General features: G+C 38.8%; 50 protein-coding genes (2 of these 50 cut by a window edge). 36 read left to right on the forward strand and 14 right to left on the reverse strand.

The window, feature by feature from the left end; translation table 11 throughout:
* On the forward strand, positions 1-1,100 hold the 3' portion of the coding sequence (locus DFO72_RS08840) for a phenylacetate--CoA ligase family protein (RefSeq protein ID WP_113881340.1). It extends 73 nt beyond the left edge of the window; only the last 1,100 of its 1,173 coding nucleotides appear in the window; the start codon falls outside the window, past its left edge; its stop codon occupies positions 1,098-1,100.
* A gap of 386 nt (positions 1,101-1,486) precedes the next feature.
* On the opposite strand, the gene DFO72_RS08845 is transcribed toward DFO72_RS08840, so the two are convergent.
* The 3 genes from DFO72_RS08845 to DFO72_RS08855 all read right to left on the reverse strand — a co-directional run bounded on the left by DFO72_RS08845 (position 1,487) and on the right by DFO72_RS08855 (position 4,735).
* On the reverse strand, positions 1,487-2,089 hold the full coding sequence (locus DFO72_RS08845) for a class I SAM-dependent methyltransferase (RefSeq protein WP_166672446.1): 603 nt from the start codon (positions 2,087-2,089) through the stop codon (positions 1,487-1,489).
* Between the two features lie 664 nt (positions 2,090-2,753).
* On the reverse strand, positions 2,754-3,776 hold the full coding sequence (locus DFO72_RS08850; RefSeq protein ID WP_113881343.1) for an IS1595 family transposase: 1,023 nt from the start codon (positions 3,774-3,776) through the stop codon (positions 2,754-2,756).
* Between the two features lie 158 nt (positions 3,777-3,934).
* Entirely contained in the window at positions 3,935-4,735 is an 801-nt protein-coding gene (locus tag DFO72_RS08855) for a DUF169 domain-containing protein (protein ID WP_113881344.1), read from the reverse strand.
* A 173-nt stretch (positions 4,736-4,908) separates the two neighbouring features.
* Here DFO72_RS08855 and DFO72_RS08860 point away from each other — a divergent pair, with 173 nt between their 5' ends.
* The 7 genes from DFO72_RS08860 (at position 4,909) to DFO72_RS08890 (ending at position 11,749) form a co-directional block, all read left to right on the forward strand.
* A complete protein-coding gene (locus DFO72_RS08860) occupies positions 4,909-5,325 on the forward strand; it encodes an SRPBCC family protein (RefSeq protein WP_113881345.1) in 417 nt (138 codons plus the stop codon).
* A complete protein-coding gene (locus DFO72_RS08865; RefSeq protein WP_113881346.1) occupies positions 5,325-5,651 on the forward strand; it encodes an ArsR/SmtB family transcription factor in 327 nt (108 codons plus the stop codon). The genes DFO72_RS08860 and DFO72_RS08865 overlap by 1 nt, the downstream gene beginning before the upstream one ends.
* A gap of 118 nt (positions 5,652-5,769) precedes the next feature.
* Positions 5,770-7,140, forward strand: a complete 1,371-nt coding sequence (locus DFO72_RS08870; RefSeq protein WP_113881347.1) for an MATE family efflux transporter — start codon at positions 5,770-5,772, stop codon at positions 7,138-7,140.
* Positions 7,141-7,274: 134 nt separating this feature from the next.
* Positions 7,275-8,288 carry a hypothetical protein gene (locus DFO72_RS08875; protein ID WP_113881348.1) on the forward strand — a complete coding sequence of 338 codons (1,014 nt, stop codon included), beginning with the start codon at positions 7,275-7,277 and terminating at the stop codon, positions 8,286-8,288.
* 71 nt (positions 8,289-8,359) lie between these two features.
* The gene (locus DFO72_RS08880; protein ID WP_113881349.1) at positions 8,360-9,046 is read left to right on the forward strand and encodes a response regulator transcription factor; all 687 of its coding nucleotides are present in this window, start codon (positions 8,360-8,362) and stop codon (positions 9,044-9,046) included.
* Positions 9,030-10,451, forward strand: coding sequence for a sensor histidine kinase (locus DFO72_RS08885; RefSeq protein WP_113881350.1), 1,422 nt, complete (start codon positions 9,030-9,032; stop codon positions 10,449-10,451). The genes DFO72_RS08880 and DFO72_RS08885 overlap by 17 nt, the downstream gene beginning before the upstream one ends.
* A 266-nt stretch (positions 10,452-10,717) precedes the next feature.
* Positions 10,718-11,749, forward strand: a complete 1,032-nt coding sequence (locus tag DFO72_RS08890) for an STAS domain-containing protein (protein ID WP_113881351.1) — start codon at positions 10,718-10,720, stop codon at positions 11,747-11,749.
* A gap of 57 nt (positions 11,750-11,806) precedes the next feature.
* Here the strand turns inward: DFO72_RS08890 and DFO72_RS08895 are convergent, their stop codons facing one another.
* On the reverse strand, positions 11,807-12,436 hold the full coding sequence (locus DFO72_RS08895) for a flavodoxin family protein (protein WP_113881352.1): 630 nt from the start codon (positions 12,434-12,436) through the stop codon (positions 11,807-11,809).
* 130 nt (positions 12,437-12,566) lie between these two features.
* Between DFO72_RS08895 and DFO72_RS08900 the strand changes: the two genes are divergently transcribed.
* The 12 genes from DFO72_RS08900 (at position 12,567) to DFO72_RS08950 (ending at position 20,725) form a co-directional block, all read left to right on the forward strand.
* A complete protein-coding gene (locus tag DFO72_RS08900; protein ID WP_113881353.1) occupies positions 12,567-12,968 on the forward strand; it encodes a VOC family protein in 402 nt (133 codons plus the stop codon).
* Positions 12,969-12,973: 5 nt separating this feature from the next.
* A complete protein-coding gene (locus DFO72_RS08905; RefSeq protein ID WP_113881354.1) occupies positions 12,974-13,813 on the forward strand; it encodes an alpha/beta fold hydrolase in 840 nt (279 codons plus the stop codon).
* 13 nt (positions 13,814-13,826) lie between these two features.
* Positions 13,827-14,300: a GNAT family N-acetyltransferase gene (locus DFO72_RS08910; RefSeq protein WP_113881355.1), complete on the forward strand. Its 474-nt coding sequence runs from the start codon at positions 13,827-13,829 to the stop codon at positions 14,298-14,300.
* A gap of 100 nt (positions 14,301-14,400) precedes the next feature.
* A complete protein-coding gene (locus DFO72_RS08915; protein ID WP_113881356.1) occupies positions 14,401-15,078 on the forward strand; it encodes an NAD(P)H-dependent oxidoreductase in 678 nt (225 codons plus the stop codon).
* Positions 15,079-15,189: 111 nt separating this feature from the next.
* A complete protein-coding gene (locus DFO72_RS08920; RefSeq protein ID WP_113881357.1) occupies positions 15,190-16,131 on the forward strand; it encodes a hypothetical protein in 942 nt (313 codons plus the stop codon).
* Positions 16,132-16,148: 17 nt separating this feature from the next.
* Positions 16,149-16,958, forward strand: a complete 810-nt coding sequence (locus DFO72_RS08925; protein WP_113881358.1) for a GNAT family N-acetyltransferase — start codon at positions 16,149-16,151, stop codon at positions 16,956-16,958.
* A gap of 27 nt (positions 16,959-16,985) precedes the next feature.
* Positions 16,986-17,429 (forward strand): GNAT family N-acetyltransferase, encoded by a 444-nt coding sequence (locus DFO72_RS08930; RefSeq protein WP_113881359.1) that lies wholly within the window; start codon positions 16,986-16,988, stop codon positions 17,427-17,429.
* Positions 17,430-17,817: 388 nt separating this feature from the next.
* Positions 17,818-18,774: a magnesium/cobalt transporter CorA gene (gene corA, locus DFO72_RS08935; protein WP_113881360.1), complete on the forward strand. Its 957-nt coding sequence runs from the start codon at positions 17,818-17,820 to the stop codon at positions 18,772-18,774.
* Between the two features lie 159 nt (positions 18,775-18,933).
* Complete coding sequence (locus DFO72_RS08940) at positions 18,934-19,461, forward strand: GNAT family N-acetyltransferase (protein ID WP_113881361.1); 528 nt, start codon at positions 18,934-18,936, stop codon at positions 19,459-19,461.
* An 84-nt stretch (positions 19,462-19,545) separates the two neighbouring features.
* On the forward strand, positions 19,546-19,683 hold the full coding sequence (locus DFO72_RS29405; RefSeq protein ID WP_166672447.1) for a hypothetical protein: 138 nt from the start codon (positions 19,546-19,548) through the stop codon (positions 19,681-19,683).
* Positions 19,680-20,348 (forward strand): molybdate ABC transporter permease subunit, encoded by a 669-nt coding sequence (gene modB / locus DFO72_RS08945; RefSeq protein ID WP_113881362.1) that lies wholly within the window; start codon positions 19,680-19,682, stop codon positions 20,346-20,348. Before DFO72_RS29405 ends, modB begins: the two co-directional genes overlap by 4 nt.
* Before the next feature lie 185 nt (positions 20,349-20,533).
* A complete protein-coding gene (locus tag DFO72_RS08950; protein WP_113881363.1) occupies positions 20,534-20,725 on the forward strand; it encodes a hypothetical protein in 192 nt (63 codons plus the stop codon).
* Positions 20,726-20,755: 30 nt separating this feature from the next.
* On the opposite strand, the gene DFO72_RS08955 is transcribed toward DFO72_RS08950, so the two are convergent.
* Positions 20,756-21,955, reverse strand: coding sequence for an iron-containing alcohol dehydrogenase (locus tag DFO72_RS08955; protein WP_113881364.1), 1,200 nt, complete (start codon positions 21,953-21,955; stop codon positions 20,756-20,758).
* A gap of 286 nt (positions 21,956-22,241) precedes the next feature.
* Between DFO72_RS08955 and DFO72_RS08960 the strand changes: the two genes are divergently transcribed.
* From DFO72_RS08960 to zupT, 8 genes are all read left to right on the forward strand, one after another.
* Positions 22,242-22,670 (forward strand): MarR family winged helix-turn-helix transcriptional regulator, encoded by a 429-nt coding sequence (locus DFO72_RS08960; protein ID WP_113881365.1) that lies wholly within the window; start codon positions 22,242-22,244, stop codon positions 22,668-22,670.
* A 108-nt stretch (positions 22,671-22,778) separates the two neighbouring features.
* Positions 22,779-23,696 (forward strand): ring-cleaving dioxygenase, encoded by a 918-nt coding sequence (locus DFO72_RS08965; RefSeq protein ID WP_113881366.1) that lies wholly within the window; start codon positions 22,779-22,781, stop codon positions 23,694-23,696.
* Positions 23,697-23,716: 20 nt separating this feature from the next.
* A complete protein-coding gene (locus tag DFO72_RS08970) occupies positions 23,717-24,319 on the forward strand; it encodes an alpha/beta hydrolase (RefSeq protein ID WP_113881367.1) in 603 nt (200 codons plus the stop codon).
* Between the two features lie 110 nt (positions 24,320-24,429).
* Positions 24,430-25,041 carry an NAD(P)H:quinone oxidoreductase gene (gene wrbA / locus DFO72_RS08975; protein ID WP_113881368.1) on the forward strand — a complete coding sequence of 204 codons (612 nt, stop codon included), beginning with the start codon at positions 24,430-24,432 and terminating at the stop codon, positions 25,039-25,041.
* Positions 25,042-25,101: 60 nt separating this feature from the next.
* Positions 25,102-25,947, forward strand: a complete 846-nt coding sequence (locus DFO72_RS08980; RefSeq protein ID WP_113881369.1) for a pirin family protein — start codon at positions 25,102-25,104, stop codon at positions 25,945-25,947.
* Positions 25,948-26,066: 119 nt separating this feature from the next.
* Positions 26,067-26,489 carry a DUF1801 domain-containing protein gene (locus DFO72_RS08985; RefSeq protein ID WP_113881370.1) on the forward strand — a complete coding sequence of 141 codons (423 nt, stop codon included), beginning with the start codon at positions 26,067-26,069 and terminating at the stop codon, positions 26,487-26,489.
* 143 nt (positions 26,490-26,632) lie between these two features.
* Positions 26,633-27,985 (forward strand): glycosyltransferase family 2 protein, encoded by a 1,353-nt coding sequence (locus tag DFO72_RS08990; protein ID WP_113881371.1) that lies wholly within the window; start codon positions 26,633-26,635, stop codon positions 27,983-27,985.
* Positions 27,986-28,247: 262 nt separating this feature from the next.
* Entirely contained in the window at positions 28,248-29,057 is an 810-nt protein-coding gene (gene zupT / locus DFO72_RS08995) for a zinc transporter ZupT (RefSeq protein WP_009333594.1), read from the forward strand.
* A 368-nt stretch (positions 29,058-29,425) separates the two neighbouring features.
* Here the strand turns inward: zupT and DFO72_RS09000 are convergent, their stop codons facing one another.
* The 4 genes from DFO72_RS09000 to DFO72_RS09015 all read right to left on the reverse strand — a co-directional run bounded on the left by DFO72_RS09000 (position 29,426) and on the right by DFO72_RS09015 (position 35,122).
* Positions 29,426-30,511 (reverse strand): Ger(x)C family spore germination protein, encoded by a 1,086-nt coding sequence (locus DFO72_RS09000; RefSeq protein WP_166672448.1) that lies wholly within the window; start codon positions 30,509-30,511, stop codon positions 29,426-29,428.
* A complete protein-coding gene (locus tag DFO72_RS09005) occupies positions 30,504-31,589 on the reverse strand; it encodes a GerAB/ArcD/ProY family transporter (protein WP_113881374.1) in 1,086 nt (361 codons plus the stop codon). The genes DFO72_RS09000 and DFO72_RS09005 overlap by 8 nt, the downstream gene beginning before the upstream one ends.
* 19 nt (positions 31,590-31,608) lie before the next feature.
* A complete protein-coding gene (locus DFO72_RS09010; RefSeq protein WP_113881375.1) occupies positions 31,609-33,105 on the reverse strand; it encodes a spore germination protein in 1,497 nt (498 codons plus the stop codon).
* Positions 33,106-33,202: 97 nt separating this feature from the next.
* Positions 33,203-35,122, reverse strand: coding sequence for an acyltransferase family protein (locus tag DFO72_RS09015; protein WP_113881376.1), 1,920 nt, complete (start codon positions 35,120-35,122; stop codon positions 33,203-33,205).
* Between the two features lie 366 nt (positions 35,123-35,488).
* On the opposite strand from DFO72_RS09015, the gene DFO72_RS09020 reads away from it, so the two are divergent.
* The 3 genes from DFO72_RS09020 to DFO72_RS09030 all read left to right on the forward strand — a co-directional run bounded on the left by DFO72_RS09020 (position 35,489) and on the right by DFO72_RS09030 (position 41,605).
* Complete coding sequence (locus DFO72_RS09020; RefSeq protein WP_113881377.1) at positions 35,489-35,983, forward strand: RNA polymerase sigma factor; 495 nt, start codon at positions 35,489-35,491, stop codon at positions 35,981-35,983.
* Positions 35,983-36,840: an RsiV family protein gene (locus DFO72_RS09025; RefSeq protein WP_113881378.1), complete on the forward strand. Its 858-nt coding sequence runs from the start codon at positions 35,983-35,985 to the stop codon at positions 36,838-36,840. The genes DFO72_RS09020 and DFO72_RS09025 overlap by 1 nt, the downstream gene beginning before the upstream one ends.
* A gap of 529 nt (positions 36,841-37,369) precedes the next feature.
* A complete protein-coding gene (locus DFO72_RS09030) occupies positions 37,370-41,605 on the forward strand; it encodes a S8 family serine peptidase (protein ID WP_113881379.1) in 4,236 nt (1,411 codons plus the stop codon).
* A 439-nt stretch (positions 41,606-42,044) separates the two neighbouring features.
* Here DFO72_RS09030 and DFO72_RS09035 read toward each other — a convergent pair whose 3' ends face one another.
* Positions 42,045-45,479, reverse strand: a complete 3,435-nt coding sequence (locus tag DFO72_RS09035) for a S8 family serine peptidase (RefSeq protein ID WP_113881380.1) — start codon at positions 45,477-45,479, stop codon at positions 42,045-42,047.
* 415 nt (positions 45,480-45,894) lie between these two features.
* Here DFO72_RS09035 and DFO72_RS09040 point away from each other — a divergent pair, with 415 nt between their 5' ends.
* The 4 genes from DFO72_RS09040 (at position 45,895) to DFO72_RS09055 (ending at position 49,117) form a co-directional block, all read left to right on the forward strand.
* Positions 45,895-46,971 (forward strand): AMP-binding protein, encoded by a 1,077-nt coding sequence (locus tag DFO72_RS09040; protein WP_166672449.1) that lies wholly within the window; start codon positions 45,895-45,897, stop codon positions 46,969-46,971.
* Positions 46,972-47,261: 290 nt separating this feature from the next.
* Complete coding sequence (locus DFO72_RS09045) at positions 47,262-47,729, forward strand: 2,4'-dihydroxyacetophenone dioxygenase family protein (RefSeq protein ID WP_113881382.1); 468 nt, start codon at positions 47,262-47,264, stop codon at positions 47,727-47,729.
* A gap of 78 nt (positions 47,730-47,807) precedes the next feature.
* Positions 47,808-48,236 (forward strand): SCP2 sterol-binding domain-containing protein, encoded by a 429-nt coding sequence (locus tag DFO72_RS09050; RefSeq protein ID WP_113881383.1) that lies wholly within the window; start codon positions 47,808-47,810, stop codon positions 48,234-48,236.
* 113 nt (positions 48,237-48,349) lie between these two features.
* The gene (locus tag DFO72_RS09055; protein WP_113881384.1) at positions 48,350-49,117 is read left to right on the forward strand and encodes an SDR family oxidoreductase; all 768 of its coding nucleotides are present in this window, start codon (positions 48,350-48,352) and stop codon (positions 49,115-49,117) included.
* Between the two features lie 199 nt (positions 49,118-49,316).
* Here DFO72_RS09055 and DFO72_RS09060 read toward each other — a convergent pair whose 3' ends face one another.
* From DFO72_RS09060 to DFO72_RS09075, 4 genes are all read right to left on the reverse strand, one after another.
* Complete coding sequence (locus DFO72_RS09060) at positions 49,317-52,172, reverse strand: BTAD domain-containing putative transcriptional regulator (protein WP_113881385.1); 2,856 nt, start codon at positions 52,170-52,172, stop codon at positions 49,317-49,319.
* A gap of 251 nt (positions 52,173-52,423) precedes the next feature.
* Positions 52,424-53,692, reverse strand: coding sequence for an MFS transporter (locus DFO72_RS09065; protein WP_166672450.1), 1,269 nt, complete (start codon positions 53,690-53,692; stop codon positions 52,424-52,426).
* Positions 53,693-53,792: 100 nt separating this feature from the next.
* The gene (locus tag DFO72_RS09070; RefSeq protein WP_166672451.1) at positions 53,793-55,913 is read right to left on the reverse strand and encodes an arylsulfatase; all 2,121 of its coding nucleotides are present in this window, start codon (positions 55,911-55,913) and stop codon (positions 53,793-53,795) included.
* 260 nt (positions 55,914-56,173) lie between these two features.
* The gene (locus DFO72_RS09075) at positions 56,174-57,073 is read right to left on the reverse strand and encodes a formylglycine-generating enzyme family protein (protein ID WP_243856123.1); all 900 of its coding nucleotides are present in this window, start codon (positions 57,071-57,073) and stop codon (positions 56,174-56,176) included.
* A 264-nt stretch (positions 57,074-57,337) separates the two neighbouring features.
* On the opposite strand from DFO72_RS09075, the gene DFO72_RS09080 reads away from it, so the two are divergent.
* Positions 57,338-57,671 carry the beginning of a fatty acid--CoA ligase family protein gene (locus DFO72_RS09080; protein WP_113881389.1) on the forward strand. 1,214 nt of this gene lie beyond the right edge of the window, so the window shows 334 of its 1,548 coding nt (coding positions 1-334); the start codon lies at positions 57,338-57,340; its stop codon lies off the right edge, out of view.

A 57,671-nucleotide genomic window follows, 5' to 3' on the forward strand; every position in this document is an offset into this window, starting at 1 on the left:
CACATATTTCTCCAAGTGACATTCTGTCACTAAAGGATCTACAAAAAATTCCTGTGCTTAAAAAAGATCGATTGCCGGAAGTGCAATCTGCAGACCAGCCCTTCGGAAGCCTTGCAGCTGTAAAGCCTAATGAGATGGCACGAATCTTTATGTCACCAGGACCAATCTATGATCCGCAAACCACCGAGAAGGATTTTTGGCGATTTTCAGAAGCTCTCAGGGCAGCTGGGTTTAACAGTAATGATATTGTACAGAATACATTTTCCTATCATCTTTCACCGGCAGGCTTTATGTTTGACTCGGCACTTCGTGAAATAGGAGCAACTGTCATCCCGGCCGGAACCGGGAATCGGGAACTGCAGATTCAGATCATGAAGGATGTCAGGGTAACCGGCTATGTGGGAACTCCCAGCTTCTTTAACCTTTTGCTTGATGCCATTGAAGAAAAGGGTTGGAAGATGGGAAATGATGTAGTCTTGAACAAAGCTTTCTTTACCGCAGAAATGCTGACTGAACAAATGCGGAAAAGGTGTGAAGACAATGGAATTTCCGTATATGAAGGCTATGGGACTGCGGATTGCGGATGTATTGCTTTTGAAGACAAGCAGGGCCCAGGGCTGAGAGTAACTGATTCTGCCATCGTTCAAATCTGTGACCCCCAGACTGGATGGGAGGTCTCAGATGGAGAAGGAGAAGTGGTTGTCACTCTATTTGATAAAAGCTACCCTCTCATCCGCTTTGGCACAGGCGACCTCTCCCGCTGGGGTAAAGGGTACGAGGGAAAAAGGATTGCAGGAGTGCTGGGGCGTGTTAGTGATGGAGTAAAGGTTAAAGGAATGTTTGTAAGGGAAAAACAGCTTGAACAAGTCTTGAATGAAGCAGGGTATTCGATCTTCCAGGCTGTTGTCACAAATAAGAACGGGCAGGATCAGCTTACCATTTTCATAGAGTCTGAGAAAGGGCTGGAACCCGAGCTTTCATCAAAAATTCAGGATGTGATCAGGGTTAAGCCAATCCTGGCATTAACAGCGGCATGCTCAATTAAAAAGGATGATAAGAAGCTGGTTGATAACCGGAATTACGAATTAAAAAAGGTGTAGTCAAAGGAGGCTGATTGAATCGGCCTTCTTTTTTGTGGAGAACTGAAAAGGATTTCAAGTTTTGAAATATGAATAAAGCCGAAAGTGGATCATGAATAAGAGAATGGGAGTTAATCTTTCACATTAACGCCGAAACTATGGTAGGGGAAGATAAAATGGTAGTTAATCAACTGGAATAACGCCGAGAATGTGGTAGGGATGATGAAAATGGTAGTTAAACAGCCGGATTAACAACGAAAATGTGGTTGTGAAAAGGAGAATGGTAGTTAATCAGAGCTAATAACGACGAAAAAGTTAAGAGGAAAAAAACGCAGCTACTCAGCTGCCAGCAACAAAAATAGAGTAGCAATCCCCAAATAATCACAAATGGTGCCGCTAATTAAAAATTAACGGCTGCCATCGTTATTCTCACACTCTATTACTAGAAACAATCCTTTATAATAGGAAGTTACGTTCGTAACCTTCATGCCGGATTCCTGAATAGCCAGAAGTGTATCACGGTTTAAGTGGCAGCCGTCACAAATTCGTTTCCATATAGGGTTTAAGGCCTCCTGTGCAAGTGCCAGAGCAGGCTGCTCCATTTTAACATGCTCAAAGAATAGTATTTTTGCCTTTGGCTTACAGACTCGTTTGATCTCCGCGAGTGCTTTGTCAGGATTTGGTATCGTACAGAAAACAAGAGTGGCAACTGCTGAATCAAATGTTTTGTCCGCAAATTCAAGATCTTCAGCTGACTGCCGGTGGATATGGATAGGTACTGCGGCCGAATTCTTGCGTGAAATAGATTTTTCAATCATTGCCTGGTTTGGTTCTATGGCATCGACCCGATCAGCATTTTTGTATAATGGGAAGTTAATGCCTGTGCCGGCACCAACTTCGAGTACCCGGCCGTCCGCCATGGAAAGAATTTCACTTCTGATTTTCCGGAATTTTCTTTTTTCAAGTGGCTGCATGGCCAAATCATATAGGGATGGGAATAAGCTGCTCAATAATTTCACTCTTTTCATAATAGCTGTCTTTTTTTTATTGGCTATGTTAAAGATAAAGGTTGATTATGATAAACAAAAACTCGCTAATCATAAGATAACGGGTTCGGTTTTGAAGTACAAAATTGCAATTTGCGGATAAATAATAAAATTATCTTTCGAATTAACAAGATACACAATAATTGGCATTAAAATTGCTCAGGGCATAAAAGCTCTAAGTGTTTATTATACATTGGCTTATTGAACTAACATCACGTAATCACTTATATATTGCCAGGATGGATAGAAAAATACATATTACTGCTGAAGTAAATAAGATGACAGAAGTTACAAGATTTCTCCTAAATTTAATAGCATATGCACAAAAAAATATTGCCGCAGCTAATTTGGAGCAGCTTTGAAAATAAGCATTATTAGAAAAAAATGAACTGCTAAAAATAATTGAAATAAGTAATGTTGCAGAAATTAGTATTTTAAACCACAAAGGCTCTTTTAGGAATTGTTTAATCATAAATTTTATCCACTGCATAACGGTATAACTCCCTTCAATACACTTTCATTTCTAATTAAACATATGATGTATTCTTGAAAAGTAATACTTACCTTTTGCAATGGTTGTAACATATGTATTAACAGCGTGATATGTAAAAATCAGGTACAAGAATTATCAAAATGCTATTTCTCGTAGTCTCAATGTTTTAGCAGTTTCCCACGTTCCGAAAACACTTGCTAAAATAAGCATTGATTTCTTCTTACTTAATTCACTTTCCATTTTTCTATTGTCAAGGAACTGGAACCAAACTAAATAAAGCTGCAAATACTTCGTTGATACACCATTGAAACGCTGTATCCATTTCTTTAATCTAGAGTCGTAATTGTTTATATTGTTCAAATGATAAATGCCTTTTTTTACGTATTCTTTCTTATTACCATTAATAACTACGTGTTCTAAAGCATTGTTGGCAGTGTAAGACTTGTACGAATTATGGGCATCAGAAATAATCACCGTATCTACTGGCAGATAGGGTGTAAGAGTTTCATCTATTTGTTCAGTTAAAATCCTTCCCGAACCTACTCTCTTAGATAAAGTGGTCTTATTTCGGTCTCGTGCTACTAAAACACATACTTGTTCATTAGATATGCCTCTTTTAGTAGCGGAGCCACCACGCTTCCTAGATTTACGATGTGAAATAACGTTCTGACCTTTAGAGCTTTCCAAAAAATAGGTCTCATCCACTTCAACAATACCTTCGAACGAATTAATATCTTCTTTCGCTAATGCCGATAACACCTTATGTCTCCAATAAAACGCCGTAACGTGAGTAATACCAACGATTTTAGCTGTTTTTCGTAAGGATAGACCTTTTAACATACACTCAATAAAGTTAATCCATTTGTCTGCTTTTTTAGTGCGAAACATAGGTGAATTAGTAAGGTCACTACTCAATTTTGAACAATCTTTGCATTTGTACCGTTGGCGACCATTTCTTTTGCCATATCTGACAATTGACAAACTTCCGCAATGACGACAATGAAATCCACTAGAAAATTTTCTTTCTCTTAATTCATTAATTAACGCACCTTGCTGAGAAACAGAAGGTGTAAAATATCGAGTCAGAAAATCTAGAATATATTCTTTGTCTTTGTCATTTAAAGTTGCAATATCAGATAGTATGTTTGCGATGGTCATTTGGAGGTACCCCTTTTGTATTTTATACGCTCAGGATACCACAATTAAAAAGTAATTATTCAAAATCAACCAAGAACTTTAACATAGCCTTTTTATTTTACCCTTTTCCCCAAATGAAACAAGCTGGTACCTCTCTTAGGGGCACCAGCATCAATAAATCAAGGGAGGGTGTCGAACATCTCGTTCAGCTTCTCATAGGTGTCCGGATACTTTGCCTCATACTGAAGGTAGGTTGGGACAGGGTAGCGCACACCGCCTTTGTGGGTTTGCTGTAATCCCTCAGCAAACTCATCTGCCATGGAAAAAGGAATGGTGAAGGCCATCTCGTGATCATGAGTCTGACCAAAAACACGGTCTCCATAGCATGGCAGGATCACCTGCGGCTTCCCTGTTTTAATCGTTTTAATAACGATATCGGCACAGTCAGCTCTAGCCGTAAAAGTGGATGTAATTTCACCGCCCGTATGATAAAGGGCAGCCGCAACCATTCTCATGACTTGGGCTGAATTCCCATAGACAGTGATTACTTCCGGTTTAAATGCTGCTCTCCCGAGCGGAGCCATTACTATAGTTCCGGCTTCCTCTTTTGAAAATTTAGGGACTGCCGCTTCGGTTAAGGCACCAAGGTCACAGGTTTTTGTATACATGCCATCTGTTAAGCTTCCTTTAGAGTAATAGTCCAGTTCCTCTTCAAATCCAAAAGCAATTTTGGCAATTGGGCATGATAAGTCTTCTTTGCCCATGGCAATGGACCAGCCATATCTTCTTGACATTGTCACACCCTGACAGATGCTGAAGGTTTTTCCAAAATCTCTGGCTGGACGCTTTACCCTATCAGGAAGTGCTTCTTCTTTTTTCAAAACTCTTATAGCAAGCGGAAAGGTGTCGGGACGCACATATGTAAGAATCGCCGTTTCCAGATCAGAAAGTTTTTGGGCATGGACCGTTTGCTGCATCATTATCCCTCCTTTAGATATAAATATATTTCTGTAAAATATATGGATTAACCTGCATATTTAGGCTTTAATTTAGGAAACATCATAATATTCCAGTTGACATGAAACCAAAAGGTTTTATATGATTGAAATGAAACCAAAAGGTTATATTTTATTCATAAAGGGGAGCAAGTAAAATGGAAACACTTCAGGATATTAAACAAACAGTCCTACTTAATGCGCCTATTGAAAAGGTTTGGAAGAAAGTCTCTACGGCAGAAGGAATTGAAGCCTGGTTTATGCCTAATGATTTTAAGGCTGAGCTGGGTTATGAGTTTCATATTCAGTCCCCATTTGGCCCGTCTCCCTGTAAGGTGACAGAACTGGATGAACCTAACCGCCTTTCTTTTAAATGGGATACAGATGGATGGTTTGTATCTTTCCTATTGAAAGATTTGGGCGGCAAAACTGAATTTACTCTTATACATGGCGGCTGGAAACAGTCAGATGAACTGGTTGAGAAAGCTCAAGCGGAGAGTGCGGTTATCCGTGAAAGAATGTCTCAGGGATGGACTGGAATTCTTGCGAAGCTTGGCAAGGTTGTTGAGGAATAATGGGTGTTTCTGCCAGGAAACATGATGTGTTTCAGGCAATCGCCGATCCAACGAGGAGAGAAGTGTTAAGGCTGTTGGCTGAAAAAGAACGCCCGATCTCAGAGATAAGTGCTCATTTTCCCATAAGCCGGACCGCCATATCAAAACATCTTCATATCCTTTCTGAAGCTGAATTAGTAAAAGGAAAAAAGGCAGGCAGAGAAAGAATCTATCATCTCCAGCCTGAGCCGCTGACAGAATTAAAGCAATGGCTGTCCTATTATGAACAATTCTGGAATAATAAGCTGCAAAAACTCAAATATATAGTTGAAGAAGAAAATGAGTGATGTCCTGGAAAAAGAGCTTCTGCAGCTCTTTTTTCTTTTGTATAAAAGGAAGGTCTTTATTCTTAAAGATATAATATAATGATATTTGTGTTTAATATTTTGTGAAGGAGTCTTTAGGATGTATCAGACGTTTACTTTAATGGAGAAGATCAGGCAAATCACCATCATGCTGATTCCTATTTTAATCACGCAGCTTGGCATGTTTGCAATGGTCTTTTTTAATACGATCATGTCGGGAAGATATAATGCTTCCGACCTTGCAGGCGTAGCGATAGGCTCCTCCATTTGGAATCCTGTTTTTACCGGGCTCAGCGGAATTTTAATGGCTGTATCTCCAATTGCGGCTCAAGCGTTAGGAGAGAAAAAGAACAAAGAAGTTACTTCTATCGTGAAAAATGGAATTTTTCTGGGCTTTGTTATTGCCTTTGCAGTCATCCTGTTAGGTTCTTTATTGCTTGACCCGCTGCTTGATAGCATGAATCTGACTAATGCTGTGGAAGCAACGGCTCGGGGCTATCTTGTGGGACTCAGCTTTGGGATCATTCCTTTATTTATATTTAATGTTTTAAGATCTTTCATCTATGCACTCGGCAAAACGAGAGTTGTAATGGTGATTTTGTTTTGTTCACTTCCAATCAATTTCTTCCTGAATTATGTCCTGATATTTGGCTATTGGGGATTTCCTGAATTGGGAGGAGCAGGAGGAGGGTATGCAACTTCTATTACGTATTGGTTCATCCTTATCATGACTGCTTTTATTATAAAAACGAAGGAGCCTTTTTCAAGCTATACGATATTCAGCGGTCTAAATGATTTTTCATGGGATAAATGCAAAGAAATCTTAAAGATTGGAGTACCCATGGGATTGTCAATCTTTTTTGAAACGAGTATGTTTGCAGTGGTGACCATCTTAATCAGTAAATTCAATGTGACAACTATTGCCGCGTATCAGTCTGCATTAAACATTGTTTCATTCCTGTATATGATTCCAATCAGCATCTCAATGGCGCAGACAGTGTTAGTCGGATTTGAAGTGGGTGCAGGCAGGTATAAGGATGCAAAGTCCTACAGCTGGCTCGGCATCTATTTAGCCGTATTGATTGCCTTGTTTACTGGGCTTCTGGTCGTATTTTTCCGCTATGAAGTCGCAGGTTTTTATTCCACTGACAGTGCCGTTATTGCGTTAACTGCCCATTTTCTAATTTACGCCCTGTTTTTCCAGGTTTCTGATGCCATCCAAGCTACTGCACAAGCTGCATTAAGAGGATATAAAGATGTGAATATTTCTTTTGTTATCACATTGATTGCCTATTGGCTGATCTGTCTGCCTGCTGGCTATGTTCTTGCACATTATACCAGCCTCGGGGCCACTGGATATTGGCTTGGCCTTACCTTCGGGCTTCTTGCTGCAGGTGTTTGTCTTTCAATGAGGCTCATCTTTATCCAGAAGAGGAGATTTATCAATGAAGAAGTTCGGGAAGCAGGCTAAAAACCGTCTGGCCGTTTATTGCGGCATTGACGGTTTTTTTTTTGTTTTTTTGACATCTTCCTGACATATTGCCCCGATATAGTAAAGTCGAGGTTAAGAATGCTTGGCCTTTAAAATAGTCAGGAGGTATAGTGATGAAAAAGACAATCATTGGTGTTAGCCTTGCAGGTTTAATACTGGCAGGAGGGTATGCAACAACATCTTTTGCAGCAGATACCGAAACTTCTGCAGAAAAAGGCGAGGTAAGCAGGAAATTTAAAAACAAGGGGTTTGGACATCATGGCAGGGGGGGGACTAATGACTCTGAATCTGTCCTTCAAAGAGCTGAAGAGCTCGGCATTAAAACAGAAGGAAAAGATGGCGAAACCTTAATTGGTGAAATCCGGGAAGCAGAAATTCTGAAAGAAGCGAAGGAGCTTGGGATTAAAACGGATGGGAAAGACGCTGAAGACCTTCTGGAGGAAGTAATGATTGCTAAGCTGAAAAAGGAAGCTGCAGAAATGGGCATCAAGACAGAAGGAAAAGATGCAGAAGCACTCCATGAAGAAATTGGTACAGCAAAGCTAAAAGAGGAGGCCAAAGAACTGGGAGTATCAACTGAAGACAAAGATTTGGTTACTCTTAAGAAAGAAATACAGGCTGCTTCATTAAACAAGAAGGCAAAAGAGCTGGGGATTTCTTCTGATGGAAAAGGTTTGCAGACCTTATCAGAAGAAATATACACAGCATCAGTAAAAAAAGAGGCTGAAAAACTAGGAATCTCCATAGAAGGCAAAGATATCAGGGAAGCTGCGAAAGAGGTCTTTTCCGTGAAGGTCAAAAAAGAAGCGAAGGAACTTGGCATATCAATAGATGGGAAATTTATTCAGCAAATTGCTCAAGAGGTTAGGGAGAAAAAAGTGGCTGATCTCGCTAAGGACTTGGGTATTTCCACCAATGATAAATCAACAGCAGACCTTATCGCGGAAATAGAAGAGAAGGACAGTGCTAAATTACAGGATGTAATTGGAGAAAATTTTATGGGTATTAAAGGGTTGGGCATGAAGGAAATGAGAGGCAGTCATGGACCTGGGAAAGATGGCAGCATGAGGCAGCGGGTATCAAAAGAAGATCTAACTGATACAAGTACAGATTCAGGCTCTTTGTAATAAGTATTAAAAATCCTCGTGTACAAATCCGGGGATTTTTCTGTATAGTTAACTTATTGGAGGAAAGTAAAATGAAAAAGATCCTTGTGGCAGAAGATGAATTGGCTATTTCCAGGGTTTTAAGCGCTTATTTGCAGCGAGAAGGGTTTGAAGTTCTAACAGCATATGATGGCACCGATGCCCTTGAGCAATTTTTCAGTCACACACCTCAGCTTGTGATCCTGGATATTATGATGCCCGGCATGGATGGATGGAGTGTACTTGAAAAAATTCGTGAAAAAAGTGCATGTCCTGTCATCATGCTTACAGCGCTGGGGGATATTGATTACAAGTTGAAGGGCCTGAATTCAGGTGCAGATGATTATATTTCAAAGCCTTTTATCGGGGATGAGGTAATTGCACGTGTGAATGCCGTATTACGGCGATCAGCAAATATGTACACGGATGAACATATAAAACAATATGGAAGCTTAACGATAAATTTTGATGCGCATATTATTTTCCTGAATGGCAAGGAAATAAGTTTGACCCCGCGGGATTTATCTTTGCTGCTGTTTTTGGCTGAAAGGCCTAACAGGACCTTCACCAGGGATCAGTTGATTGACCATGTCTGGGGAATGGATTATGACGGAAGTGACCGTGCTGTCGATTTGGCCGTAAAGAGGATACGGCAGGCATTAACGGACTGGCCGGAAACAGAAGGTGAAATAAGGACGCTCAGAGGAATGGGGTACCAATTCCATGTTTATGAAAAATAACAAAAGAACAACACTGCTCCGCTATTGGACAACCCGCTATCTTTTTACACTTGTCATCGGACTTATCATACTGGCAGCGGGATCTATGTGGTGGATCAGGCAGACAACTCTTGAAAACCGGTTGAACTTGCTGCAGTACGTTGCTGATGAAACTGCGGGGCGTGTCGTGCAGCAGGACGGCGGCATAGAATTTGACCCGTTTTTTAACAGAATGCTGGAGGAAAGAGCTAAGCTGCTGGAATTTAAGTTTGACCCCCAGGTTTTTATAAGCGATTTAAATGGCCAGATATTATATAAAAAATCTGGGCGTATGCAGAGAAATAACCAGGCTGGTCCCAATCTCGGAACTTTGCCTGCGGATTTGCTTGAGAACGAAAAGAACGTCCAAAAACTGGAGACACAGGATGGGCAGGCTGTGTATGCGGTCAAGTCGGTGATATCATTCGATAATAACCAGGTTGGATGGGTCGTGGTGGTCCAAAGCGCAGATGATTTGACGAACGTAAATCAGGAATATTCCTTGTTATTTATCATGCTCACAGGATTGGGTCTCCTCGGATGGAGTGTTATTTATTTTCTTTCAAGGAAAATTTCGAGGCCCATTCAGGAAGTAGCTCAAGCTGCCTCCAAAGTCAGCGAAGGTGACTATAAAATCGAACTGAATGCCAGAGCCAATGAGGAAGAGATTCATAATTTAATCATTTCGTTTAAAGAAATGACAGAGCGGCTTATGCACCTTGAAAGACTTCGGGCAGAATTGCTGGCTGGGGTCACACACGATTTGAAAACTCCTGTGACATCTATAAGCGGCCTAATTCAGGCAGTGCGTGATGATGTTGTAAGCGGGGAAGAAAAAGAGGAATTTCTTGATATTTCTTTAAAAGAAGTCAGCCGTTTGCAGAAAATGATTGAGGACTTGCTCGATTTCAATTCACTTTCGTCCGGTGCTTTTTCAATCAGGCCCGAAAACTGTGATATGAATAAGCTCGTGCAAGATATTGTAAGGCAATGGGCACTGGCACAGAAAGGCCATTTTCACTATCGTGTGGAAGTGCCCGCTGAAACCTTATGCAGATCAACAGACCCGTACCGTCTGCAGCAGATTATGATTAATTTATTGAATAATGCTTATCATGCCATTGATGAAGATGGCAGAATTACTGTTATTTTAAGCGAAAGATTTATTGAGGTTCATGATAATGGTTCAGGAATAGCGGAAGAGGAACAGCCTTATATTTTTGAGCGTTTCTACAGGGGTGAACAGAAGAAACTGAAAGTAAGAGGGCTCGGCTTGGGCCTTCCATTCAGCAAACTGCTGGCGGGTGCTTTGAACGCAAATTTATTTTTAAAAGAAAGTTCGGCAAAAGGCAGTATATTTACGATTAAGTGGGAAGAAGAAGGGTAGGTATAAGCGGGGAAGACTTGCTTGCCTATCTTTTTTTTGGAGGTGAATAAAAACTCTCCACAATGAGCTGCGGAAAGTTGCATGGATTATGGGCTCGCAGGCGGCAAATTTCAGCAGCTATTTTACATGACTATTTTTCATATTTAATAAGGGTTTAACGGAAGCATATACATTTTTGACTCTGAAATATTCTTGAGGGTAGAATAATAATGTTCTTTAAATAGATGACTAGATAGCAATCAATGTATAAAATGAGGGGGCATTCGATGGAGACTAACTCTTCCAAGTATGAAATAAATGTAAATGGATCTTTATTTGATTGGGATTTGGATGATGCAACGTTTAGATTTGAGAATGACGATGTGGTGGTATTTTGGGTAAACACAGCTTTCAAGACACTGCTGGACTCCATTGAAGAGATCTCTGGTGAAAAGTCGGCCAAGCTTGTCCTAGAGACAGCAGGGTATCGTACAGGGAAAATTGTCAGCAAATTTTATTTGGAATCGAATAGAGAAAAAGAAGACATTATCAATCATCTGCCCAATATTTATCTAACTGCTGGATGGGGAAAAACAGACATTGTTTCCTTCTGTCTCAAAGAAAAGAAAGCCGTTGTACGTGTTAACAGCGGCTGGGAATATAAGATTAATATTACTCAAAAGAAACAAACCGAAGGCACTTTTTTGCCTGGACATTGGGCAGGTGTGTTAAGCGGACTGTTTGAAACGAATATATGGTATAAAGTGAGGCAAAGCCAGGTCCAGGGTGATCAGTATTCCGAATACGAATTTTTCGAATCCGGCATTACACCCTCCCAGAATATTAGCGCATTGATAAAGGAGCGGACACAAAGCAACCAGAAAGAGCTGGAGAAGGAAATTGCTGAGCAGACCAGAGTATTGTCTGAAATCATTAAAGAGATTTCTTCTCCTATTATACCTGTGATCGACTCCATTTTGGTCATCCCTTTGGTTGGAAGATATGAAGAGCTGCGGGCAGAGGAATTGCTGAACAGAACATTACTGAATCTTCCCCGTTATAAAGCTGAGTATTTAATACTGGACTTAACTGGATTAAAGGGTGTAGATCAATATACTCTAGATTTTCTGAAGAAATTTGTGAAAGCCGCTTCTCTATTGGGCAGCAACTGTATATTTGTCGGGATTTCACCGGAGCTTAGCCTCCAAATAATAATGAGCGGAAATAAAGAAACGCAAATTCCATGTTTTTCTATTCTGCAGCAGGGAATTACCCACGCGCTAAATCAATTGGGGTTGGAGATTTCCCCCAAAAGATAGTGAGCAAAAAACCAGCATTTAGGGCTAATGCTGGTTTTTTACTGCATAATGATGCAACTATCCTTTGACGATATTTCCTTCTGCAGGTATCGGATGAGCTTTTAACATTCTAGCAAAATGGATTAAATTATAGGCCATTACTTTGGCATGCTGTCTTGTGAAGTCATTTTCATAGCCCTTTGCTTCAATGAAGGATGGGCCGGGACCAGCCTCTCCAACCCAATAGGTGTCAACGTTTGGCGGTATGGTGAATCCCATATGGCAGAGTGAATATAGCACAGAACGGGAAACTTGTTTGGCTCCATCTTCATTGCCAGTCACCACAACTCCGCCGACCTTGTTGTAATAAATATACTGGCCTTTTTCATTGGCCAGACTGCTTCCTCCATACAATCTTTCAATTACTTTAGTGGTGATGCTGCTCTGCTCGCCAAGCCAGATGGGAGAGCCAAGGATAAGGATATCTGACTCTTCAACCTTCTTAAAAATATCCGGCCATTCATCCTCCTGATCCACAGCTTCAGAAGTAATGCCATAACCAATCTTAAAGTCTGCAGCTGTAATGACCTCTGTTTCCACTTCCGTTTCATCAAAAAATTTAATAACCTCATCTATAAGTGCACCGGTATTGGAGGGTTCACTGCTCTTTTTTAGCGTACAGTTTAATACCAAAGCCTTAATTGTCATGTTTATTCAACTCCCTTTCTATTATCCAATACTCTTAATTCCCTTTACTTCCGTTCAAAAACAATAAAATAAAGGAAATGTGATGATTTTAGCGAATTACATAATTTGGTATGAGATTGGAGGGGCTGAAATGATCTATGAAATGACAGTTCAATTCCGGGTGCTGGATATGAAAACTGGACTGTGGTGGTATGAAACATTGCTTAATAAAAAACCTGATTTTATTCCGCATGAAGGATTTGCAGAGTGGGAACTCATCACAGGTTGCTGGCTTCAGATAGCTGAGGGATCCCCCAGTATAGGAAGCGGTCCAATTAGGCTGGGTGTGCCTGATCTAGAACAGGAACGTGAAAGACTAATCACAGAATTAAAAATAACTCCATTTGATATCCATACAAGAAAAGAAGTCCCTGTTAGGTGGGCTGCATTTTCCGATCCTTGGGGAAATAGAATTGGATATTTTGAATATATCGATAAGCATGAAAAGGAAACTCAAATAAAAAAGGTAATCAAAAATAAACTGTGGAGATGACTGCTATGGATCATCATTTTATAGAAAGAAAGGAAGGCTTTACCCTTCATTATCTGGAATGGAAACCTGCATTCGAGAATGACAGCCTTCCCGTTATATGTATTCATGGGAACCTTTCAAATGGAAGAATGTTCAGGTGGATAGGAGAAAAACTTTCTCAAGGAAGATGGGGAACACCAAGACGGGTCATTTCGATTGACTTAAGAGGGTGCGGGGACAGCAGCCTTCCGGAGACCGGCTTTACAATCCGGCATCTGGCCAGCGATATTGAGGCGGTTCTCCAGCACACAGGAATTGAGAAAGCACACTTTATTTCATTTTCCAGGGGAGTTCCGAATACTGTGCAATTTGCAGTAGATTACCCGGGCAAAATAAAGGGCTTTGTAGTGGGGGACTATCCTGCAAAAAGCTTTGTTATGAAAAAAGAGTGGGTTGACAACCTAATCGCCAAATATAAAATTCATCAGACGTGGGGGGAGCTTTATCAGTCTATCTCCCCTAATCAGGAAATCAGCCCGGAAGAATTTGCAGAAAGAAAAGAAGAATTCTATGTAAAAAAAGAAGATGGAATTCATGCGAGGGTTCATAAAGATCTCCCCATGAAGCTTCAGATGGATTCAGAGGATTTGGACTTAATGCACGGACTGGATCAGATTGAAGGGCCAGTCCTTTTATTGCGCGGAGAGGAAAAAGGCACTCTTATTAATGATGAAGAGGTACAGGAATTTAGAAGATATCATCCTTCATTAAAAGAAGAAATGATTGCAGGGTCAGGACATTCTGTTTTTGATCCGAAAGAACAAACAGAAAGCATTTTAAAGGATTATTTTTCCAATTTGGCATAGAAAGGAGAACATAATGAAGATTCGAAGTCTTCGCCATTCTGAGCCCCCTCCCAGGAATCTGCTATTATTGGCAGATCCTTCAATTGAATTTATTGAGGATTATCTAAATCGAGGGGAAACATATATTGCTGAACTTAACGGAGCAGTAGTCGGCGTTTATATCCTTCTTGCCACAAGGCCAGGAACATGTGAGATTGTTAATATTGCCGTTAGTGAAAAATATCAGGGGGAAGGCATCGGCAGAAAACTTCTTCAGCATGCAATAGAGCTTGCTATTCAAGGTGGAAATAGGACTCTTGAAATTGGTACAGGGAATTCCAGTATCGGGCAGCTGGCTCTTTACCAAAAATGCGGTTTTAGAATCACTGGGGTCGATAGAGATTTTTTTGTGCGGCATTACAAAGAAGATATCCATGAAAATGGAGTTCATTGCCGGGATATGATCAGATTGTCTATGGATTTACAAAGACAAGCTTCAAATGATTAGGAACGGCAGTGAAAAGGGCAAACTAAAAGCTGATTTCATGAATGTTATGCTGTAATGTGTTACGTTAAATTTAGAACGGTCAAAAAAGGAGTGGTTGGTTTTGCGTGAAAAGGAAACTTTAAAGGAAAACATTCTGAATGCCTATCAATTCAGGCATGCGACAAAAGAATTTGATCCAAATAAAAAAATTCCCGAAGAAGATTTTCGATTTATATTGGAGACAGGCCGTCTGTCACCAAGTTCATTTGGTTTTGAGCCATGGCGTTTTGTGGTTGTTCAGAACCAGGAGCTCCGTGAGAAAATTAAGAATGCCTCCTGGGGAGCATTCGGTAAATTGCCTGAAGCAAGCCACTTTGTTTTAGTCCTGGCAAGAATGAAAAAAGACACAAAATATGATTCCCAGTATCTGCAGAATCATTTTAGAAATACTCTGGGGATGCCGGAAGAACTGATGGGAAAATATTTGCAGAGGATTGAGGAATTCCAGAAGTCTGATTTTGATCTTCTGGAAGGAAACCGCCCTCTCTTTGATTGGGCCTGTAAGCAAAGCTACATCGCACTGGGGAATATGATGACCGCTGCTGCACAAATTGGCATAGATTCCTGCCCTATTGAAGGTTTTGATATTGAAAAAATGAATAAGCTGCTGGATGAGGAAGGATTGCTTGAAGAAGGAAGCTTCGGGCTGTCGGTAATGTGTGCATTTGGGTACAGAGTGAAAGACCCAAGACCGAAAACACGCAGACCATTTGATGATATTGTAAAGTGGATTGTTTAGGAAAAGAGCTTTGACTCTTTTCTTTTTTTATTGTTTAAAAAAGGAAATTAAAATAATAGCTAGAAAACTAATAAGAAATCAAATGGGCCTATTTAAGAAAGGAAATGAATTATGAAGATTACGAAAGAACTATTTGAAAATACAAGCAGATGGATAAAAAGAAATGCAAGGCCGCTTGAATCAGCTTTATGGTCATACCATTTTGAGGATCGTAAGGATGAAGGGGTAATAAAATGTCTTGAAGCTTTTCAGAATGACGACGGAGGATTTGGCCATGGCATTGAACCTGATTTCTGGTCAGCTCACTCATCACCGATGGCTTCATGGGCGGCCGGACAAATTTTGATGGACATTGAAGCAGAACCCGAGTTAAATGTTGTACAAAAGCTAGTAAATTATTTGGAACACAGCTATATGCATGAGAAGAAAATGTGGCTATCAGTGATGCCTTCAAACAACGAGTACCCACATGCTCCATGGTGGCACTGGACAGAGAGTGTCCAGGAAAATTGGTTTTATAACCCAAGTGCAGAGCTTGCGGGGTTCTTATTGCATTGGTCAACACCCGGAAGCAGTGCTGCTGAAATAGGGTGGGAAATGATTAAGAATGCAGCTGATTACTTAATGGAAGCTGATGAGATGGATAGACATGAAATAAACAACTTTCAGCAGTTGGTTAAGTTAATGTCTAAGCAGGAAACTGAATTTGATTCCAGAATTAAATATCCTCTCAAGCATACGGCTGAAAAAGTGAATGCTCTTGCATACAAAGCTGCCGGGAAGAACAAGAGAGATTGGGGATTAGGCTATACAGCCACTCCATTGGATTTTGCTGAGCACCCAGAAAATTCTCTTTCTATGAAATTCGGAACGTTAATTGATGATAATCTTGATTTCTATATTGAGCAGATCTCAAATGAAGGAACCTGGGATATTTCCTGGAGCTGGGGACAATTTGATAATGAATTCCAAATTGCACGCAATCATTGGAAAGGAATACTTGCAGTTAAGCGATATAAGATATTGTATTCTTTTGGAAGGCTAGACGTTTAATAAATGAGGTGCAAATTATGAATCTAGTGATGAAAAGTGACTTAGCTGAGAGGCTCGACCAGGCAGAGACAGATGTACTGCATTCCAGATTGACAGCTATTAAAAATCGGGATGGAAACCCAATGGGCGTGGAAATTAAAAGAATTGGCCAGACAACCGCTTTTTTTGCAAGGAATATTCCGGGTCCATCCTTCAATCTTGTTAAAGGATTTAAGGAAGCCGAAGCCGAAGTTCTGGATCAAATAGTTGATTTCTACCAGGGAAAAGGAATCCCCATTCGATTGGAGATCACACCTTCTAACGGATCATCAGATTTATTGAAGATGCTTCATCAAAAAGGATTTTATCAGTGTGATTTCCATACCACTCTGTTTGCGGAGCCTTCAGATCTTAAGGACCTTCCCATTCATGCTGGTATTGATATACGCAGGATGAAAAGAGAGGATTTTGACCTTTTCGGCGAGGTGTATACAAAGGGGTTTGGCATGCCTGGATTCCTTAGCCAAGGGATAGCTGAGAATAATGAGGTGCTTTATGGCAATGAAAACTGGGTCTTTTATCTCGCATTTGTAAACAACGATCCAGCTGGAATAGGTGTCATTTTTATGGAAGAAGGGGTGGCAAATCTTGCGGCTGCGGCTGTTTTGCCTTCTTTCAGAAACAGGGGAGTCCACAGCGCGCTTATTCAAGCCCGAATCTGCCAAGCGATTACAAATAATGCCGGGCTGGTGACAGGTCAGGCAAGGTTTGGTTCGGCAAGCCAGAATAATATGGAAAAAGCAGGTTTGAAAATTGGATATACAAAAGCGATTTGGATAAGGGAGTAAAACCGCATGAAGGCAGGAAGGTGTAAAATGGAGCATAAAATACATATCAGGAAGACGGCTAATGAGGATATTCCCAAGCTTGCGAGTTTAATGGGAGACTTGGGTTATCCTGTATCGCGAGATCAGATGGAAACAAGGCTAAATAACATCGGCTCACATCCTGATTACTGCACATTAGTGGCATGTCTAAAAAATAAGGTTATTGGCATGGCTGGATTCCATACAGGTCTTTTATACAATACTGACGGCATTCATATCCGGGTTATTGCTTTAGTTACTGATAAAGATTACAGAGGCATTGGTGCAGGCAAGAAACTGATGCTGGCTGTGGAAGATTTTGCAGAACAATTGGGGGCTGCAGGAATCGTAATAAATAGCGGAAACAGGACTGAACGTGAAGAAGCTCATCATTTTTATTTAAGTTTAGGCTATCAGGCAAAGAGTACTGGGTTTGTGAAAACTCTCCATTAGAAAGCGGGTATTAATATTTAGTATAAATGGAGCGCCTTTATTATGAGGTGAAGGAAAAGGAAACCAGGCTGTTTAAGCAGCCTGGATTTTCTTTATAAAGAGGCTTTTACATCCATCTGTTTTGCTGAATCAGTCTGTTGCCTGTCAATTTTGCTTAGAAGGATACCCAGTGCAGTACCTGCAAAAGCAGGTAAAAACCTATTCCATTCCAACAGATGTGAAAGGCAATACTTCCCTTAGGGTGACTTGAATAAGAAAAGTATATTCTTGTTTAAAAGAGCAAGGTGAAGAGGTAAATAATAAATATCCAAGTGGAAGAGGGGAAAATCAGGATATCGTTATCAAAAGTGGAAAAAATACGTTTACAGAATGGAACTAGGAGACAATCATGATTAGAATACAAGCTGTTAATAAAAAAAATGAACTGCAGAAAGATATTACAATTGAAAGCCTGAAAGCAGAGTGGGAAAGTTATAAGTGGTTTTGGGTTGATTTTGATCAGCCAACCGAGGAGGAAACAGCGGAACTCGACAAGACTTTTCATTTTCATCCCCTGGCAATAGAAGATTGTGTTGTCAAACTCCAGCGCCCCAAAATGGATTATTATGAAGACTACAGTTTTTTTGTCACCCATAGCTTAAATCATATTAATGAAGATAAGCAGGAAATCAATTTTTTTATTGGTTCAAATTACATAGTATCGTACCACCATGAGCTCTCCAAAGAAATGAATGATGTTTGGGAAAGGCTGAGCCTGAGTAAGAAAATCAATAAATGGGATCCCTATCTGGTCATGTATCATATCATTGATAAAATAGTGGATAATTACTTTCCCATCGTTTATCAGCTGGAAGATCGTTTGAGCCTCATTGAAGATAATCCAAATGATGAAACAATGGAAGAATTATTGGAGAAATTATTTGATATCCGCCATCATTTATTGCAGATAAGATATACAGTCATTCCGATGCGGGATTTAATATACCGTGTCATTAATTCCCATAGGCTTAAAGGGGTAAAGGAAAGATACGAATACTTTGCTGATATTCATGACCACTTATTGAAATTGACAGAAATGATTGATGAAAACAGGGAATTGACGACCGATATCCGTGACAGTTATTTATCGATCAACTCCCATCAGACAAACCGGGTGATGAGAGTCCTTACCGTGATAACCACCATATTCATGCCATTAACCTTCATAGCGGGCATTTACGGTATGAATTTTGAAAACATGCCGGAATTAACATGGAAATATGGATACTTTGAAACGCTGTTTTTAATGTTTATTATTGCCTTAGGCATGTTTGGGTGGTTTAAGAAGAAGGGCTGGTTTCGATAAGTGCATAATGAAAGCTTTGCCTGAAATTTTAGGCAGAGCTTTTTTAATGGTTTTGTTATAAGGAAGGGAGGAGAACTTTTTACTTATATGGAATGTTAATGTATTAGATTCGCTAGAAGCGGATTGGTTAGAAAAATTATAAGAAACGAGTGAGCGGGAATGGATATTTTCGAGGTTAAATCCATTGAAGGATATAAAAAAGACCTGTCCAAACTATTAATTGAGGTGGTAAATGAGGGAGCGTCCATAGGGTATCTGCCCCCGCTTGATCAAGCTAAGGCAGAGGAATATTGGGAGGATTTATTAAAAAATAATGATGTGGTATTGTTTTTAGCTGTATTGGATGGGAAAGCTGCCGGAACAATCCAGCTCCATTTATGCCGGAAAGAAAATGGAAGCCATCGTGCGGAGATTGCAAAATTAATGACAGACCCCTCCATCCGCAGAAAGGGTTTGGGACGCTTTCTATTAAAAGCGGCAGAAGATAAAGCGAAACAGGAGGGCCGAAGCCTGCTTGTGCTTGATACAAGAGAAGGTGATGTTTCCAATATTCTTTATCAATCAGCAGGATATGTTCAAGCAGGCATCATACCAGGCTTCGCACAGTCTGAACAAGGCCATCTGGAGGCAACAGTGATTTACTATAAAAATCTAAACGTGACTTATGACACAAAAACTTCAAGTTAATAGAATGCTGCTCTAAATTTTTCATTTATAATGATAAGGTATATTATATTTAACAGATGTATTTCTATTTACAAAGGAGTTTATATGATTATTTTCTATCAGCTGGGAGTATTAAAAGAGAGTAAAAACCGGGATACGGCACAGCTTTTATATGGATTTATTCAATCTGAACATGGTATGTCTAAAATGGAGCAATACGGTTTTTCTTACCTGCTGAAATGATTCAATCCGAATACTTTTGGTCACCGGTTAAACTCTCACTGGAAATTGCCTCTATATCGCTTCTCGCTGTTTTAGTGATAGGTGTTATAGCTGCAAAACTGATGGCAAATCGGACGTTTAAAGGCCAGGCAATTATAGATACTTTGCTGCTTTTGCCATTGGTCCTTCCTCCTTCCGTTGTAGGATTTCTGCTTATTGTGATTTTTGGAAAGCAATCTTTCGTCGGACGAGGGATTGAATGGCTGTTTAACGGGCCAGTCATTTTCACGTGGTGGGCTGCTGTTATTGCAGCGGCCGTTGTAGCCTTTCCACTGATGTATCAATCTGCCAGGGCTGGTTTTGAATCCATTGACAATGAGATTGAAGACGCCTCAAGAGTCGATGGTGCATCTGATTTAAAGGTTTTTCTTTATGTAACGATGCCGCTTGCTTCTAAAGCTATCATGACAGGAGCAATATTAAGCTTTGCGAGGGCAATAGGGGAATTTGGAGCCACATTAATGTTTGCAGGCAATATTCCCGGAAAGACACAAACACTTCCCACCGCGATCTACGTTGCTATGGATTCAGGGGATATGGAACTGGCTTGGATGTGGGTTTCAATTATTTTACTGATATCAACTTCCATGCTTGTGTTCATGAATTTTATTAAGAAACGTTTCTAGAAAGGCGGAATGCAGTCATGCAATCCGCCTTTTATTTCTGAGGACATTGGATTAATTCACGTCGATGAGCGCCATTAACTGCTTCTGACTCTTCCTGAAAGGCACTAATCTCATGGATAAGCGCCATTGGCTGCTGCTGATTCATCCTAAAAGGCACTATTCTTATTGATAGGTGCCATTGAACCATGAATCGCACAGCCAGGCTAAGGGAGGGAGAAATGCTTGCAGTCATATTCGCATGCATTATTATCACAGGGATAAGCCTGTTAACAGCCGATGTATTTTTCCTGACCGAAGCTGCTCCTGGTGAGTGGCAGCTTATAAGAAGGCATATTGGAGCTGGTATTTTTTTAGTAAATAATCTTTTAATAAAATGATTTTTAGATGAAGAACAGGAATATCCCATATTAGTCTTTGATCAGCTGGTACAGTCTAAACATATCATCTCTGCTGAAGATTTTCGGAACAGGATACAGGGGATTGGCTTCCTTTAAGGCACGTTCAGCCATGATTGGAATGTCACTGTCTTGAATTCCGCTCACTTTTGGCGGAATCCCCATTCTGCTGTTTAGGGATTTTATGCTTAGAATAAAATTTTTGGCTTTGACTTCAGCCGAATCTGACGTATTGCCAATACGAGCGGCCACTGCCAGCTCAGCCAAAGGATCCCATACTGCCTCTCCATAATGCTCCAGGACATATGGAAGGATGACGGCATTTGCCAAACCGTGTGGGACCGAATAAAAACCTCCGAGCGTATGGGCAATAGCATGAACATTGCCAACATACGCCCTGGTGAAAGCCAGTCCTGCAAGATAAGCAGCTTTTTGCATCTTGGCTCTTGCCGTCAGGTTTTCGCCATTCTGGTATGTTTCATAAAGATTATCATAAATAAGCCGGACTGCATCAATGCTGAATTTTCTAGTATCAGCTGTATTGCTTCTGCCAATGTAGGCTTCGATGGCATGGGTTAGTGCATCCATACCGGTTGCAGCTGTTATATGAGGAGGCATTTTTAATGTAATCAACGGGTCAAGTACTGCATAATGCGGGATTAAGTTCAAATCAATGATCGCATATTTTTCGTGTGATTCGCTGTCAGTTATGACCGCTGCAACAGTGGCTTCACTTCCTGTACCTGCTGTGGTTGGAACTGCAAAAATGGGGGGGAGCTCTTTTCTAACCTTAAATTGGCCTTTCAATTGTGAAATGCTTTTCTCTGGCCTCACAACTCTTGCACCAACTCCTTTGGCGCAATCCATCGGAGAACCCCCGCCAAAAGCAATAATCCCCTGGCAATCATTCTTTTTATATGCTTTCAATGCTTCTTCTATATTCGTAATTGTAGGATTTGAAATGGTTTTATCATATATATTAAATTCAATGTTTTTTTTCTGTAAATTTGAAAGCAAACCATCCATTAGGCCAAGAGCACTGATGCCGCTGTCAGTTACAATCAGAATTCTGCTGATTTCTTTCTTCTTAATAACATCAGGAAGCTTGTCCAGGCTGTTGGCACCTTCTAATAATTCCGGTTCCCGCCATGGCAGAAAAGGCGATGCCAGCTTGAAGGTTTTTTGAACCATTCGGCAGTATGCACTATACATACCCTCACCCCCCTCCTAATTTTATCGGAAAATTCTAATATTATAACTTATATATACCTTTATGTTAAAGATGAAGTCAATATGCTGAATGTTATAAAATGGTCAGAATTTAATAATGTGTTAAAACACTTGGCTTAACAAATTAAGCATCCGTCCCATCCTTTCTCGTTTTCTTTGCGGAATGAGAAGGAATTCTTCATTCCGGAAGATTGACACAATCATAAATGTATTTTATAATTATCTCGAAATCAAGATAAATTAATTCGAGGTATTGGCAGGTGATAATATGAAAAGGTCGTGCCCTAACCCGGCATTCCTTATTCTCATGCAGACATCCAAATCCATTCATGAATGCATAAAGGACAGTATCACCAATTATAGCCTTAGCATGACTGAGTTTTCAGTGCTGGAAGCTCTATACCATAAAGATATGCAGACGATACATGAAATTGGAAAGAAGATATTAATTACGAGCGGCTCGATGACTTATGTAATAGATAAGCTTGTGGAAAAGGGATATGCCAAACGAATCGCATGTCCGAATGACCGCCGGGCGATTCATATTGGTTTAACTGATCAAGGAAATAAGTTATTGGAAGAGATTATGCCGGAACACCAGGAATGGGTGAACACTTTTTTTGAAGAGCTGAATTCAGCTGAGCTGGATCATTTAATAAATTTACTTGAAAAAGTTAAAAAACGGACAGAGATTTAGATCTAATATCTTGAATTGAATATATTTGAATTGAAATGAGTTTTATTGACTGAATTTAGGTTACATTAAATAGGAAGAGGTGTTCACAGTGGGCAGAAAAACTAGTGGATCCATCATATCACTGCCATCGTCGGCCATCCGCAGGAGAATGTCGATTTCTATGCAGGAGTACTAGGTTTGAGATTGGTCAAACAGACCGTAAATTTTGATGATCCCGGCACTTATCATTTGTACTTTGGCAATGAAGAAGGAAAGCCGGGGACAATCATTACTTTCTTTCCATGGGCAAATGCTTTCCAGGGAGTCATAGGGGATGGCCAGGTTGGGGTCACTTCCTATGCCATTCCCAAGGGTGGCCTTGGATTTTGGCAAGACAGATTTGAGAAATTTAATATTTCTTACACAATGGAAAAAAGATTCGGAGAAGAATCGATAAAGGTTCTTGATCCGCATGGCCTTGTATTAGAAATGGTAGAAAGGGATGAGGGAGAGACTAATACATGGTCTTTTGGAGGCGTCACTCCAGATGTTGCAATAAAAGGTTTTGCAGGGGCGACTCTTTATTCATCCCAGCCTGAACAAACGGCACATCTGCTTGAAAGGGTATTGGGCCTTGAACGTATTGGGGAAGATGGAGAAATGATTCGGTTCCAATCCACTTCCCAAATCGGCAATATCATAGACCTGAAAAAGATTTCCGGCAAGCGCGGCCAGATGGGTGTCGGTACAGTCCATCATATCGCCTGGCGGGCAGAAGATGACGAGGATCAATTGGAGTGGCAGGAATATGTTAGGTCGAATGGATATGGCGTGACGCCAGTCAGGGACCGGAATTACTTTAATGCCATTTATTTTCGGGAGCAAGGGGAAATTCTATTTGAGATTGCAACCGACCCTCCTGGATTTGCGCATGACGAATCACCTGGGAAAATGGGAGAGAAGCTGATGCTTCCTGAACAATATGAGGATAAGAGAAATCGCATCGAGCGGAAATTAATCCCTATTGAAGTTAGGGAACTGGATTAAAACGAAAAGGGGAAGATACTATGAAACATATTTTTCAACAAGGAAAAGATCCTTCTAAACCTTTATTATTGCTGCTTCACGGGACAGGAGGTACAGAAACTGACCTGCTTCCGCTTGCAGGGCATATTGATCCGGAGGCCTCTGTTCTAAGTGTGCGCGGAAATGTGCTGGAAAATGGGATGCCGAGATTTTTCCGCAGACTGGCAGAAGGTGTCTTTGATGAAGAAGATTTGATTTTTCGCACTAAAGAATTAAACGGATTTTTAGATGAAGCTGCACAGAAATACAAATTTAAGCGTGAAAACATAGTGGCAATTGGCTATTCGAATGGAGCTAATATTGCAGGAAGCTTATTATTCCATCATGAAAACTCCTTAAGAGCAGCGATCCTGCACCATCCGATGGTTCCAAGGCGTGGTGCTGAATTGCCTGATCTTAGCGGAACATCAGTATTTATCGCTGCAGGAACCAATGACCCGATTTGTCCTCCAGAAGAATCCACCGATTTACAGTCTTTATTGGAACGTGCAGGAGCGAAAGTCGAGCTTCACTGGGAAAGTTTTGGACACCAATTAACCATGGGTGAAGTTCAGGCTGCAGCCCGCTGGTATAAACAAATATAAAATTAGTTAATGCAATATTTAAAAGGGAAGAGAATGAAAGAATAGGCGGTGCTGACATGGGTATCCTATCATGGTTATTTGGAAATTCAACTAAAAAGGAGACGATTCATATGGAAAATGTGAAATTGGCAGTCATTTTTTACAGCATGGGCGGAACAAACTATCAATTGTCTAAATGGGCGGAGGAAGGCGGCAAAGAAGCTGGTGCTGAAGTAAAAGTTTTTAAGGTTCCAGAACTTGCACCGCAATCTGCAATTGAAGGCAATCCTGTATGGAAAGCAACTGTCGAGGCGACAAAAGATGTGCCTGAAATTAAGCCGGATGATCTTGAATGGGCAGATGCCATTATATTCAGCGTACCGACCCGTTTCGGCAATATGCCTTCCCAAATGAAGCAGTTCCTTGATACAACTGGCGGTCTTTGGGCGAAAGGAAAGCTTGCGAATAAGGCTGTAAGTGCAATGACATCAGCCCAAAATCCGCATGGGGGCCAGGAAGCAACTATTCTTTCCCTTTATACTACAATGTATCATTGGGGAGCGATTGTGGCTGCTCCTGGATATACAGATCCGGTTCTCTTCGGAGCAGGCGGCAATCCGTATGGAACTAGCGTAACGGTTGACCAGGATGGGAAAATGATTGAAGATGTCAAGGAAGCTGTTAAGCATCAGGCGAAAAGAACCGTCACAGTTGCCGGGTGGATTAAAAAAGGTAATCAGTAATCAGAGATGGAGCAATTGTTTTTCAATTGCTCCCTTTACATGTAAAAGGAGAGATGGCGAATGGAAAATGAGGAGATAACTAAGCGGAGAATTGCTTCAATTAGGAAAGTATATCTGCAGGAGCATAGCTCCATTCATGCAGCTGGCCCTGTGATAGAACCTGGGAATTGGGAAAAGTTTGACCCATTCCTTCTGATGATGGAGGATAAATTTCAAAAAGGCGCGTTTGACATCCATCCCCATCGCGGTATAGAAACCGTAACTTATGTCATTGAAGGGGCTATTGAACATTTCGATAGTCATTCCGGTGAGGGAGGCGTGTTAGGGCCTGGAGATGTTCAATGGATGACAGCAGGCAGCGGTGTTGTTCATAACGAAGTGCCATCAGAAGGAATAATTGCCCATTCGCTGCAGCTGTGGATCAATCTTCCCAGCGAGAAGAAAATGACAGCGCCAAGATATCAAAATCTTAAAGGCAGTGAAGTTCCTGTCAGAGAGGAAGATGGCGTTATTTTTAAAGTTTTCTCCGGATCTTCGAAGGGGGTTGTATCTCCTGCCTTAAATCATGTGCCTGTAACGATGGTTGAAGTTAGGATGAAAAAAGGCGCGGCAGCCTCGCAAGACCTGCCTGGAAGCTTCAAGGGCTTTATCTATATTTTAGAAGGCAGCGGGGTTTTTGGAGATAATGAAGCATATGCAGTAAAAGGCCAGGTTCTTGAATTGGGAGATGGCGGGAACGCTGGAAGCGAAATTTTCGTCAAAGCCGAAGAGCCTTTGCGTTTTTTACTATATGCAGGCGAGCCGGTCAAAGAAAAGATAGTTGCACGTGGACCGTTTGTTATGAACACGGAAGAAGAGATACGAACCGCATATAAGGAGTATATGGAAGGTACCTTTCTAAAATAAGAAGTGGGTGAGGAGCAATCATATGGTTGCTCTTTTTTGCTGGGAGTATTGGTTTTCAGAAGGACATTACCTGTTTTTTAGAGAAGTACTGATCAAATCCAAATAAGGAGCTGGCTATTTTGTACAAAGTTAAAACCAAAGAGAACGATAACAGTGTAATTGAATTTATTGAAAAAGTTGAGAGTCCTAAAAAGAGAGAGGATGCTTATAGGCTGCTGGATATCTTTACAGAAACGACCGGCTATCAGGCAAAAATGTGGGGACCAAGCATCATTGGCTTTGGTTCGTATCATTATAAATATGCAACTGGTCATGAAGGGGATGCACCACTTGTTGGCTTTTCGCCAAGAAAGGCAAAAATAAGCCTTTATTTTGCACCCGGGGATAAAAAAAGAGATGAATTGCTTGAAAGGTTTGGGAAACATACAACAGGAAAAGCTTGTGTTTACATAAATAAGATTACAGATATCGATTCAGAAGTGCTAAAGGAATTAATTATTCAATCAATTGATTTTTTAAGGGAGACTTACCCGGAGCAATAGGTAATACAACCTATAAATATTCTCGAAACCATGCGGCAGAACTGCAAGATTCATCCGGATGGGATTCTAGTATAATTTTCGTGGTTACTTCACCTTCAGTATGATATATTTTCAGTTAAGTATATTATGTTGAAGGTGAGATTATGCAGCCAAGTCTAACACCCATCAAGCCGGAAGAAAGACAAGGAAGAAAAAAATTATATGTCTCCATTAATAATAAGTTTGTACTCAGCCACCTTGTCTCAGCAGTATGGCTGGCTCTTTCTATTTATTTATCGCTTCCCTGGCTTAAGGAATTATCGGAGATTGTCACGCTCCCGATCAGTCTGCTGATTATTGGCGGAATTGCCTATGTACCTGGCTATATGAATGCCTTTCTGGTGATGAGCCTGCTTTTGGACAGGCAGCCTTCATTTAAAAATCCGGATCCTGATAAGGAAGTGACATTGCTGGTAGCTGCCTTCAATGAAGAGAAAACAATCTTTCAGACGTTAAGCTATGTGGCAAGCCAGGATTATAAAGGCAAAATTAAAGCTATTGTCATAGACAATCGTTCTTCAGACAATACCTATTGTGAATTAGTAAGGGCTCAAAAAGAACTTAACATTGAAATCAAGGTTTTAAAGGAATCTAAGCCGGGAAAATTCCATGCATTAAACAAAGGGCTGCAGCATGTGACAACAGAGTATGTCATCACGCTTGATGCCGATACCCTGCTTCATCCCTCAGCGGTCCGCTTTTTAGTGGCACGCATGGAAAGCAGTCCTGAAGATGTGTGTGCCGTAGCGGGCTCCATGCTTGTGCGCAATAGCCGCGAAAACCTATTGACTAAAATACAGGAGTGGGACTATTACCTGGGTATTGCTTCAATAAAGAGGCTGCAGGGGTTATATCAGGGCACACTGGTTGCTCAAGGGGCCTTCAGTTTGTACAAAACAAATTCCGTCCGCCATGTAAATGGCTGGCCGGATGCCATTGGCGAAGATATTGTATTGACATGGAGACTTCTTCAGAGAGAATGGAAAGTGTATTTTGAGCCTCTGGCTGCAGCATTTACGGATGTTCCTTCCAATCTATCACACTTTGTAAAGCAAAGGTCCAGGTGGGCAAGAGGGATGATTGAAGGCCTGAATGAAATTAAACCATGGAATCAGCCCCAAATTTACACAAAATACTTAACGGGCGTTAACCTTGTTATGCCATATCTGGACATGGTGTATACTTTCTTTTGGATCCCTGGATTGATGCTGGCATTCTTCGGTTATTTCTGGATAGTTGGCCCTATGACCTTATTTGTCTTGCCGCTTACAATTCTAAGTTACGGTATCTTATATATGTATCAAAAGCATTATGTTTTTAAAAATCTGAATTTGAAAGTAAGAAAAAATATATTAGGTTTTTTTGCATTTATCCTTTTCTATCAAATGATTATGTCGCCCATATCTGTATGGGGGTACTTTCAGGAACTTTTCAAATTAAAGCGTGTCTGGGATTGACCTTCGCTGTGATAAGTGGCGGAGGTTTTTTTCCTTTTTTTTGCACATTTTCTTCAGTCATTCTTATAATATTGAAGTAAAAAAAAAAAGAATTGCAGAGTCATTTTTATTGCTTTTGGTTTGCGTTGGAGATAAAATGTTTACCAAAGTAAACTTTTTAAGTTAGGCGCATATACTTTTAGTAATCTTGGATATATATTTTTTTAACGCAAAAGTTGCCCTAGAGAAACTTTTTGGCAACAGTGAAAAAGGAGAGAGTAAAATGTCGCAGGAAGTATTATTTGCATTAGGTCTCACATTGTTTGCAGGCTTAGCGACAGGTATTGGCAGTTTAATGGCTTTTTTTACTTCTAGAACGAATACGAAGTTTTTATCATTGGCACTTGGCTTTTCCGCAGGTGTAATGATTTATGTCTCCATGATTGAAATCTTTGTAAAAGCAAAAGATGCGCTGGTAGGAGCATTAGGTCAAGTAAACGGCAACTGGGCAACTGTTGGAGGTTTTTTTGGCGGGATAGTCCTTATTGCACTAATTGATCGGTTTATTCCTAAAAAGGATAACCCGCATGAAGTAAGAACAGTTGAAGAGATGAATGATGCAGGCAAGGTCGTCGAAGATCCGGCACTCTTAAAAATGGGAACCTTTGCCGCTTTGGCGATAGCGATTCATAACTTCCCGGAAGGAATTGCAACTTTTACATCTGCACTTCAGGACCCATCGCTTGGAATCGCCATTGCTGCGGCTATCGCAATCCATAATATTCCAGAGGGGATTGCTGTTTCAGTTCCTGTCTATTACGCCACTGGTAGCAAGAAGAAGGCTTTTAAGCTCTCATTTTTATCAGGGCTGTCAGAGCCAATTGGCGCCTTTGTGGCATACTTGATTTTAATGCCATATTTAAACGATGTCATGTTTGGTGTTATTTTTGCCGCAGTTGCCGGAATAATGGTGTTCATTTCTCTCGATGAATTATTGCCAGCTGCCAAGAAGTATGATGAAGCCCATACTTCCATTTATGGTCTTGTAGCAGGAATGGCAGTCATGGCGCTCAGCTTGCTGCTGTTTTTATAACAATGAAAAGCAGTCTCCTATTTGTTCTGCCCCTTAAATGTTATTTTGTGTCTAACATTTACAGGGCAGAACATTATTTCGAATGCTTTTTCTTTAGTTAATCCCTCTCTCGATGAAAACTCAATCGAATATGCCTTCCTTCAGATTAAAGAACGTTACCACCAACTCTGTGCCCTTTGTCTTAATTTCTCTATATTTAACATCTACCCCGTTTATATCTTTACTTCCGCTATCATTATTACCATCCGTTATTTTAAAATCTATGTATGTTATTTTAAAAAACCAGAGTTTTCCATCGTATAACCTGTACAAAACTAACTCCAAAGCTAGCGTTACCTAAGGTGAATAGACAATCCCTTGATGAATTATTAATCGATAGTTCCTGTTTGCTCTATTTCAACATTTGCTTTAATAGAAACTTTAACATCAGGATAATACGTTTCCCATTCCTTTTTATCAAATGAACGATAATGTTCCTTATATTTTGCTCCTAATCCTAATGGATCAACTTGCTGTTCCTTGAGCTGCGTAATGATTTTGACAGCTTCTTCTTCAAGCTGCTGTTCTACCTCTTTTTGATATTTCTTTTTATTAAAAGATTGCCTTTTTTTCTTAGAAGAAGCAAATTCCTGAAGCTTTGTTTTCATTTTTAGGTTAATGGTAAATTCCGGTTTGCCCTGAACGATTTTCACTTTATATTCAGGATTTGAATAAAGCGTTTCCAGAACTACTTTATCTCCATTTTCCAGCATAAATGCTTGCAGGCCATTACTTTTGTTTTTTTCTAGTAATGTTTTGAACATATAAATATCTTCCGTTGGGATGGATGTCATATATTGATCATAATTAAAAAACGCCATTCCACTAATCCGAATGCTGCCATTTACATTTTTTATTATTGGTAAATAGGGGTCCTGGCCTATTTGAAATAATTGAAATAAAAAAGTCTGTAAATTGGTTTTGGGCAGCTGTCCGAATTCCATGTTTTGATCAAGCATTTCTTGTATGTAAATGGAGATATTCTCATCCTTATATTTATTCAAATTTAACAGCTCTTTAGATTCTCCATCGACAATTGCCATTTGAACAATGCTTCCGATAGATGGATCCCGGTTTAGAGTATCTACAAAATCATTTATCCCCTTTTCTGCCAGCGTTTTCCCGTACAGTGCTAACCGGAGTTGTCCGCTTACTAAGCGAATTTGTGATTCATTATTAATTTTAGTCCGTATTTCTTTGCTGGATTGCCCGAATGCTGATTTGACTTCGGTAGTTGTAGATTGTTCTTTTTTTATTATTGGATATACAAGTGTCTCTATTATGCCTCCTTCGTCCGCCAAATCATAACCGACGCCTTGTATCAAGCCAATCTCGTTAACAATAGTGGTGGGGAGTAAGGCACAGCCAGTTAGCAGAAAAATTAAAATCACAGAAATAGCTCCACGCTCAACCACTTTGGTTCCCCCTTTTAAACAAAGTAAAATAAAGCAGGAGCAGAGGGATATAGACATAAAAAGCGTATAAATTCATCTGTGTAATATATTTATCAAGCATAGCATCAAATTGCTCGTTAGCTAATTGACAAATCAATACACTTCCTAAGCTAATAATCAATAAAGCATACTTCTGCTTCATGTTAAAAATTTTTTTTAAGCCTCTGCTTGAACACCATAGCAAAAGTGAAATTAATGCCGTCACAATAACTAAATACATGGAGATATACAAGTATTCAAATCGCTCCAAATAGGAGAATTTAATTATTTTCGTAAGAGAAAGCTCAGGCCAAATAGTCGTTTTTAACTGCTCTTCGCTATAAAAGGTGAAAGATACTATAGAAGAAATGGTATAAAGAAGTGTTGTAAAAAGTACACCGAGATGAGCAAACTTTCTGGATTCATCGGGATTTCGGATAAATGGGTAGAACATTAATAATGCTTCTGTACCGGCTATGGTGTACATAGAGCTTTTAATGGAGTCTAGCATGTCCATAAAGGAGTGATTCATAATGGGCAGCAAATTAGAAAACTGGGCAATTTTTAATGGGAACATATAGAGAACTAATATCAATATTTGCGGAAAAATAAAAGATAAAAAAGACAGGCCGACAACTATGCGAAATCCTCCTGAAATGCAATAATAAACGAGCATTAAGATCAAGGCTGAAATAACCCATGATGGTACAGCCGAGAACATCCACACCTGGATAATTTCTATGAATTCAAGCATGACAGATAGACTTGCTAAAGCGTAGTAGATGACAATGAAAAGACTTAAGAATTTCCCAAGAAGCTTACCGAAAGTAGCAGTGTGTACATCAATAATATCCCCATTTGCTTTTCCTAACAGTTTATACATAACCCAAATAAGGACCTGGACCAGGCAGCCTGCGGCCAGGACACCCATCCATGCATCATATCCTGCTTTCTCAGCAATCGTCCTTTGAAAACTTAAAATTCCAACACCTACCTGGGAATTGTAAATAATGAAGAAGACTAAATATGGGGAGACCTGGTGCCTTATACTTACTTTCAAACGTAATCACCCTATAAAATTATTCATAAAAATCATTCACTGGCTCAGGATTCTTTTTGGTGCCTGTAAATTTTTTCTTTTTTTCCGGTCTTAAGTTTTTTGGATTATATTTTTGCATGGAAAAAGGGAGTCTTACCCATAAATCCTGAACTGAAGTTTTTCGTATTGGATAAAAGCTTATATAAGGACGTCCAAGTGACGTCAGTCTTAGCAAATGGATCATTGTGAATATGAAGTATAGATAAACACCAATTAAACCCAGCCATGCAGCAAGAAAAATAACCGGAAACTTAATAAATCGAATGGTGTTGCTGAACTTATACAAAGGGGATGTATAAGAAGCCAAAGTTCCAAGTCCCACGAATATTAACAATACATTGCTGGTTAACCCTGCTTCCACCACTGCCTGGCCAATTACAATACCGCCTACAACACCAAGTGATTGTCCAATCTTTAGAGGTAAACGAATTCCTGCCTCCTTTACCATTTCAATCATTAGTTCTAAAAACAGTGCCTCCAGAAATGGAGGAAAAGGGACAGTTGCTCTAGACCCTACAAGCGGCTCCAGTAAACGTTCTGGTATTAATTCGTAATGATAAGTCATAATTGCCACGTACATCGGAGTGACAAAAGATGAGATCCATACGGCAAAAAAACGTAAAATCCGAAAAAAATTGCTAATAATCCAGGAGTAGCTATAATCCTCCATTGCAATAAAGGCTTCCATAAAAGTTATTGGCAGAATAATCAGATTTGGTGATCCATCAGCAGCAATGATGATTTTTCCTTCAGAAAGACCAGTTGCCACCCGGTCCACTCTCTCCGTTGCAATCGACTGTGGAAACAGAGAATTTGAATTGTCCTCTATCATGGATGAGATATATGAACTATCCTGAATATGATCATATTGAATATCTTTGATCCTTTGAATGACGGTGTTTATATTTTCCTGATCAGCAATTCCTTTCACATATAATACTGCAGCTCTTGTTTTGGATAATTTTCCGACAGACATTTCTTTGACAATAAGCTCTGATATAGGCAACCTTTTTCGGATGAGATTAATATTAGTATCTAACTCCTCAATAAATCCAACCTGCGGACCTATTGCAGATGCTTCCATTGTTGGCATTCCTACATCTCGGAATTTACTGTTTGCAATATTTACTAATAAACAGTTATCATCATGAGGATGTATTTGAATAGCCATATATCCACTCATGATGTTTTGGATAATTTCATCTGAATCCCTAGAAAGAATCATTTCTTGAATTGGAATGATGCTTTTTAATTCTTTTAATGTCAGCTGCTTCTGTAAGTAGGGAAGAACATCTTTATGCAAGATGTCAGATGAAATAAGCGTGCGAAAATAAGATATCCAAAAAGGATCTCCTTCTGTTGTGGAGGTATGATAATGGACAAAGTCATTTGAGCTGGAAAAATTTTCGTCCCATTTTTGCTTGTTTTTATTGTTGGTGCCAGAGCCACTGTTATTCCCGCCTTTTTTTAACTTCATATCAAAACCTCTGCAGTAATTTTTTCTTATTATTTGTGAGGCTGGAGAATTTATACAAATATATTGTTCAGATTATTAGTATCATTTTGAGTAAACATTATTCTAAAGCTATATGAAAAATGGATTGGTTGATAAGATCTGTTAAAGTTTCAATTCCTTTTGGCAACAAATGGACACCGTCTGCTGCAAAATATTCAGGGTGGTCAATAGCTTCGGAATGCCAATCAATCAACGTAACATTCTCATACTCAAGAGATTTTTTATATAATGCTTGATTTACTTTGCCCTCCCATGGACGCGGAACACGTGTATTGACTAAATAAATATGAGCCTCCGAGAAAGTGCTGAGTAATGTGTCCATTTGTTGATTGGTAAAATAGCCATTTGTCCCCAGCTGGATGATGACTGTTTTATCCGGATGATTGAAGTCTGCATAACCAGGGGCTAATTTGATAGCTTGTGAAACTTGTCTTCCAATTTTTGCATCAATCGTGATGTCAGGATATATTTTTTGCAAGCTTGGAGCCATATCTATCATAACTGAATCTCCAATGGCCAGTATTCCAGTATTCGGTAGATTTAGAGGTTTATCATTTGTATTCTTTTTCTCCTTTTGTGGTGTTTCTTTGTTCTGTTCAGTTTCTGGTTTAAATTCTTCGCCAAGATCTTGAACGGAAGAATCTATCTCAGATGCAGGGCTTTTCTGATTCATATTCGTATCGTTAATGCCCGAAGACTCTCCGCCAATTATTTTTACTTCAGCTGGATTTGAAGCCATTACACCCTTTTGTCCCGCACCATTTACTAGACCCGTGATCCCGGTAATAAACACAAGAAGGACTAAAGGTATGAGCCCCGTTAATGTTTTTCTGCTAAAAGAAAGGCTTTTCCACTTTATCCTATTGATGACAATGTGCCTCTGAAAAAATGATTGGAATCCATGTTTTTGAATCGGCGTCTCAATCAATCGATAAGATAGTTCCGCAATGATTAATGTAAAGGTTAGTTGCAAAGCGACACGTCCGAAAGCAGGATTTCCTATTTCATAAACCGGAGTGCTCAACACGATCACGGGGTAATGCCAAAGGTAGAGTCCGTAAGATCTTGTACCTATCCAGCGTAGAGGCTTCCAGGCGAGTATTTTCCCTAAAAGGCTTGCCGGATGGCAAATACAGGCGATCAGGATCGCAGCATTCATACAAATTAGGAACATGCCTCCTCTGTACAGAAACACCTGATATTCATTTACAAAAAATAAGCAAATTATGAAGATGACCAATGAAATGATACTTGTTATATTCAGTGTATTATGAAGCTTGACAGAAAGTTTTTTGGACGAGAGTCTCTTCATTGGCCAGACAAGAGCCAGCCAGCAGCCAATAAGCAGTTCAAATGAACGGGTATCAGTCCCATAGTAGACACGACTGGGATCTTTCCCGGATTCATAGAGCAGACCCATTAACATGGCAGAACAGATTGCACTGCTAAAGACAAAAATCGCCAACTTGCACTGCTTTTTATATATGTATAGACCAATTGTCAAAACAATCGGCCAAATGATATAAAATTGCTCTTCTATTGCTAATGACCATAAATTCTTTAGTGGTGAAGGGGAGCCAAAACTATCAAAATATGAAACTTCATGAAAAATAAACCACCAATTGCTTGTATAAAAAATAGAAGAGATAGCATCTCCTCTTACGGTATGAAGAAGTTCTCTGTTAAATAACGTCACCCATACGATAGTAATCAAAATCATGACATAGGCAGCTGGAATTAGACGCCGCATCCTTCCAATCCAAAAGTTACGCAAATTAATTGTAAATCTCTGTCCTTGTGACGGGATCATGATCGACGTAATTAAGTATCCTGATAAAACAAAAAAGATATTTACTCCGAGGAACCCTCCTTTAGCCCAACTGAAGTTAAAATGGTAAGCAATGACAAATAGTACTGCTAAAGCTCTTAGTCCATCCAATCCATGGATATAACGGTGATTTTGTACCTTGACTGACATAAACTATTCCTCCAATAAACTGTACTGCTCCCCAGGTAGTCATGTTATTTATCATTTGGGGACAGGAGCAAAAATCATTCCCATGAATAGACGTGACCATCCAATCATTTTGTTTCATCAAAAAATAAAGAATGAATCACTGCATTTATTATTTTTTTGAAAACAAACTTAATTATATTTTTCAACACAGGGTGTTTAAAGAAAGATAGAATAGGTTGGACTAATTTTTTTACCCAGAATGAAAATTTGCTTAAGGTGGACCGAGTTCTGGAATATGCGAATGAAACTTTTTAATGACGTTCCTCCGTCTAAAATTCGAACAGCTTAAAAAAAAATGTATTTTGCAAAAAGGGGCACTTTGAACTAATGAAAAAAGATGTGAATGACCTATTCGTCACCTGTATAAATGATCACAAAGAGGATTTTTATCGTTTGGCGTTCAGTTATGTGAAAAATCAAGAGGATGCATTGGATATCGTCCAGGAATCAATTAAAAAAGCACTTATCTCAATCGAAACGATCCAAAAAGCTGGATCGATCAAAAGTTGGTTTTATACAATTGTCGTTCGTACGTCGATCGATTTTTTAAGAAAACAAAAGAAAATCACCCTTATGGATGACCAAACGCTTGAATTTTTAAGTCATGGAATAGTAGATTCGTACAATGACATTGATCTTTCCAATGCATTGGATGAATTACCCGTTCAGTACAAAACCGTTATTATACTGCGCTTTTTTGAAGATTTAAAACTAGAGGAAATCTCGGAAATTATAGATGAAAATATTAATACAGTGAAAACACGGCTCTACAGGGGATTAAAATTATTACGCATTATCATTGCTGAGGAGGAATTAATCTAATGGATAAGAGATTGGAAGCTTTAAAGAAAGAATATAAAAATACACCTATCCCAGATGAATTGGATTTTATTGTAAAAAAAGCCCTCAAGCAAAAAAAGAAAAGAAAAGTGAATATGAAGAAGTTTCTTGTTGGAGTTGGAGCAGCGGTGCTGATATTCATCACAGGAGTTAATGCGAGTCCAAGCCTTGCAAATGCCTTATCAGAAGTGCCTTTTGTTGGCTCGCTCGTTAAGGTGTTGACTGTTAGAGAATTTAAAGTAGATGAGGAAACAGCCAAAACGGAAATAAAAGTGCCTGCCATTACGAATATGGGAAATAAAACATTAGAATCCACCTTGAATAAAAAATACCTAGAAGAAAGTAAAAAACTGTACAATGATTTTATGACGGAAATGGAGGAAGTAAAGAAGAATGGCGGAGGTCATCTGGGTGTAGAAAGCGGATATGATATAAAAACCGACAATGATCAAATTCTTGCTGTGGGGAGATATGTTGTAAGCACGGTGAATTCATACTCAGAGTATACCTATGATACGATCGACAAGAAACATGAACTTTTGATAACTTTGCCGAGTATATTTATGGATGAAAGTTATATAAACCTAATAAACGAAAATATAAAGGAACAGATGAAGAGTCAAATGGAAAGAGACCCCGACAAGTTTTATTGGCTGGATGATGCACTGGGATTTAAAACCATAGCTAAAGACCAAAGCTTTTATATTAACAATGAAGGAAAACTTGTTATCGTATTTAATAAATACGAAGTCGCGCCAGGGTATATGGGCGTTTGTGAATTTACCATTCCGACTGATTTGATTGCCGATGTATTAGCCAGTAAAGAATATATCAAATAGCAGAATTATAACAAAAATCAGGGTTTGATCCCCTGATTTTTTGTTTTTCCCTCATCTTGACAACTTTGATAAAAAAACACAACTCGAACCAACTCTTTTGTTGTCGTGATTTCTTGGAGTATTCTCTTGATTAAGTTATAAATTGAATGTTAAAAGTTTAAGAGCATTTCTTTTCAATGAGAAATGCTTTTTATAAGTTATAAATTTTTTGAAAAAATATAATATTCCCACTTTGTAAGAACTCTGTAAGTTTGAAAAAGTACGATACTTACGAAGTATGATTAAAGTTCTAAAATGAAAAGAGGGATGTTTATGTAAAAATCGGTATCAAGTACTTTTAGAAACAAGTTACATGAACCCCTATACATTCCCTTGGATTCCGTGGATTGAGGGTAGCGAAAGGAGCTGTTTATAAAAGAGTATAAGTCAAGTTTAATAGCCTAACAGAGCTCTCCCTCCTATCAATAAGAGAGAGAATATAAAAAACAAGAGAAGTATGAATGAAAAATTCTAAAGGGGGAACAGAGGCGTGAAGTCTTATGCATTAAAGATAATCACATCAATCCTATTGTTTTATTGTTTATTTACAACTCCAATAAGTTCGTTTGCAATGGGGTTAGAATACTCGAAAAAAGCATCAAATGATCATACAAGAATTTCTGATGTTGAAGGTCTTTTGAAGAATTTAACAGAAGAGCAAAGATCACAACTTAATAACTTATATTCAGAAGAGGCAGCGAAATTACGTATCCCTTCTGCTGTAAATCTAAATAATGACGAAGAGCTGGAAATAATCGTTCAATTTCAAGTAGATCCTGCAGAAGTGCAAGTGGCAAAAGAGAAAGCCAAAGGTAAATCAGCTAAAGCTTTAGGTCTTAAAGAGGCTAAGGAAAAAGTAGATAAATCCCATAAAGATTTTAAAGATAAAATTAACAAATCAAAATCAGCTAAAAAAAATAAAATTAAAAAGGAATATAAAAATGCGTTTAACGGTGTTTCGATGACATTACCAGCAAAAGAAGTAATGGAGCTCATTAAATTAGGAGAAGTTAAAGCTGTCTGGCTGGATCAAGAGCTGCAGCTGGATCTTCCTGTAGAAGAAAAAGAGACAACCGTTTCTCCCTCGATGATTGATAGTATTCCTTTCTTAGGCGTTGATGGACTACATGACGAAGGAATAAATGGGAAAGGATTAAAAGTAGGTGTCCTGGATACAGGCATTGATTATAACCATCCAGATTTGAAAATGGCGTACAAAGGCGGTTATGACTTTGTCGATTTTGATGATGACCCAATGGAAGCTACACATGAAGAGTGGCAAGGTTTAGATCATACTGCTTGGCCAGAAACTTGGAATGGAGCTACATATTGGACATCACATGGAACACATGTATCAGGGATTATCGCAGGACAAGGTGAAGCCGATTCAGATCATGCCGTGACAGGTGTTGCGAATGGAGTCGATTTATACGCGTATCGAGTATTAGGGCCATATGGTTCTGGGAGTACTAGCTCGGTTCTAGCTGGAATTGATAAAGCGGTTGAAGATGGTATGGATATCATGAACCTATCACTGGGAGCGAGTGTGAATGATCCTCTATACCCAACATCCATCGCAATAAATAATGCGATGATAGCAGGGACAGTAGCTCTTGTAGCTGCAGGGAATTCTGGTCCTAATGCCTATACCCTGGGTTCTCCTGGAACAGCAGCATTAGCCATAACGGTGGGAGCTAGTGATGTTTCTATTAATATTCCTGCTGCAATCGGACAAGTGGGGGATGACTCCTATCATTTACAGTTGTTAGCAAAGCATTTTGATGATGATTTAACAGAATTAATCGATACACCACTAGAGATTGTTGATGCAGGTTTAGGTTATGCAGAGGATTTTGATGGAAAAGATTTTACGGGTAAATTAGCTTTGATTCAACGAGGTACAATACCATTTAATGAAAAAATCGCGAACGCTGAAAATGCTGGAGCAAGTGCAGTGATTATTTGGAATAATGTTGATGGAGTGATTTCAGCCTATTTAGGTGAAGGAATTGACAATATTCCTGCTTTCACTATGTCAAAAGAAGATGGGGAGAGCCTTAAAGATCAATTAACAGAAGTGACAAAGCTTACATTTAACGAAATCAGTGAAGGTAAAACAGAAGGAGATAAATTAGCTGACTTCAGCTCTCGCGGGCCAGCTTCAAAATCGTATGATATTAAGCCTGAAATTACAGCACCAGGTGTTGATATCTTTTCGACAGTTCCTTCTTATATTAACGATAAGGAAGATTCTTCTAATTATCAATACGCATATAAAAGAATGTCTGGTACTTCCATGGCCACACCATATGCAGCTGGTGTTGCTGCGCTAATACTTCAAAATAACCCTGACTATTCACCATTTGATGTGAAAACGGCATTAATGAATACTGCGGATGATTTAAGTGAGGATTACAGCGTTTTTGAAGTGGGTGCCGGCAGAGTCGATCCAGTTAATGCTGTTCATTCAGATGTGAAGTTTCAAGTAATGGATGAAACGCAATCTTTAGATGATTCTCTTAATGAAATTGTCATTGATGATATTACGGGAGCGATTGCTTATGGATATCATTACAAACAAAAAGATTCATCAACTGCAGATAGCAGAAAAGTAGAATTACAAAATGATAGTGATCAAAAGAAAGATTTTAATGTAAGTGTAGAACTATTGTCTTCTGATCTTTCAGGAGCAAATAATGCAGAAAAAAATGGCGTTGCAATTAATGTAAAAGACTCGATATCTGTTGAAGCAAATAGTAAAGTTGAATTTACTGCAAGTATAGATGTAGCATCAGCAGCGCAGTCAGGAACATATGAAGGATATATTCATTTTACAAATGCGAATAACAATCATGAAAACTATCAAATTCCGTTCTCCATTATTGTAGCTGATAGAGGAATTAACTATTCAGTGGATCGGCCTGCATTTGCTTCGGATGGAAGTCAATACCATGCACATATGAATACTCCAGCAACATTTTTATATATAGGGTTAAGAAGTCCGATGGAAACCATGGATTTAGTTGTAAAAGATGAGGATACAGGTGAATATTTAGGATATCTTGGATACATTAATCCAGAAATTTTAAACGAACAACTGGGAATGGACTTTTTAGTTCCATTTGTCTTTTCGGGTGGCGCATACTATCCATTTACTGGCGATGAAGAAAATCCGATCAGTGAACACATGGCTGTAGCGCCTGATGGAGCATATGAAATTGAAATCATGGGTGTCAATGAAGACGGAGAGATGTTTAATCCATCAGATTATGTATTTATTGATAATCAAATCCCGGAAATAACGATGGAACAAGAGCCTGGTGTTTATGAAATTGAGTATAATGAAAATGATGAAGAAGGTATTAATTGGTTTAAAGGAAAAATTTACGACTCAAACATTGACTTAATGAAAGAAACAGGATTAAAAGAAATAAGGAATAATATTGATGGCCAATTTAGTCCACTTGACCAAAGTTTAAATACGGTCGTGGGCTATGATAGTAAAGGCTTTGGTTGGCCAACGCATTATTTCACACCTGAATCGGACGGAAGCTTCAAGTTCGGTGTTACGCCAAAAGAAGTAGCAAACGGTCAATACGTTGACTTTAAGTTTTATGGCTTTGATGCTGCAACAGCTGGTGATCAAGCAGGAGGGATGCATCAGTACTACTTCATAGGGAAAGGCGAAAAATATGCGACTGCCAAATTTGATAAACATGAACTGTACTTGGATGATGAGGTAACGGTTACATTAACGATGAACAATGTTGAACAGTTAATAGGAGGAGAATTTAAGCTGAGTTACCGAAATTCATATTATGAGTTTGTCGATGCCAAAATTCATCCAAACTTATTGGAAAAGGCAGAGGAAAAGAATTGGAGTACAAACGTGGAAGTTGGGGAGATCGTCCATGACCTTTGGGAGAATACCGTTCCCGTTCGTGCAATCTTAGAAGGAGATGACCTAGATGGGATAGACGGGGATATGCCTATTCTAGACGTTACCTTTAAGGTGATGAATGACGAATATTATGATTATGAACGATCTCTTTACATTACTGAAGCTAACTACCATAAGGCCGAAGAAAAAGAAGCTGTACAAGTTCCAGGTTTTACTACAGAAAAGCTGGAAATCGTTCCTAAGCATTCAGTTGTATGGGGATATATAGGACCTGAAGCATTCCTTCATGAACAAGGCTGGGTAAATGTAGATTTAGACGGTAAAGGTGTTGAAATTACCGCCATTTCACCAGATGGGACAATATATGAAGGTGAGCTATTAGAATCGAATAATCACTCAGTATTTGAAATTCACGGTATTCCAGCTGCAGAAGAGACCTATACAGTCGGTGTGAAAGTACCGGGTCACTTCGAATCACACACGACCGTTACAGTAGGTGAAGAGATAAATGGGGATGTCTTGGGAATAAAAGAAAGAATATATCCCGGATTACAATTAGCTGGTGATGTCAATGGTGACCAGGTCATTGATATCAAGGATGCTTTCTTCTTGAATAAACATTTCAATAAGAAAGCAAAAGGATCATCAAAAGCAGATATTAATCAAGATGGAACGATTGATGCTGCAGATATGAAATTCATCGTTGACAATTATTTAAGTGTAAATGAAATGGTTGAAGATGCGCCAGTGCCAAAAGAGAAGCAAGGCGGTAAAACGCTGGAAGATATTCTTGAGGAGTTAGAATTAGGTGATTTATTAAATTAGTATCATTTAATTAAGTAAATAGAGACTGATAGAAAAGTGAAAAGATTTACTATGAGCCATTAGGGACCTATTTCTAACCCTAGATAAACCCCACTCTAATCTTTGATTCAGTGGGGTTTGTTATTTTTTGAGTGAACAAAGGTTCATCTTAATAAATCCATTGCTGCTATTTATAAAAGTATTTTCGCTTATGCTATTAAAACAGTGGTTAAATTCGAGAGTCTGCCCGGGGATACGAAAGTGAAGACCCTAGGAATGAATAAAAGTAACAAAATTGATAAGGCACAATCGGTGAGTTACTCACCACCTTTTCAGTGCTGTTAAGTGAACTGCTAAAAGGATGGTTAACAGCTTGTCTATTGTTGGAGGATCTTTACCTCGAGAAATTTCACTACTTATGTTAAATGCCTGCCACCTAGAGGTGACAGGCATCTTTTTCTTAATGCTTTACGGTTATGGTTTTCGGTTCAGACGTTAACGAGAAACCTGAATCATCCGTTCCGGATACCGTTACATAATACTCTCCATTCTGGTATTCAGCACTTGGATACCACGTTAATCCATAAATAGAGTGCTCATTTTCAATATCTACATATTCTATTACATGCCCTTCCGAATCGGAAATTTCAATATGCCAATCCATTCGGTTAAATCCGAAGACTGTAATGCGGGCAGGATTGTTTTCGTTTACGTTTGTTCCGGAAACATGCCACCATTGGATGAATGGTCCTGCATGCAGTAATTCCTCATTTCCAGCATAACCGAATCCTGTATTATATAAATTATCAACAGCTAACACCATGACAATCTCAGGTTTAACATCCGTAATATACTCTTTTTCACCACTTTCTATTAAATCATATATAGGTTCACTATCATTTATCCAGAGTATACTTCCGAGATACCCACTTTCTTCTTCTTTTACATCCCATGTAATTTTATATGTTCCATCTGGTTGCTCGGTTACCTTTATATTTCCTAAATCTGGTGAAACAGAATCGATTTTAATCGGGATTTTGGTTTGCTGAGGTTCTGCTCCCTCATAATTTAATGTACTTTCATATACATAGTAATAATTCCCGTCCGGGAGTTTATTCCCTTCGTCGTCCTTTCCACTCCAAAACAACCCATCAAAACCATAGTAAAAATCCCCATAGCTCATAATATTCTTCCTGAAGGCAAATGGACTTCCATCTTCTGTATATTCACTAAAATTCGTGATATGTGCAACCTCATTACCTTGTTCATCTTCAATCTTTAAAGACATCTCTTTCAGATTTCGAAACACCGTAAATGAAGGGTACATACCAGTCGGAAGCGATTTATGGGAATAGCCTACCTTATCTTGATCAAATGAATTGGTTTTCAAATCAAAACCCAAAGGATATTCCATCATGTCATTCCATAATACTGTATAACCTAAGTAAGGGTCGCCATTGACCGGGCTCTCATCAATATTATCGATTGAATCCCAATCACCATAATAGCCCATGAAAGGTATCGTTAGCGTTGTTAATTCTTTTACAGAACTCCCTTTTGGTACAAAGCGGACAAATCCTTCAACAAAACGCCCTTCACTTAAATCTGCTGGAAGTGTGATTGAAATGGTCACTTCACCGTCTCTACGAGGTTTATATTGGATCTTTTTGTGCGACTCTTGTTTTTTTTCGTTAATTTTAATGACAGCATCTTCTATAGGAATAGAATTCAACGTTAAGTATTTTCTTTCTACGCCATCATAGGTACTTTTTTCTGTTTCATCCATTAACACATCTACCACGATTTCATATTGATGTTTCGCATGTTCTAGATTTTTCGCCAAGGGCTGTACATCTAAAGTGAAATCAAACGTGCGATTCACTTCTTTTAATGCAACCGAAGATGCCTTTTCTAAAGGCGCACCTACATGTTGGACGAGATATGGTGTTTTAATCGCTTTTTCAATTTTCATTAAACCTGATCCTTGACGCCTCGGTGAGTAAGGTGTTTGTTCATGATTGGGGTTTGTTAAAATCTGAGAGGTATTCATTAAAACATTTTTTGCTTTTAAGATCGTTTCTTCATTTTTGGGCAATTGTAGCTCTTCATAGTACTTTTGAAGAAGTAAAGCTCCGCCTGCTGCAACGTGTGGAGTCGCCATAGACGTTCCATTCCACGTTTCATACTGGTTGTTTAGAACGGTTGAGCTAATTTTTCCTCCTGGAGCTGTAATCTCTGGTTTAAAGCTTAGATCTGTTGGTGAACCATATGAAGAGAAATTAGACATTGGCTCGGTATTAGGGTTTTGTACCCAAAGTACTTCGTCTGATAACTTAGCTGTAATCTTATCTCCGCTTTGTAACCTCTCTGCCACCTGAACAGACTTATTAATGTCCGTTGTCACTGCCGGGATTGTGTAAGGAGAGAAACTTACAGTGGCATAAGGGCCTTCTTGACTTGATGGAATTAGAATTAGAGCAATTGCTCCTTTTCTACTGACATTAAATTGAGCTGGTGAATAATAACCATATGCTTGGTCATATTGTGCGACAGCGATTTTCCCTTGTAAGTCTAAGCCTTCTAAAGCACCTTTAGAGGTATCACTAACAAAAACCAATTCATATTCTTTATCTGTTTCTAAAGAATCAATTAGCTTTATAGAGCTTGGCTGAATCTGGTACCCTAGTAGACTTCCATCGTTTAACTCGACCGCATCAATTCTCATTAAATCATTTTCAGAGGAAGCAACCTGTAGAGCAGATGGTGTAACCCCAGGGTCACCGACAAGTCCGATATCTGGATTTTTGGCTAATGGTAATTGAGATCTTTCCAGTAAGCCTTGCTTTGTGCTATAGGAAGCATTACCTGCAGCAGCAACGACTAATACCCCGTGTTCTGTAGCATATTCAATTGCACGTTGAACAGGATCATTTGAGTCAACCATCCCTGCGTCTGAACCTAAGCTTAAATTGATAACGTCTGCCCCAAACTCGACCGCATGATAAATACCAGCTACGATGTCATCATCGTATGCATAACCTCTTGTATCAGAGAAGACTTTTTCAGCTAATAATTGAACGTCAGGAGCTACCCCGACTGCCTTCTCCTGAGATTCCTCATAGGCCCCTACAATTCCAGCCACATGTGTTCCGTGGGAATCACTGGCCGGGATGACATGGTTATCTTTATCTGCCCAGTCATAGCCTGTCGGTACTTTGTCTGTGTACCAAACATCATTTACTTCTGTGTCATCGAGTTTCGATTGAATGTTCTCTTCATTAAACTCTGCTTTCTTCTTTCCTTTTTCTGAAAGCTTCAAGGACTCATGACGATAATCGATTCCTGAGTCTACAATCGCAACGACCATTCCATCACCGCTGTAATTATATTTTGTCCAAACATTCATGGCTTCGACAAGTTCATTGCTCTTTACGTCCATGTGTTCATATGTTTTAGCGGGGCGAATATCTTTTACGCCTTCAGCTTCTTTCATGTTCATAGCTTCTTTCCTCGTTGTTTCCATACTGAATCCATAAAAGCCTTTGGAATACGTATGTAAGACTTTAGTGGCGCCATCTCGCTTTTTCATAAATGTATTCTTCACTTGTTCGACCTGCTGTTCAGGTGCTGTTCTCTTTTTCTCATTTACGTCTACTTCAACGATTAGACGAACCTTCTCATTTGGATCGATTGACTTAGACGTCTGCCCGTATAAAGGGTGGTTTTCTTCTCCTTCGGTCATGTCAGCAAAAAGCTGATCTTTATCCTTTCCCTGAAACTGTACCGGCCCCTGGTTAGACTGATAAAATTTAGCACCAGCTGGTGTTACGAAACTGCTAATAAGTAGTACAAACATGAATACAACCGATAATCTGCTTTTCAACGAACCCTTCATTTTCTCACCCTTTTCAATACTTAATATGGTACATATCTAGTAGTTTCATAGGTGTTGAGTATGCCCAAAGCCCGTTTTGCAGGCAACAGAAGCTTGGGATATTTACAGAAATGGCAATCGAGGTAACAGAAATTATTTTGTCATCATCAAAAAAATCCCCTCACCTCCTTTTGGATTTTATTTTAGAATTCATATCTTACTAGATTCTTACTGAATCTTTATTATTCTAAAAATTCAATCGATTATATTATTATCATCTTTTAAATGAAAGAATTAATTTAAAATTTATTAGAGAAGTATGAAAAGCAAGAGTTTTAGTAAGGAATCAGTAATAACCCCCGAATACAATAAAAATTTGTCAAGCTCATCTTTTGAAATATCGTTGAGTAGACAATCATTTTTAGGAGGATTGTATATGAATTTACTAAGTGCGTTGAATGAAACAGTAAGATTATATGGAGATCATACTGCTTACGTGTTTCAGATAGAAAAAACGTCATATAAGGAATATTTTGAGATAGTTACAGAGTTTGCTAGTGGATTAAATCAAATGGGTGTGAAAAAAGGAGACAATGTAGCTTTAATTTTAGGAAATTCTCCAGAATTCATGATTGGATTGTACGGAGTATTAAAAGCAGGAGCAACTGTCATACCAATAAACCCAAAATTCACTCCAGATGAGATAACTTATATTATTCAAAATGGGGATGTTAAAGCGATTATTTGTCTCGATTCTCTCGTTCCATTATTGCAGGAAATAGAACCATATTTGTCCTATGTAAATAACATCATAGTGTGCCAAACTTCTGAAGAACGATTATTTGTCAACTCATTTGAATCGAAAATGAAAACGCTTCTTGATGTATTGGATGCTGGATTGAATGAGTCCCCGGATATTACTATTAATGACGATGATACAGCAGTTATACTATATACTTCTGGTACCACCGGGAAGCCAAAGGGAGCCATGCTTACACATTATAATTTGTATAGTAATGCACGTGATGTAGTTTCATCCTTGCAATTTTCAAAGAATGATAAAGTGATAGCGTGTCTATCAATGTTTGATGTTTTCAGTTTGACCGTTGTCATAAATGCATCGCTAATATGTGGGGCTACCATTCTTATATTGACTAAGTTTAATCCGCAAGAGGTATTTCAAGTTTCAAATGAGTATGAAGCTACAGTATTTATAAGTATACCAACTATGTATAATATTTTATTTCATTATGAAAAAGGAATTCCATTGGACTTTACGAATATGCGTCTTTGTGTAACAGGAGGAGCTTCAATGCCAGTTTCAATGTTGGAAAAATTCGAGGAGAAGTTCAATGTGAAAATATCTGAGGGATATGGATTATCGGAAGCATCACCAGTAACTTGTTTTAATCCACTTCATCGACCTAGAATAAATACGCCATTCGTGCATGGGTTATTTATTGGGGATTTAGCAAGAATGGATAAAGAAGGCTATTTTATGCCAATCATTTGATTAATAACGGTGCTCATTTGAAGCAATTCAAAGCTTTTTAGAACACGAGAAGAGTGAGCCCGCAAAATACTTATGCTCACCTTAGTGGAAAGTTGCACGAGTCAGTGGATCTAGAGCGATTTTTTAGTAAATGTACCGTGCCTTTAGGAGGAATCAAATCAGATGACTTTATTTAAAAATAATTATCAGAAAAAATATAATATTCTATACTTTGTAAGAGATTTGTAAGATTGAATGGATATGATAACGACGAAGCATGTTTTAATTCTAAAATAGAAAGAGGGATTTATATGTCAAAAACTGTATCAAGTCCAATATTAGATACGTGTTACATGAACCCGGAAGCATTTCCTTGGATACCTTGGATTGAGGGTACAGAAATTAAAGTCCTTAAGGCTAATCCGATTAATGGACAATTTTTCACTCTATTAAAAGCTTCAAAGGGAGCTGTCATCCCTCCGCATTATCATCATGGCACTGTAACTGTTTATACAGTTCAAGGGGCATGGAATTATGAGGGGGAAGAGTGGGTTGCAAAAGCTGGAGATGTCATATTTGAGCCAGCAGGATCACTTCACCAGCCACTTATGCATAGTGAAGAGGATGTGATTACATTGAATATTATTGATGGCGTATTAGAATTCCAGGATACAGAAGGAAATCCGCTGTTTATGCTGAATTGGTCATCAGCACTGGATATGTATAAGGAATATTGCGATGTACATGGTGTTGATTATATTGATGTTACCAGGTTTTAATAGATGAACTGAAAAGTAAACATTTTCTATGAACAAAAATTAAGAATGAAGCATGTTCAAGAAAAAGGGGGAATCTTTTTGGGGTTGCCAGTATTTAGCCAAGAATGGGCGGAACAGTGGAAAGAGGAAATTAATAAGAGTGAAATGTTTCAAAAGTATGGTGCAAAATGGGAATGGCCACTGGTCATGAAGATGAATGCAGATCCTGCAATCGGGCTGGATAAAGATCGGTTCGTTTATGTAGACCTGTGGCATGGAGTGTGCAGAGAGGCCCGAATAGCTCAGCCGGCTGATGTGGATTCAGTGCCATATATGATTAGTGGAGATGCAGAAATTTGGAAGAAAATCTTAGACCGTAAATTAGATTCCATCGCTGCACTTATGACCAGAAAAACAAAATTAGAACGAGGCAATATGATGAAACTGGCGAAATATACGAATGCATCGAAATATATGGTAGAAGCAGCTACAAGAGTTGCATCCCGGTTTCCAGAAGGTATTGAATAATAGACTGTTTCAGAAGTTAAATTTAAAACAAACATGAATAGACTAAATCTAAACAAGAAAAATATCTATAAATACATTACTTCTTGTAAAATAATTTAAGGAGATTAAATTCGATGTTTTCACTTGAAGGAAAAGTCGCGATTATTACAGGTGGAGGTTCAGGAATTGGACTTGCAACTGTCAAACGTTTTCACGAGGCAGGTGCCACTGTTGTGGTTGCTGATATTACAGATGAATCATTGCTTGCAGAAGAAATTGGCGGACTATATATTAAAACGGATGTTTCTAGGGAAGAGGAAGTACAATTTCTTTTAGAGAAGACGATCGAAATATATGGTCAAATTGATATCCTGTTTAATAATGCAGGCATTGGAATAGGCCTAGGGATGCTGGCAGATGCTCAAACTGAAGATTATGAACAATCCTTCCGAGTAAATACTTTTGGTGTCATGTTTGGTTTAAAACATGGGGCAACGCTAATAAAAGAAGGAGGGGTAATCGTGAACACAGCTTCAGCAGCTGGCCTACAAGGGGTCCCAACATATGGTCCTTATGTAGCTTCAAAACATGCGGTGATAGGTGTTTCAAAAACGGCTGCTTTGGAGTTAAGCCTGCGAAATATTCGCGTAAACTGTATTTGTCCAGGCACGATTGATACACCGATGGTTCAAAATCATGCGGCGCCAGAACAGAGGGCCATCAATAACTATATAACTCCACTTGGGCGTACTGGAAAACCAGAGGAAGTGGCAGCGCTTGTCCACTTTTTATGTTCAGATGATGCTTCATTTATTACAGGCCAATCGATTGCTATTGATGGAGGAGTTACTTCTGGAACTTCATTAGGTGTTTGGACAGGATTAGCAGCTTTAGCTAACTAAATCTATTATTTCTTTGTTATCTTTGGGTAAGCACTTGCTGCTTACCTATTTTCTTTTTATGTACAAGAAAATATTCCTTAATTAATATAACCTGGATATGGATAAGCACATTGAAATAATAGGATTTCAATGCGCTCCAAATTGTTTGTAAAGCGGGTACTTTGCCCGTTCAGGATCATAGAAAAACTCAACTGGTCTCTTAAACACTAAAATTATAGGGTGAAAAAATAGAATTCAATTTTGATCTGACATCTATGCCAAGTTCATTCTCAACAAATTTAATGTTCCTGCTTGCTACTTTTTTAGCCTGCAGTAAAAAGTTCGATTCAAGCAGCTTTTTAATAAAATCAATATAAATTTGCTCTTGATAGGGATCAAGATTCAATATTTTCTCAAAGTATTCGATTCCTTTTTCATTTTCATCAGAATCCCAATAGTAATGTGCAAGTGTCTTTAATAAATTGATATAATCAGAGCGAAGTTTTTCACGTTCACTTTCAAGAAAATGTTCATACGGGTATTCTTCAAAAAAGTGGCCTTTATATAATTTTTCAGCTTTTAAAAGATTTATTAGCTGATTTTCTTTTGGTGGTGAATTTATATCCAGACAAAGTAAGGATTGAAACTCATTTACATCTAAATAGAGGTGTTCGCAATTAAACAAATAATGGTTTTCCGATTGGCTTATATATCGAGATTTTCTGCCAGTTTTCAATTGGGGCTCCAGTGCCTTTCGCAATGTGGACAACGCTACATAGAAGTGATTATGAATAGTATCGATGGCTGTATCTCGAAAAATACTATCGAGAAGGAAGTCCTTTTGTAATTTTTTTTCACGGTTTGCTATAAAAAGCTGCAGCAGCTGCAAACTTGATTTTCGTTTTATGTATATAGGATTGCCTTCATAAGTAATTTTAAAATCACCTAGAACTTCTATTGATAAATTTGGGTGTGATCCTTTTTCATTCACTTCGATAGTAGAGATAAAATGATCGTTCATACTGTCGATAATAGATTTAAACTCTTTTTCCTGGCAGATTTTTATCAATTTATTCCTTTTCTCTTTTGCATATTCATTTTTTCTCTGTACCTCAAAAAGTTTCACTTGAAAACTCAACGTTAAACAGCGGTAGTAAGAAAAATATTCAAGAAAAGAGGCTGCTTTTGCAAAACAATTGTCTGCCTTTTCCCATTCTTGTATATGCAAATAGCTTTGCCCCAATTGCATATAAGATCCGCCGGTATCAAGATCGTTCCCAAATCTCTCAGCTTGACTTACCCCCAATTCTGCAAACTTAACGGCTTGTAAATAGTCCTTGTTTAAACAAAATAATCTGCTTAATGAATAATGGAGATAAACACTTCTTGCGTCATCTTCTTTTGACAGTTCCAGCAATTGTCTCATTTGATCCAGAAATGGTTTAGCTTGTGCAGCTTCATTTTTATGAAGATGTATTTCGGCAAGCATCCAAAGAGCATAAATTTGGCAATGGGAGATTTGATGTTTTTCAGCATAATAGATGCCAGACTTTGCATGCCTTTCAGATTCTTTCATTTCCCCTGAGCATAAAAGGATTTCTGATAATCCTAAATAATTCAATACTGTCAAACCGTATATGTTCATTTCCAGGCAATGATTCAGAGAGGTGTGAAAAAGATTTTTTGATTTTGCGAAATTTCCTTTATGTCTGTATATGGTAGCCAGAAAGTATTGAAGATAGCTTAAGTGCAAAGCATTTCCTTTGTCTTTAAGTTCGTTAATCCGTTCCTCAATCGGTAAGATCAGCTGATCCAATATATACAAAGGAATGCAGCGAAAAAGAAACACGCTATCAAACGGTATCGAGTCCTGAGTGTTCAAACTATCTAGCCAGTTATTTATAAGAATGAAAAATTTTTCAGGATTATATCTTTTTTCCATGCTTCTTATTAATTGTGTTGCTCTATAGTAGTCCTTTCCCGTAACAAAATGAACAAATGAAGAAAAAAATTGACACGCTTCTTGATATATTTCTGCAAGCAAGAGATGGTAGTGTTCGATTTCCTTTTCTGAAAGGGAAAGATTTTGAAGAAACTCTGCATAAAGGAATGATCGAAACATGGGGTGATACCGAACGATTCCATGTTCATCTTTTGTAATGAAACTATTGCTTCTCATTAAAGCTCCGATTAATTCCTCAGCATTTGAAATAGTAAGATACTTATTTATTACAGCTGCATCCAATTCAGATAACAAGGAAGTTTTTAAAAGAAACATCCTCATTTCTCCAGAAAGGGAATCCATCACTTCGGACATGAAATATTTTTGGATATCTGATTTACTTGTAAAATGAGATAGAAAATCTGAACGCTCAGTCTCCTTCCAATCCCTGATGGAGTGAAGAAGAAGCTGAATACCTGTAACCCAGCCTTGTGTTTTCTCGTGAATGGCAGTCATTTGGTGATTCTCTATTGATTGTCTGCATATGTATCTTAAAAACTCTTCTGTTTCTTGTTTAGTAAAAGACAACTGTTCCCTGGAAATCTCTACGTAGTTTCTCAGAAGCTTTATATGAACTGGGATGGCTTTAGGTTTGGATTGTCCAATTAAAATATACGAAATGCATGTTGAAGAATATTGAAGCAATTGATTTAGAATTTCTTGTATGTCCTGATTATCTATTTTATGGTAGTTATCTAATACAATCATTAATGGCTTTTGCCAATTTGATAAAATAGAAAGCAAGTATTGAACTTCATTTTCAATTTCTCCAGGTTGAATTTCAATAGGGGAGTGAATATGTCCATTTGGAATGATTCTTGAAATGGCCGTTTTTAAATAACTGAGAAAAATGGCTGGTGTCTGATCGGTTTCATCCAGCCGATACCAAATAGCCTCCGTCTTTGATTCTTGCAGATAGCCTGAAACTAGAGCCGTTTTTCCATATCCTGCATCGCTGGTTATAGAGATTAATGCTGCATGCCGGTGTTTATCCAGAAAAGAATGTAAGCGCTTTCTAGCGAAGTATGAGGAAAAGTTGGGTACGAACAATTTTTGCTCAAAGACTTTTACCATAGATGTATTTATTCCTTTCGTTCATTGCTTTATAACAAAACATAATTAAGTAGAATAAAAGAATCAAACGTGAATAGTATAATTAAATTATAAAATTTTTCAGATACTTTATCAAGGATAGCTGAATCTAAATGAGTCCTGGTTTTAATTAACAATCCATTTAAAGTTTAATGGAAGATTCGTAAAAAAATAAAAATCACTCCTTGAATTGAGTGATTTTTAATAGGATGATACTTCTTCCGCATGTATGATTAAGATTGCTTCATCTCTTTTATATCCGTTAATCCCAAGTTTTTAGTGCTTTTTGAAATTGGATGGTCTGGTTTGGCGAAAAGGGAGAACAATGCTCCGCCAACAATTAGAATGAATGCCGTACATAGTATGGTATAGTTAAAACCTATAAGTTTATTTCCTGCAGATTGAATTAGATAACCGCAAATGATGGGTCCAACTATTCCAGAAATATTTTGAAAGGACGTTCCAAGGCTAACCATCAATCCACGCCTTTCAGGTAATAAACTCATCATGATGACAGGGCCGACATTTAGCAGGGTTGTCGATAATCCCATTGCTACTCCTATTAAAGTGACCACCAGTAAATGATTTTGAGTGAAGGTAACAATGACCAATAACAAGGCACTTATTATTTGAAGCAATGCTGTAAATAATACGCGTGATGTACGTAAATTTTTCGTTTTTTTATACATTCTATCAGACCAGGTAGAAGCACTGACTGTCACAATCATGTTAATGAGCCCAATGATTAGGACAGCAAACCCCATTTTTGCTTCAGAAAGATGAACCGCTTCAACTAAATAGGCAGGCAGCCATACCATGATCCAGACAACCATCCAGAAGCTTGAAAATAGAGCAAATAACGTAACTGCAGATGTCGGAGAAAACAAGATCGGCTTAAACTCTGACCACTTGAATTTCCTAGGTGCTGTATCTGTTGCATCAATGTGTGATTTCGAGCTATCCTTGCTTGCTGTCCACACGAGGAATAATAGAAGACTAGCTCCTCCTAATAACACAAAAGTAATTCTCCAGCCAAATGACTGATTAAGATGCACTAAAACAGGGGACATAACTAGTGCTCCAATGATGCCGCCTGCATTACATATTGAAATAGCCATCGCTCTGGAAGCTGGAGGGAATGATCGGCTTAGGTGACTAATTGCAACTGGACCAAAGGGCCCTTCAAAAATGCCCAATAATAATCGATACATCAGAAGAAGTGGGAAACTCATAATGAAATAAGTACTAAACTGCAATATCGTCCATGCCAGGAGGAGAATTCCCAGCATTTTTTTTGTCCCTAAAGTATCTGACCATGCCCCGCCTATAATTCCTGAAATGGCAAAAAACCAAAAAAAGATGCTCCCAAGTAAGCCATATTGAACATATGAGAGATTGAAATCTTTTATGATATGGATTGATGCCACACTTGTGCCATTTTTATCAGCAAAATTGATGATCGTTGCGAATAATAAAAGGAATACTAAAACCCAGCGATTCATTAAGACCACTCCCATGGCTCTAAAATTAAGGATATAATCAAGCAGTAAATTAGATTTATGCTTTATTGATAGCCGAGAACACTCGTGAGAGGTTCAAGGATTAATCATTTTGCAAGATAAACTCAACTTTTTGGATTTTCCCTGAAAATGCGAAATCATCTTTGCCAGCATAGTTCTTGCTGACTGGTATATAAGCATCTCGTCCAACATCTATACCCTCAATGGAGATTAAAAATGGTAAGGTATTTGGCATTTCAACTTCACCTGCATTTTCACCATTAATGAGCAGAGTACCTTTTCCTTGCAATAGACCCGTTTTTAAAAACTCGAATTGCACAGTGGATACACCTACAGGGACTTTCATACTGGACTCGATCTTATAAAGGGTACCGACAAAATTATATTCATAAATTAATCGGCTATTTTGAATATAAAGTGTATAGCCGCTGTATTGGTTTCCATGTGCGATCAATACTCCATTTTTCTCATCAGCAGGCCGATCAATTGGTATAGTGATTGTATAGGAGCGATTATAAATAGGCGGTGCAGCAAGATTGTGGCTCATGCCTGGATAGTAGGTAATCTCGTTGCGGGACCGCACCTTATCCTCAGGTGAAACATAGGCAAACAACTCAATGGTTTTATCGATTAGTGGAAGAGCATTATATTTCTCCGCTTCCTCTAACCATAGTTTCTGTAATTCATGTAATTTCTCCGGGTATGTGGATGCTACGTCATGATTTTGCGCAAAATCTTCGTTCGTGTTATACAGACTCCAAATGTCCTCTTCAAAAGGCGTCCCTTTCGTATGAAAAGAGATTGCCTTCCAGCCATCATGCCAAATGGCACGCTGCCCGGCCATTAAGAAATATTGGGAATGTCGCTTAGTGTCTGCATCTGAATGATCGAATGTATATTGCATGCTAACTCCATGCAATGGCATTTGTTTGATTCCTTTAATCGTTTCAGGTGGCGTAACTTCCGCCAAATCCAATACTGTCGGAGTAATGTCAATGACATGGTGAAACTGTTTCTTAATCGTTCCCTTCTCCTTTATTCGATTTGGGTAATGATAGATAAGCGGAACATGAATTCCCCCGTCAAAAGTTGTTTGCTTATAAAACTTAAATGGCGTATTGCTTACCTGTGCCCAGCCGCGGGGATAATTCGGCTGTGTGTTTTTCCCTCCAATTTCATCTATATGAGGCAACAGACTTTCAATAGAGGTTGGAATTCCGTTAAAGTAGGAGCTTTGTTCTATAATTCCATCGAATTCGCCCTCTTGACTTGCACCATTATCTGAAAGGAACACAATTAAAGTATTGTCTAATTGATCAATAGCTTCCAGGTAGCTAATGAATCTGCCAATTTGTTCGTCTGTATGCGTTAAAAAGCCTGCATACGTTTCTTGGAATCGTTCATATAAACGCTTTTCATCTGAGGAAAGACTGTCCCATGCTTTAACACCAGGATTTCGTTCACAAAGTTCTGCGTCAAGTGGAGCAATTCCAAGCTCCTTTTGCCGTGCCAGTCTATCCTCACGAATTTGATCCCACCCTTTTGAATAGACTCCTTTGTATTGCTCAATATACCTTTTTGGTACTTGATGAGGAGAATGCTGTGCACCAAAAGCAAGGTAGAGGAAGAATGGTTTCTCTGGATGTATGGATGAATGATCTGCAATAAAATTAATCCCTTGGTCCACAAGGTCCTCAGAGAGGTGGTAATCTGCTTTTTTCGCAGGCTCCACACTATGATTATCATAGACCAGCGTTGGAACATATTGGTCGGTCATCCCATCTAAAAATCCGTAGTACCTGTCAAAGCCTTTTCCTAACGGCCAATTATGAAAGGGACCAGCAGGTGTTTCCTCATACATGGGAGTTAAATGCCACTTTCCCACTGCATAATTACTAAAATCATTCTCTTTAAGAATTTCAGCTATGGTCCCAGCTGAAGGAGTAATCTTTCCGCGCGTACTTGGAACATCTGGGCCAAGGTCGAAATTCGACAGTAATCCCATCCCCACAGAATGATGATTCCTTCCTGTTAACAGACTTGCTCTTGTAGGTGAACAGAGAGGGGTTACATGAAAGTTATTATATCTCAAACCATTTTGTGCCAGCTTGTCAATATTAGGTGTCATTACTTCTGAACCGTAGCAGCCTAAGTCAGAATACCCCATGTCATCAAGAACAATATAAACAATATTGGTTTTCATTTGCTTCGTCTCCTTATGAATGTAATTTTTCTTTTGAGTCTTCATCATAAGAACAACATCTTACATATTTCTTACAAAATTCTGATTTATCTGTTTTTTAAAATTATTATTGGCAACCTGTAAAACAAAAATGGCCAAGTGCTTTATGAGATAGCAATTGACCATTTTTTCTAATTCAAGAATTCAAAGATTCAGTTAAATAGGCTTTCCAATAGTAAATTTGGTTTAAACAAGATTTTTGCACTGCGAATATAGCACTATCATATATCTCCAGCACAGCGAAAACCCATATTTCCAGTTGAACTGTCCGGTGTATTGGAGCTGCGTGCAGCTAATCTATAACGGTTGCAGTATGATTCATGACATAAATAAGAACCGCCTTTTATAACTTTTGCAGTACCAAAGGGGGGGCCTTTGGGATTATTTCTAGGTGCATTTATATGGAAAGCTGGACTAAACCAATCGGAGCACCATTCCCAAACATTTCCGGTTGCGTTGTATAACCCGTATCGATTTGGTGGAAATGATCGTGCTGGAGCTGTTCCTTTATACCCATCCAATGCTGAATTATGGTTTGGGAATTGACCTTGCCAAATATTTGATAAGCATTTTCCATCCGGGTACAATTCATCTCCCCATGGGAAGTTTTTTTGGACGAGTCCACCTCTAGCGGCGTACTCCCACTCCGCTTCAGTCGGCAGCCTTTTACCTGCCCATTTACAAAAAGCCTCTGCATCGTTCCAAGATACATGAACAACTGGGTAATCCCGACGATTTCCAATTGCAGAATCAGGTCCTTCAGGGTTTCTCCAATTAGCACCTTCAACAACAAGCCACCAGGGCGTCTGCTGCACAACCTGTGTTGCCTTATTACGTGTTTCGTCAGATGCAAATGAATGGAAGACAAAAGACCATCCGTACAATTCTGCATCAGTTTTATAGCCAGTTTCTCTTACAAAAACATCAAATTGAGCATTGGTTACTGTACATTCATCAATATAAAAAGGATTAACATGTACTTTGCGTACCGGTCCTTCACCATCTGCTGGGTATCCCTGGTCATTTGTGCCCATCAAAAATTCTCCTCCAGGAAGATAGATCATATCTTTAATGACTCCATTATTCCTAATTAAATCGTTGCTGCTTTCTTTTGGAGACATCTTTGGTTTTTTTATGCTTGGGGTGCAGCATCTGCTATCTTTTATTGGTTTCATTCCAATTTTTCACCTCTATTAAATAAGTTAGAAAAAATATTAACTGAAGGACCTTACTAAATTCATACAACAAGTTAACTTTGTTTCTATTCAAATATTAATTTGTTCTGAATTACCTGTATTTTGTAAGGTTTCAGTAATACTCCGCCCTTATTGTTAAGGTGAAAAACAGATATTTCTTTAAATAACTTTTTTGAAAGGAAGATAATTATGAACCTTGTACATTCTTTAATTGAAACAGCAAAGTCACACGGTGACAGGACGGCGTTTATTTATGAGGAGAAAGAAACCACCTATCAGCAGTTTCTTGATGCTGTTATAAAGTTTGCATCTGGCTTACATAAGGTCGGTGTGAAGCAAGGGGATCATGTTGCTTTATTAGTTGGGAATTCTCCAGAATTTATTATTGGATTGCATGGGGCATTGAGGGCAGGTGCAACCGTTATACCTATCAATCCTATTTATACTCCCGACGAAATTACCTATATTATTAAAAATGGTGATGTGAAAACTGTAATTGCATTGGATACACTTCTTCCAGTTA

The organism is Cytobacillus oceanisediminis, assembly GCF_004366035.1.
GTDB lineage: Bacteria > Bacillota > Bacilli > Bacillales > Cytobacillaceae > Cytobacillus > Cytobacillus oceanisediminis_C.

Bases quoted from the DNA above. Each gene is read 5' to 3' on its own strand.
- DFO72_RS08850 (WP_113881343.1), bottom strand. From the start codon at position 3,776: ATGACCATCGCAAACATACTATCTGATATTGCAACTTTAAATGACAAA.
- DFO72_RS08855 (WP_113881344.1), bottom strand. From the start codon at position 4,735: ATGATGCAGCAAACGGTCCATGCCCAAAAACTTTCTGATCTGGAAACG.
- DFO72_RS08860 (WP_113881345.1), top strand. From the start codon at position 4,909: ATGGAAACACTTCAGGATATTAAACAAACAGTCCTACTTAATGCGCCT.
- DFO72_RS08865 (WP_113881346.1), top strand. From the start codon at position 5,325: ATGGGTGTTTCTGCCAGGAAACATGATGTGTTTCAGGCAATCGCCGAT.
- DFO72_RS08870 (WP_113881347.1), top strand. From the start codon at position 5,770: ATGTATCAGACGTTTACTTTAATGGAGAAGATCAGGCAAATCACCATC.
- DFO72_RS08875 (WP_113881348.1), top strand. From the start codon at position 7,275: ATGAAAAAGACAATCATTGGTGTTAGCCTTGCAGGTTTAATACTGGCA.
- DFO72_RS08880 (WP_113881349.1), top strand. From the start codon at position 8,360: ATGAAAAAGATCCTTGTGGCAGAAGATGAATTGGCTATTTCCAGGGTT.
- DFO72_RS08885 (WP_113881350.1), top strand. From the start codon at position 9,030: ATGTTTATGAAAAATAACAAAAGAACAACACTGCTCCGCTATTGGACA.
- DFO72_RS08890 (WP_113881351.1), top strand. From the start codon at position 10,718: ATGGAGACTAACTCTTCCAAGTATGAAATAAATGTAAATGGATCTTTA.
- DFO72_RS08895 (WP_113881352.1), bottom strand. From the start codon at position 12,436: ATGACAATTAAGGCTTTGGTATTAAACTGTACGCTAAAAAAGAGCAGT.
- DFO72_RS08900 (WP_113881353.1), top strand. From the start codon at position 12,567: ATGATCTATGAAATGACAGTTCAATTCCGGGTGCTGGATATGAAAACT.
- DFO72_RS08905 (WP_113881354.1), top strand. From the start codon at position 12,974: ATGGATCATCATTTTATAGAAAGAAAGGAAGGCTTTACCCTTCATTAT.
- DFO72_RS08910 (WP_113881355.1), top strand. From the start codon at position 13,827: ATGAAGATTCGAAGTCTTCGCCATTCTGAGCCCCCTCCCAGGAATCTG.
- DFO72_RS08920 (WP_113881357.1), top strand. From the start codon at position 15,190: ATGAAGATTACGAAAGAACTATTTGAAAATACAAGCAGATGGATAAAA.
- DFO72_RS08925 (WP_113881358.1), top strand. From the start codon at position 16,149: ATGAATCTAGTGATGAAAAGTGACTTAGCTGAGAGGCTCGACCAGGCA.
- DFO72_RS08930 (WP_113881359.1), top strand. From the start codon at position 16,986: ATGGAGCATAAAATACATATCAGGAAGACGGCTAATGAGGATATTCCC.
- corA (WP_113881360.1), top strand. From the start codon at position 17,818: ATGATTAGAATACAAGCTGTTAATAAAAAAAATGAACTGCAGAAAGAT.
- DFO72_RS08940 (WP_113881361.1), top strand. From the start codon at position 18,934: ATGGATATTTTCGAGGTTAAATCCATTGAAGGATATAAAAAAGACCTG.
- DFO72_RS29405 (WP_166672447.1), top strand. From the start codon at position 19,546: ATGATTATTTTCTATCAGCTGGGAGTATTAAAAGAGAGTAAAAACCGG.
- modB (WP_113881362.1), top strand. From the start codon at position 19,680: ATGATTCAATCCGAATACTTTTGGTCACCGGTTAAACTCTCACTGGAA.
- DFO72_RS08950 (WP_113881363.1), top strand. From the start codon at position 20,534: ATGAATCGCACAGCCAGGCTAAGGGAGGGAGAAATGCTTGCAGTCATA.
- DFO72_RS08955 (WP_113881364.1), bottom strand. From the start codon at position 21,955: ATGTATAGTGCATACTGCCGAATGGTTCAAAAAACCTTCAAGCTGGCA.
- DFO72_RS08960 (WP_113881365.1), top strand. From the start codon at position 22,242: ATGAAAAGGTCGTGCCCTAACCCGGCATTCCTTATTCTCATGCAGACA.
- DFO72_RS08970 (WP_113881367.1), top strand. From the start codon at position 23,717: ATGAAACATATTTTTCAACAAGGAAAAGATCCTTCTAAACCTTTATTA.
- wrbA (WP_113881368.1), top strand. From the start codon at position 24,430: ATGGAAAATGTGAAATTGGCAGTCATTTTTTACAGCATGGGCGGAACA.
- DFO72_RS08980 (WP_113881369.1), top strand. From the start codon at position 25,102: ATGGAAAATGAGGAGATAACTAAGCGGAGAATTGCTTCAATTAGGAAA.
- DFO72_RS08990 (WP_113881371.1), top strand. From the start codon at position 26,633: ATGCAGCCAAGTCTAACACCCATCAAGCCGGAAGAAAGACAAGGAAGA.
- zupT (WP_009333594.1), top strand. From the start codon at position 28,248: ATGTCGCAGGAAGTATTATTTGCATTAGGTCTCACATTGTTTGCAGGC.
- DFO72_RS09010 (WP_113881375.1), bottom strand. From the start codon at position 33,105: ATGAAGTTAAAAAAAGGCGGGAATAACAGTGGCTCTGGCACCAACAAT.
- DFO72_RS09015 (WP_113881376.1), bottom strand. From the start codon at position 35,122: ATGTCAGTCAAGGTACAAAATCACCGTTATATCCATGGATTGGATGGA.
- DFO72_RS09020 (WP_113881377.1), top strand. From the start codon at position 35,489: ATGAAAAAAGATGTGAATGACCTATTCGTCACCTGTATAAATGATCAC.
- DFO72_RS09025 (WP_113881378.1), top strand. From the start codon at position 35,983: ATGGATAAGAGATTGGAAGCTTTAAAGAAAGAATATAAAAATACACCT.
- DFO72_RS09035 (WP_113881380.1), bottom strand. From the start codon at position 45,479: ATGAAGGGTTCGTTGAAAAGCAGATTATCGGTTGTATTCATGTTTGTA.
- DFO72_RS09040 (WP_166672449.1), top strand. From the start codon at position 45,895: ATGAATTTACTAAGTGCGTTGAATGAAACAGTAAGATTATATGGAGAT.
- DFO72_RS09045 (WP_113881382.1), top strand. From the start codon at position 47,262: ATGTCAAAAACTGTATCAAGTCCAATATTAGATACGTGTTACATGAAC.
- DFO72_RS09055 (WP_113881384.1), top strand. From the start codon at position 48,350: ATGTTTTCACTTGAAGGAAAAGTCGCGATTATTACAGGTGGAGGTTCA.
- DFO72_RS09060 (WP_113881385.1), bottom strand. From the start codon at position 52,172: ATGGTAAAAGTCTTTGAGCAAAAATTGTTCGTACCCAACTTTTCCTCA.
- DFO72_RS09065 (WP_166672450.1), bottom strand. From the start codon at position 53,692: ATGAATCGCTGGGTTTTAGTATTCCTTTTATTATTCGCAACGATCATC.
- DFO72_RS09070 (WP_166672451.1), bottom strand. From the start codon at position 55,913: ATGAAAACCAATATTGTTTATATTGTTCTTGATGACATGGGGTATTCT.
- DFO72_RS09075 (WP_243856123.1), bottom strand. From the start codon at position 57,073: ATGTCTCCAAAAGAAAGCAGCAACGATTTAATTAGGAATAATGGAGTC.